Raw genomic sequence first — 52,716 nt, forward strand, 5'->3', positions numbered from 1 at the left:
GGTGACGAGCGTGTAAGCATCATCGCCTTCAGTTGCTCATTTAGGCGGCACGCCGTGCATCTTCAAGCTTTTTCATGCTGCATGCGCAGCATTTCCGCCATGCGCGGAGTGCATACCTAAAGTCTGCCCATCTCTTTCAACTGTTTGCGATGGGCAATGATCTCGTCCTGGACGAAATCCCGAAACGCGGCAACACGTTGGGAATGGCGCAATTCTTCGGGATAGGCGAGGTAAACTGGTACCTCCGAGGACTTGATATCGGGCAGGACGTGGACGAGATCCGGGAAATCCTGTGTCACGTAGTCGGGCAGCACACCGATCCCCAGATTGTTCAGTACGCCCTGGAGGATCCCGAAATAGTTGTTGACGGTCAACAGCGAGGCCGGATTGTAGGCGAGCAGATGCTGGGCGAGGACTGCGCTGGCTCCGACCTGAGCGGCCGAGGTATTCTGGCAGATCAGTCTGTGGTCGCTGATGTCGGTAATATCTGTGGGCGTCCCAGCGCTATCGAGATAGGCGCGCGTCGCGTATAGCTTCATCTCGACCGTCATCAGGCGCTTGCGTATCAGATCGGCCTGACTGGGTTCTTTCATCCGAATTGCCACGTCGGCTTCGCGCATGGGAAGGTCGAGGACGCGCTCCTCGAGCATGAGGTCAACCTTGAGATCGGGATATTTCTGATAAAGCGCGGTGAGGCGCGGCGCAAGCCAGAGTGTGCCGAAGCCAAAGGTCGTGGTGACTCGTAATTCGCCGAACACCTCTTCTGCGCTGTCGCGAATGCGGGCCGCGGCCGCATCCAGACGCTTTGCCATGGATTTGGTGGCGTCGAACAGCAGTTCGCCCTGTTCGGTGAGAATCAGTCCTCGGGCGTGCCGGTGGAAGAGGGTGGCATTGAGTGCTTCTTCGAGTGCGCGGATCTGCCGACTGACCGCGGATTGCGACAAGTTCAGCTTGTCTCCTGCATGCGTCAGGCTGCCGGCGTCAGCCACCGCGTGAAATATCCGAAGCTTGTCCCAGTCCATGTCTGCAACTTTCCTAATCAACCTGACCGACTATATGTAACACATGACATTTTCACAAATATCTGCCTGCCCCTTTTTTGATGGCGCAAATTTTCAGCTATACAGGTCAACATTTATGACCTAAAATCTTTTGCATAGCTGTCACACGGGCGCAGGGGAGACGTAAAATGAGCCAGCCAAAAGTTTCTCTAAATGACAAATACGATCTGGAGAAGAAGTCGGTCCTGTTGAACGGAACACAGGCGCTGGTGCGCCTGATGCTGATGCAAAAGGCCCGCGACAAGGCTGACGGTCTCAACACGGCGGGACTGGTGACCGGGTACCGGGGCTCGCCGCTGGGCGCAGTCGATGTGCAGATGAGCCGCGCCAGGAAGCAACTGGATGCGTCGGATGTGACCTTTCAATTCGGTTTGAACGAGGATCTGGCCGCCACCGCACTCTGGGGCAGCCAGCAGGCCGGGCTTCGTGGCGATGGCAAGTTCGACGGTGTTTTCGGCCTGTGGTACGGCAAGGGGCCGGGCGTAGACCGTTCGGGCGACGTGATGCGCCATGCCAACATGGCCGGCACCGCGAAACACGGCGGTGTGTTGATGGCGATGGGCGACGACCACACCGGCGAAAGCTCGACTGTCTTGCACCAGTCCGAATGGGCGTTGGTCGATGCCTATATGCCGGTGGTCAGCCCGGCGGGCGTACAGGAAATTCTGGACTATGGCGCCTATGGTTTCGCGCTCAGCCGCTTTTCCGGGCTTTGGGTCGGCCTGAAGACCATGAAGGATACCATCGAGGTCACCTCGGTCGTGGATGGGGATCCATTTCGGATGAAACTGGTCGAGCCAAAGTTCGACATGCCCGAAGGGGGGCTGAACATCCGCCTGGGCGACACGCCGCATCTGCAAGAGGCGCGGATCATCGATTACAAACGCTTTGCCGCCGAGGCGTTCAGCCGCGCCAACCGGATGGACAAACGGGTCTGGGGCAAGCCGGGCGCCAAGATCGGCATCGTCGCGGCGGGCAAGAACTGGCTCGACCTTGTGCATGCGATGTCGCTTCTGAACATCGACGAGGCCGAGGCCGAGCGTCTGGGCATCACCACCTACAAGGTCGGCCAGACCTTTCCGCTGGACATGCAGAGCTTTCACGACTGGGCCGAAGACCTCGATCTGATCGTGATCGTGGAGGAAAAACGCAAACTGATCGAGGTGCAGGTCAAGGAGGCGATCTTTGACGACCGGCAGGGCCGCCGCGTCTATGGCTGGTACAAGGGGGGCGCCGGCGCAATGCATCGCGAGGAGCTGTTCCCGACTCGCGGCGCGCTGGACCCGATCCTGATCGCCGAGAAACTGGGCGGTATCCTGATCGAGGAAGGCCGGGAAACCGATGGTATCCGCGCGGGCCTCAGCGCGTTGGCGGATGCCCGGCGCAACGACAACGCACAGGAAATTGCCTCGCGCCTGCCGTATTTCTGTTCGGGCTGTCCGCATAACAGTTCGACCAAGGTTCCCGACGGCAGCCGCGCCTATGCCGGGATCGGCTGTCACTACATGGTGCAGTGGATGGACCGGAACACCCAGGGCTTTACCCATATGGGTGGCGAAGGCGCCAACTGGATCGGTGAGGCGCCGTTTTCCAACACCAAGCACGTGTTCCAGAATCTGGGCGACGGCACCTACAACCATTCAGGTGTGCAGGCGATCCGCGCTGCTTTGGCGGCAGGCACCAACATCACCTTCAAGATCCTCTACAACGACGCGGTGGCGATGACCGGCGGCCAAGAGAACGAGGGCGATCTGACCGCCCCCCGCATCGTGGCCGAGGTGAAGGCGATGGGCGTCAAGGAAATTGCCGTCGTCTATGACGCCAAGGAGGATGTGGACAAATCGCAATTCCCCGCCGGGGTGCCGTTTTACGAGCGCGCCGAACTGATGCAGGTGCAGAAGCGGTTCCGCGAGATCCCCGGCGTCAGCGCCATCGTCTACATCCAGACCTGCGCCGCCGAGAAGCGCCGCCGCCGAAAGCGTGGCACCTTTCCCGATCCCGACAAGCGGGTTTTGATCAATGCCGACATCTGCGAAGGCTGCGGCGATTGCGGAGTGCAGTCGAACTGTGTCTCGATCGTTCCGAAAGAGACCGAACTTGGCCGCAAACGCGCGATCGACCAGTCCTCGTGCAACAAGGACTTCTCTTGCGTCAACGGGTTCTGCCCGTCCTTCGTGACCGTTCAGGGCGCGAAGATCCGCAAGGAGGCCACAACCGAGATCGACCTGCCACACCTTCCGATGCCGGTTCTGCCGCAGATCGACGGGACGCATAACGTGGTGATCACGGGCGTCGGCGGTACTGGCGTCGTCACCATCGGCGCCGTGCTTGCTCAGGCCGCGCAACTGGATGGCAAGGGGGCCGGCATGATGGAGATGGCGGGTCTGGCGCAGAAGGGTGGCGCCGTGCATATCCATTGCCGCATCGCAAACCGTCCCGACGACATCAGCGCCATCCGGGTGGCAACCGGTGAGGCACATGCGCTGATCGGCGGCGACCTCGTGGTCAGCGCCGGGGCCAAGACGCTGGGCCTGACCCGCACCGGGACCACTGGTGCCGTGGTCAACAGCCACGAGATCATCACGGGCGATTTCACCCGCAATACCGATTTCACCATCCCCGCCGACCGGCTGAGTCTGGCGCTTGAGGCGCGGTTGAAGGAGCAGCTCGACCTGTTCGATGCTTCGGAGCTGGCGCGCGCGGTGATGGGCGATTCGATCTATTCGAACATGATGGTCTTTGGCGGTGCCTGGCAGCGCGGCCTGCTGCCCGTGAGCCACGAGGCGATCATGCAGGCGATCGAGATGAATGGAGCGGCGGTCGAACGCAACAAGCGTGCCTTCGACATCGGACGCTGGGCCGTGCTGCACCCGACCGAAGCGGCAGGCTTGCTGAAGCCCAACGTGGTGGACCTGCCGAAGTCGCTGGAGGACAGGATCACCTACCGGGCGGAACATCTTGCCGCCTACCAGGGCGCGCGCCTTGCCAGACGCTATCGCAAACTTGTCGACGGTATCGCCGATCACGGCCTGCGCGCGGCAGTCGCCGAAGGCTATCACAAGCTTTTGTCCTACAAGGATGAATACGAGGTTGCGCGCCTGTTGCTGACAAGCCGGGACAAGGCCGCTGCCGAGTTTGACGGCGATCTGAAGCTGACGCTCCATCTTGCCCCGCCGATCCTTGGCGGCAAGACCACCGATGGCCGACCGAAAAAGCGTGAGTTCAGCGAGCGCTGGATGGCTATGTTCAAGTTGCTCGCCCGGATGAAGCGCTTGCGTGGTACCCCGCTGGACGTTTTCGGGTACACTTCCGAACGCCGTATGGAACGCGCGCTGATCCGACAGTACGAAGAGGACATGAAAGAGGTTCTGCCCCGCCTGTCCGACGCGAACCGGGACGCCATCATCGCACTGGCGCGTCTGCCTCTCGATATACGCGGTTTCGGCCCGGTCAAGCTTGCCAACGAGGCCAAGGCCGCAAAGCGGCGCGAAGAGCTGTTGGCGGTTGTTCGCCAGAACGGCACGGAAAGGGCGGCGGCGGAATAAACTGTCACAGCCCTGTCGTGGAACCTATGCAAAATGCCTGACTGCCCCTATTTAGGGGCCAGTTTTGCCGGAGTTATGCATGACCGCGCGCCGCCATATTGCCCGCGATATATCCTATTCCCATTCAGCCGCCACCAAAGGGGGCAGGGCCGTCATCAGGTTGATGGAAAATACAACCGGCCGTATCGGCCTTATCCGCCGCGCGGAAGGCTATGAACGCGAAGTCGCCGAGGGCCGTGATTTCTGGTCGGTGATGGTCGACCGCTACGGGCTGACGCTCGACGTTGCGGGCGGTTCATTGTCGAACATCCCCAGTGAGGGGCCGTTGATTCTGATCGCGAACCATCCCTACGGAATTCTCGACGGGCTGATGATGGGCCATATCCTGTCTGTCACGCGGGGCGATTTCCGCATCCTTGCCCATCGCGTTTTCCGCAAGGCCGAGGACATCAACCGAATCATCCTGCCGATCTCGTTCGACGAGACGAAGGAGGCCATGCAACTGAACCTCGACACCCGCAAGCAGGCGCTTGGATATCTCGGACAGGGCGGGGCCATCGGCATCTTTCCCGGCGGTACGGTCTCGACGGCGGTCCGACCGTTTTCCCACCCGATGGACCCGGGCTGGCGCGGCTTCACGGCGCGCATGGTCGGCAAGTCGAACGCCACGGTCGTGCCGGTCTTCTTCGACGGGCATACCAGCCGCCTGTTCCAGATCGCCAGCCATCTGCACTCGACGCTCCGCATGGGGCTCTTGATCAAGGAATTCCGCAAACGGGTCGATACGCCAGTTCGAGTGGTCATCGGAGAGCCCATCGGGCGCGACATTCTCGATCCACTGGCCCGCGACACGCGCAAGATGATGGATTTTCTGCGCAAGGCAACATATGAGCTGTCTCCGACGCCGTTGAAATCCTATGATTACGGCTATGAATTCGAGGAACGGCATCGCGCCTGAAGGGAAAGATGGCAGTAGGTATATTCGACTCGGGCCTGGGTGGCCTGACGGTCCTTGACGCGGCGCAGAAGCGACTGCCGGACGTGGATTTCCTCTATTATGCGGACAGTGCCCATGCACCTTACGGGGTGCGGACGCCCGAAGATATCTACCAACTGACCCGCAAGGCCGTGCACGATCTCTGGAACCGGGGCTGTGATCTGGTGATCCTCGCCTGCAACACCGCCAGCGCTGCGGCGCTGCGCCGGATGCAGGAAGAAGGCGTTCCGCCGGGCAAGCGCGTGCTGGGCGTTTTCGTTCCCCTGATCGAGGCACTGACCGAACGCCAGTGGGGTGACAACAGCCCCCCGCGCGAGGTCAGCGTTCAGAACGTGGCGCTGTTCGCCACGCCGGCCACCGTTGCCAGCCGGGCGTTTCAGCGCGAACTCGCGTTTCGCGCTATCGGTGTGGATATCGAGGCACAGGCCTGCGGCGGTGTGGTCGATGCCATTGAAGAGGGCGACCTGATCCTGGCCGAGGCACTGGTGCGCAGTCACGTGGACGCGCTCAAACGCAAGATGCCCTATCCACAGGCCGCCATTCTGGGATGTACCCATTACCCGTTGATGGAAAAGGCGTTTCAGGATGCGCTGGGGGCCGAAGTAAAAGTTTTCAGCCAGGGCAACCTGGTCGCGGAAAGTCTGGCCGATTACCTGCAACGGCACCCCAATATGCTGGGAACCGGTGCAGGTGGCTACCTGACCACGGGCAAGCCCGCGACCGTAAGTGACCGGGCAACGCAGTTCCTGCGGCGAAAGATCGAGTTTCGGGCTGCCTGACTTCGGTCAAGGTTATCGCTTTGCGAATGGTTTATTCCGGCACCAAAGCAGCCGGTTCAGTTGCCGACCTGACAAAAGGTAGCAACGGCTATACCTTGCAGTGTGTCAACTGGATGTTAGGTGACGGTAAATCACAGGGTCACGCATTGGCCCGATGGAAATTGGTGAGGACGCAATGAAATCGCTCAAGAAACAACGCCGAATTCAGGTGATCGTCATGGCCGCCGTGGCGCTGGTACTGGCGACAGGATTGATCGGTTATGCGATGCGCGACGGTATCAACTTTTTCCGCGCGCCGAGCCAGGTGATCGCCGAACCGCCTTCGGAAACCGAGGTGTTTCGCCTGGGCGGACTGGTCGAGGCAGGCTCGCTTGTACGCGGTCAGGGTGAATCCGTGCGCTTTTCGGTGACCGACGGTGGCGAAAGCGTACCGGTTGTGTTCACGGGTGTTCTGCCGGATCTCTTTGGCGAGAACCAGGGTATGATCGGCACCGGGAGATACGTGAACGGCGTGTTCGAGGCCTCTGAAATACTTGCAAAACATGATGAGACCTACATGCCGAAAGAGGTCATGGACGCGCTCAAGGAACAAGGCGTCTACAAGGCGCCCGAAAGCTGACGACAAAAAGGCGTGTTGAGTTTTCCTGGGCGTTGCGCAAGCAGCGCCCTTTTTGCTCGGCGGGTCTTAAGACCTTTGCCGGAGCCTCGGTCCGCATTTAGCGGAGGATTTCCAGATGCAGACGGTAAGGCAGATCGCCGAGGACATCGTGGCGCGCGAGGGCGGTTTCGTAGACGACCCGGATGATCCGGGCGGGGCAACGAATCATGGGGTGACCATTCACACGATGCGGCGTCTGGGCCTGGACCTGACCGGCGACGGCGTGATCGGCGTCGCCGATGTGCGGGCGCTCAGCCGGGCGCAGGCCATCGAGATTTTCCTGGCTCATTATTACGAACGCCCGCGCATCGGCGAAATGCCCGCGGCATTGCGGCCGTCGCTCTTTGACATGTACGTGAACGCGGGCGCGCAGGCGGTGGTGATCCTGCAACGCCTGCTGCGCGACATGGGATACGAGGTCACGGTGGATGGCGCCATCGGGTCGCAGACTCTGCGCGCGGCGCGTGCGGCTGCGGAGCCTGATGAGACGGCCTTGCGCGATTCTTACGGAGTGGCGCGCCGGAACTATTATTTTCGTCTCGCAGATCGGCGCAGCGCCAGCCGCAAATATGCGCGCACCCGGAGCGGCGGCAAGGGAGGCTGGATCAAGAGGGCCGAAGAGTTCATGTCGCCGCAGTTCCGGTTAAGCGAGGCCGAGTTCCAGAGGAGGGTGGCGGCATGGGTCTGATCGGAGGCATCATCGAACTCTTTTTCGGCGGCGGCAGAAATGTCCTCCGCGAAACGGCTGCGGTCTTCAGGGAAAACGCCGACTCTGCCGCGCAGCGCGATGCGGATGCCCGTGCGCAGGCAATGGTCCAGTTCGGGGCCGAATTCGCGGTGCAGCGGCAAGGTCGGTTCGACCGGTTCATAGATGGATTGAACCGCCTGCCACGCCCGGCGCTGGCGCTGGGGACGCTGGGTCTGTTCGTGTCTGCCATGGTGGACCCGATCTGGTTCGCCGCCCGGATGCAGGGTATCGCGCTGGTGCCCGAACCGCTCTGGTGGCTGCTGGGGGTTATCGTGTCCTTCTACTTCGGCGCGCGGCATCAGATGAAATCGCAGGAGTTTCAGCGCAGTCTGGCGGAAACGGCCGCGCGCACGCCCCAGGTCGTGGCCAATATCGCCGCCATTCGCGAGTTTCGGCATGACACGCCGGGTGCCGCCGACCCCGGCCCGGATGTTCGCCTTGCGGCCGAGACGGCCCACCCCGAGGATAATGCGGCTCTGGAACACTGGCGCGGTCTGCGCCAGACCTGACGGCGCGACACTTTGTGCCGCCGATCCAGGCGAAAGGGATTGGCGGCCGGCCGGTCCGGGGGCTATATCTCGGGCATGGTTACGGAACTCGGACATTTCGCCCTAATTCTCGCCTTCATGGTGGCCATCGTGCAGATGGTGGTGCCCATGGTTGGCGCCCAGAAACGCTGGACATCGTGGATGGCGGTCGCCGAACCGGCGGCCGGAATACAGTTTCTGCTCACGGCCTTTGCCTTTGCAGCACTGGTCTGGGCCTTCGTGACCTCGGATTTTTCGCTGCGCTTGGTGACGCTGAACAGCCATTCTGCCAAGCCGATGCTGTACAAGATCAGCGGCACCTGGGGCAATCACGAGGGCTCGATGCTGCTCTGGGTTCTGATCGTGACCCTGTTCGGCGCGATGGCGGCGTGGTTCGGCGGCGGTCTTCCGCCCGCTCTCAAGGCACGCGTACTGGCGGTGCAATCCGCAATTGCCGTGGCGTTCTTTGCCTTCATCCTGTTCACGTCGAACCCGTTCCTGCGCCTGGCGGTGCCGCCCTTTGACGGGCAGGACCTGAACCCGTTGTTGCAGGATCCCGGCCTCGCCTTCCACCCGCCATTTCTCTACCTCGGCTACGTTGGCCTCAGCATGGCGTTTTCCTTTGCCGTCGCCGCCCTGATCGAGGGCAGGGTTGATGCCGCCTGGGGCCGCTGGGTGCGGCCCTGGACGCTGGCGGCCTGGATATTCCTGACCATCGGCATCGCGCTGGGATCGTGGTGGGCCTATTACGAACTCGGCTGGGGTGGGTTCTGGTTCTGGGATCCGGTTGAGAATGCAAGCTTCATGCCCTGGCTTCTCGCGGCTGCGCTTCTGCATTCGGCCATCGTGGTGGAAAAGCGGGAGGCTCTGAAAAGCTGGACCATCCTGCTCGCGATCCTGGCGTTCGGTTTCTCGCTGATCGGCACGTTCATCGTGCGATCCGGTCTGTTGACCAGCGTCCACGCCTTTGCCAATGACCCCGAACGCGGCGTCTTCATCCTGATCATTCTGGGCGTTTTTACCGGCGGCGCGCTGACGCTTTTTGCCGCCCGCGCACAGGAGATGGAGGCCAAGGGCGTCTTTTCGGTGGTCAGCCGCGAAAGCGCGCTTGTGCTCAACAACATCCTGCTGGCGGTGGGGTGTTTCGTGGTGTTCTTCGGAACGCTCTGGCCGATCATGGCCGAGATGTTCTTTGACCGCAAACTTTCGGTCGGCGCGCCCTTTTTCAACGCCGCTTTCACGCCCTTCATGGTGGCCCTTGGCCTGGCGCTGCCGCTTGGGGCGATCCTGCCGTGGAAGCGGGGCAGGCTGGGGCGTGCGGTCTATGCCTTGCGTTATGCCTTCTTTCTGGCTCTTGCCCTGGCCATACTGGTCTGGGCCTTGCAGAGCGGACGCAGCGCAATGGGGCCGGTCGGGCTGTTCCTTGGCGCCTGGATCACCTTTGGTGCCATAGTCGATCTCTGGAGCCGCACAGGGCGGGCCGGCAATTTTGGCCGTATATTGCGGTTGCCCCGCGCAGACTGGGGCAAGGCGGTGGCCCATACAGGGCTCGGCGTGACCATGTTCGCCATTGCCGGGCTTATGGCCTGGGAGGTCGAGGATATTCGTGTCGCCCGGCTTGGCGAACCTTTCGAGGTGGGGGGCTTTACCCTGACGCTGGAAAAGGTCGAACGGGTTCAGGGTCCGAACTACTTTTCGACAATGGGGAGCGTCATTCTGGAAAAGGGTGACCGTCAGGTGGCGGTGCTGAACCCTGAAAAACGCGAATATCCGGTGTCGCGGATGCCGACGACCGAAGCTGCCATCGACTACAGGTTCCTGCGCGATGTCTATGTGGTGATCGGCGACCGCCAGGATGATGGCGGCTGGACCGTCCGGACCTATATCAAGCCCTTTGCCAACTGGATCTGGGCCGGCTCTCTGCTGATGGCGCTTGGCGGCCTGCTCAGCCTCAGTGACCGTCGATTCCGCGTGGCCGCGGGGGCCCGCCAGGCGCCGGCGGGCGGGGTGCCGGCGGAATGAAGCGGCTGATCCTGATCCTGATTGTGTCGTTGTTGGCGACGCCGCTCTGGGCGGTGCAACCCGACGAGGTGCTGGCGGACCCAGTGCTGGAGCAAAGGGCCCGCGATCTGAGCAAGGGGCTGCGCTGCCTGGTTTGCCGCAACGAAAGCATCGACGAATCGAATGCGGAACTGGCCCGTGACCTGCGTCTTCTTCTGCGCGAACGCCTGGTGGCCGGGGACAGCGACACGCAAGCCATCGACTATATCGTTGACCGCTATGGCGAATATGTCCTGCTGAAACCGACGACAACGGGGGCGAACTGGCTGTTGTGGCTTGCCGGGCCTCTCATGTTGCTGGTGGCGGCGGGAATGGGCTGGGCATTTGTTCGCGGCCGGTCGGTTGCGGCAGCCCCGGCTGAAGAGGTGCTGAGCGCCGAAGAGCAGGAACGCCTGCGCCGCATTCTCGAAGAGTGACGCGCGGTTCTTCTTTTACGGTCGCGCAACTTGCGTCAGTTTGCAGGCATAAAAGCTGCGACCGAGGGCCATTGGCATGGAATACGATACGATCACCCTGGACATTACCGACGGCCTCGCGGTCCTGACCCTCAACCGGCCGGACAAGATGAATGCACTGACCGGACGGATGCGCGCCGAAATCACCTTTGCGATGGGTGCGGCGGCAAAAGAAGCGCGGGCCATCGTGCTGACGGGGGCGGGGCGGGCGTTCTGCACCGGTCAGGATCTGGGCGATGCAGGCAGTTCGGGCCGGATTGATCTGGAGCGGACCCTGCGTGACGAATACAATCCCATGCTCGAGGCGATCTATGACTGCCCGGTGCCCACGATTGCGGCTGTGAACGGTCCTGCCGCGGGGGCGGGCGCAAATCTGGCGCTCTGCGCCGATGTGGTGATCGCGGCCGAAAGCGCCTATTTCCTTCAGGCTTTCGCCCGGATCGGCCTGATGCCCGATGCGGGTGGAACGTGGTTCATGCCGCGTCAGATGGGGTTGGCCAAGGCGATGGGGGCGGCGCTGTTCGCCGACAAGATCACCGCGCGCCAGGCCGAAAACTGGGGCATGATCTGGGAGGCCGTTCCCGACGACGCATTCGACGCGCACTGGCGCAAGCGCGCGGCCTATCTGGCCGAGGGCCCCACTGCCGCATTCGCCAACATAAAGAAGGCGATCCGTGCCAGCTTTGACAATTCCCTTCCGGATCAGCTGGCTTCAGAGGCACATTTGCAGGGCGAATGCGGCCGCACGCGAGATTTCCAGGAGGGTGTCGTCGCCTTCATGGAAAAGCGCGCCGCAAATTTTGAAGGCCGGTGACCACACATCGAATTGACAATACCCGGGTGTAAGGGCGCATCATGTGGGAATGAGTGCCCCGACCAGAAACCCGGCCGCTGCCGTCCTGGAACATCTGACAGGGCGCAATCGGGGTCTGTATTCCTGGATCACCTCCGACACGGTAGACATCCTGCTGGATGATAACGGCATGCTGCGCGCGCTGGCGCCCGGCGACCTGCGGGTGTCCGGCCAGGCTGTCGCCCGGATCTTCCGGCAGGAGAACGGGTATCACCTGATCACCGCTCCGGCGGCGCGGGTCTGGGTGAACCGGCGGCCAGTCGAAGCCGCCGACTTGTCGTCGGGCGACGTGATAGAGTTCGAGCAACATGGACCCTTGTCGCGCCTGCGGATCTATGACGCCAAGAACCATCCGCAGTCTGGCCTGTCCGAGGTGCTGGGCGACGCGCGCAGCTATCTGCGCACCAGCCGCCGCCCGCTGCTGGGCCGATTGTCCATGGCGTCACGGATGGTTCTGAGCCGTGTCTTTGCCAGACCCGCCATCCTGTTCCGGACCGCCGTCGCGCTTGCGATTCTGGTGCTGGCGATGGTAGCGGGCTGGCAGTATTTTTCCGACCGGGCCCTGCGGGCACAGATCGAAAGCGGACGTTTTCAGGTCGATGCGCTCGCCTCGGCGCTCGAACGGAGCCAGCGCGAAGCGATCCGGCCCGGCGACCTGAGCGCGCTTCAGGACGAGATCGGGGTTCGACTGCGCCTGAACGCGGAACGGATCGACACGCTCGAGGATCAATCGACAGCAGGTACACGGGTAATTTCCCTGGCGACGGGATCGGTCGTGTTCTTGCAGGGCGGGTATGGTTTGCGGGTTCGGGAAACCGGGCAGATGCTGCGGCATGTCCTGGGGCGCAACGGTTCACGCCTGATACTTCCGAATGGTCAGCCCATGCTGTCGCCGGACGGGCAGGGCGCCGTGGCCGAGGCGCAGGTTACCGGCACGGGTTTTGTCTTGCGCGGAGCAGGGGCAATCGTCACGAACCGCCATGTTGCCGCACCTTGGGAACGCAATACGGCGCTTCAGTTCGGCGGTGACGTGCTGGAGCCGGTACTGACCCGGTTTATCGGCTACTTCCCTGGCCGGTCCGGGTCGGTCGATCTGTCCATCATAGCGCTCAGTGACACTGCCGATCTCGCGATCGTGGCGCCAGCCGATGTTTCCATTCTGCCCAAAGGGCTGGATCTTGCCGAAACCTTGCCCCTGCCCGGACAGGAGGTTCTCGTAATGGGCTATCCGACCGGCCTGATGTCCATGCTGGCCCGCTCGGGCGAACAATTTGTCGAAGACTTGCGCCTGTCCGGACGCACCGATTTCTGGGAGGTGGCCGAGCAACTGGCCGGGGCCGGCCTGATGTGGCCTCTGTCAAGCCGGGGGATCGTTGGACAGATCACCCACGCCTCGGTGGTCTACGATGCCGAAACCACCTATGGCGGCAGCGGCGGTCCGGTCCTGAACCTTCAGGGGGAGGTCGTGGCGGTCAATACCGCGATCCTGCCGGAATTCGGAGGGTCGAACCTGGGTATTCCGGTGCAAGAGGTGCGGGCGCTGCTGTCAGCGCCCATCCAGTAATCTCAGGCGCGCCGACGGCGGCCACCACGGGCGCGGCGCTCGCCGCTCTCGTCTCCGGTTCCGTCTGATGCCGAAGTGAAGGGGCCAAGCGCCGCGACGATCTGGTCAAGCGTCGGCCGTGCGCCGCGCGGCGTGCTGTCCAGTGCCGCGCGCATCTTCACAAGATGTTCGGGCATGGTTCCGCAGCAACCACCAATGATCTTGGCTCCGGCGTCGCGGGCCATGGTGGCGTAGACGGCCATCAGGTCAGGTGTGCCGTCATAGTGAATATGCCCGTCCACGTATTTCGGGATGCCGGCATTGCCCTTGGAGATGATCGGGCGCTCGGTGCCCTGGGCGACGAAACCCAGCACGGTGCGCAGGATATCCGATGCGCCGGTGCCGCAATTGGCGCCAAAGGCCAGCGGCGGGTTGGGCAGGCTTTCGACCAGTTGCACCATGTCGGCCGAGGTGACACCCATCATCGTGCGTCCGGCGGTGTCGAAGCTCATGGTGCCGCACCAGGGCATGTCGGCCAGCGCAAAGGCTTCGGCGGCGGCGCGGTATTCCTCGGGGGCGGAAATCGTTTCCAGCCACAGGACATCGACCCCGCCTTCCTTCAACCCTTCGGCCTGTTCATGAAACATTTCGACCGCGGCAGCGTGGCTCAGGCTGCCGACAGGCTCCATGATCTCTCCGGTCGGTCCGACCGATCCGGCCACGATCACCTTGCGGCCTGCCTTGTCCGCGATCTCACGCCCGAGTTCGGCGCCGATCCGGTTCAACTCGCGCACGCGGCCTTGGGCATCGTGCAGCTTCAGGCGCGCGGCGGTGCCGCCGAACGTGTTGGTCAGGAAAAGGTCGCTGCCGGCATCGACCGAGCCTTTGTAGAGCGCACGGATCTTGTCGGGCTCGTCCGCGTTCCACAGTTCAGGAGCGTCGCCGGATTGCAGGCCCATCTTGAAAAGATTGGTGCCGGTTGCGCCATCTGCCAGAATGACATCGTGGCTGGCGAGCATTGCAACGAAAGCGTTTGTCATGTCTTGGGACTCCTGATGGGGCGGTGCCCGTGGGACCCGCTCGGATGGGCAGATGTCTCACGAAGCCGTGAGAGTGGCAAACCAAAACTTCTCATCATGTTCATGAGCCACATTCAGCGCAGGGCTGCGCGTTTTGCGATGCCCAAACAAAGAAGCCCGCGAATTCATGTTTCGCGGGCTTCGAGCGGTCGTGGAGAAACGGAATTCAGGCGCCTGCTTCGCTCATGATCTGGGCTTTTGCCTCGGGCAGAAGTTCGGCCATTTTCGTGCGGATCGCATCGGCATCGACGATGCCTTCCAGATCGGCGGCCAGCTTGCGGACGACGTCTTCGTGCCCGGCTTCCTCGAAATCGGCCAGAACCACGGTTTTCGCATATTCCGCGGCCTCGGCCTCGGATTTGCCCATCAGGCCGGCGGCCCAAAGCCCCAGCATCTTGTTGCAGCGGGCCTGCGCCTTGAATTGCATTTCCTCGTCATGGGCAAACTTGGCTTCGAAAGCGTGTTCGCGGTCGTCGAAGGTGGTCATGGGTTGCGTCCCCTCCATGAAGTGTCGTTCTTTCCTGATATGCCGCCCGACCGCCGGAACCGCAAGAGGCAGCGGTATGCTTGCGACACTGCGGCGCTTGCCTTATGAGGGCGCAATGAGGGGGGACTCATTCCCCCATCCCAGCCTGGAAAGGTCGCACATGGCGCGTCGCAACAAGATTTACGAGGGTAAGGCCAAGATCCTCTACGAAGGCCCCGAGCCGGGCACCATCGTCCAGTATTTCAAGGATGACGCTACCGCCTTCAATGCCCAGAAGAAGGATGTGATCGAAGGCAAGGGTGTTCTGAACAACCGCCTCAGCGAATTCTTCATGACCGGCCTGAACCAGATCGGCGTGCCGACCCATTTCATTCGCCGCCTCAACATGCGCGAACAACTGGTCCGCGCCTGCGAGATCATTCCGCTGGAAGTCATCGTGCGCAACTTTGCCGCGGGCTCGCTGTCCAAGCGCCTCGGCATCGAGGAAGGCACCCAGCTGCCGCGTCCGATCGTGGAATACTGTTTCAAGAATGACGAGTTGGGCGATCCGCTGGTCACCGAGGAACATATCGCCGCCTTCGGCTGGGCCAGCCAGCAGGACATGGATGATATCCTGAGCCTGGCCCTGCGGGTCAACGACTACATGTCCGGGCTGATGTACGGCGTCGGCATCAAGCTGATCGATTTCAAGATCGAGATCGGCCGGGTCTATGAAAACGACTATCCTCGCCTGATCGTCGCCGACGAGATCAGCCCCGACAGTTGCCGCCTTTGGGACATCGAAACCGGCAAGAAGCTGGACAAGGACGTGTTCCGCCGCGATCTGGGCAGCCTGACCGACGCCTATTCCGAAGTGGCGCGCAGGCTGGGGGTGATTCCCAAGACCGCGAATGTGGTCAAGCCGACGCTGATCAATTGAAATCACCGCCCGGGATCCGGGCTGGTTCTACCTTTCAAACGCCGGGCAACTGGTCCGGCTCGCAAGACCGGGGAATAGGACGAGATGAAGGCACGCGTGCATGTGATGCTCAAGAACGGGGTTCTCGATCCGCAGGGCGAGGCGGTGCGCCACGCGCTGGGGGCCATGGGGTTCGACAAGGTGACGGGCGTGCGCCAGGGAAAGGTGATCGACCTTGATCTGGCAGAGGGCGCGACGGAGGCCGATGTGGCCGAGATGTGCGAAAAGCTGCTCGCCAACACGGTGATCGAACGCTACGAGATCGAGCTGGTCTGACCCATGCGGGCCGCGCAGTTGACCGCATGGCGCAAGCCGCTGGCGCTGACCACGCTTCCCGACCCGACGCCGGGCAAGGGAGAAGTGGTGCTGCGCGTGCTGGCCTGCGGCGTCTGCCGGTCCGACTGGCATGCCTGGACCGGGGCAGACCCGGATGTCGCCTTGCCGATGGTCCCCGGGCACGAGTTCTGCGGCGAGGTCGTCGCTACCGGAGCCAGTGTCACCCGCTGGCGTGTGGGTGACCGGGTGATCGCACCCTTCATCCTGGCCTGCGGCAGCTGTGGCGATTGCGCCGCGGGGCATCAGACGATCTGCGCCAACCAGCAAGTGCCGGGCTTTACCCGTGACGGGGCGTTTGCCGAATTCATCGCGGTGCCCTTTGCCGATACGAATCTCACGGCGCTGCCGGAAAGCCTGCCGCCGCAGATCGCGGCCGGGCTTGGCTGTCGCGTGACCACCGCATGGCAGGCGCTGGTGGGACGCGCCGAACTGCGGCCGGGCGAATGGCTGGCGGTATTCGGCGGCGGCGGCGTGGGCATTTCGGCGCTGCTTCTGGGGCGTGCCCTGGGCGCGCGCGTCGTCGTGGTGGATGTGGTGCCCGAAAAGCTCGACTACGCCCGCAGTCTCGGGGCCGATGCGGTGGTGAACGCCGCAGGATGCGACTCGGCCGAGGCCGTGCGCGAGATTACCGGCGGCGGCGCCCATGTCGCGGTCGAGGCGCTGGGGATCGAGGCCACCATGACCGGCGCCATGCGTGCGCTGCGCAAACTGGGCCGCCTGGTAATGATCGGCATGCCGGCGGGCGAACATACCGCGATGACCCTGCCGATGGATGTGCTCTATTCCGGCCAGTTGACCCTGCAAGGGACACGCGGGATGCCTGCCTGGCGCTATCCTTCGCTTCTCTCGCTCATCGAGGGCGGCCATCTTGACCTGTCGCCGCTGGTGACCCGTACCATTGCCTTGTCGCAGGCAAGCGACGAGCTTGCCGCCTTCGACCGTCCCGCCCCGCCGGGTGTGGCGGTGATCACCGACTTTCTGACCTAGGAGGTTTCGCCCATGCGCGCTGCCGTTGTCGTTTTTCCCGGATCGAACTGTGACCGGGACCTGGCCGTGGCCTTTGAACAGGCCGGGTTCGATGTGACCATGGTCTGGCACAAGGATGCCAGCCTGCCCGAGAAGCTCGATATCGTGGGCGTGCCGGGCGGTTTCAGCTATGGTGACTATCTGCGCTGCGGCGCCATCGCGGCGCAATCGCCGATCTGCAAGGCCGTTGTCGAGCATACCGTGCGTGGTGGTTATGCCATGGGCGTCTGCAACGGGTTCCAGATCCTGACCGAAACCGGCATCCTGCCGGGGGCGTTGCTGCGCAATGCCGGGCTCAAGTACATCTGCAAGACCGTCGGGCTGACGGTCGCGACCTCCGACAGCGTGTTCACCCAGGGGTACAATGCGGGCGATGTCATCGGCATTCCGATCGCGCATCACGACGGGAATTACTATGCCGACGACGAAACGCTGGCGATGCTGCGCGATCAGGACAGGGTGGCGTTCACCTATACCGAGAACCCGAATGGCTCGCGCGGGGATATTGCCGGGATCCTGTCGGAAAACCGCCGTGTTCTGGGGATGATGCCGCATCCGGAACGGGCGGCGGATGCCGGCCATGGCGGCACCGACGGGGCGGCGCTCTTCCGCGCATTGGCCGGGGTGCTGACGCCTGCATGACTTGAGAAGCGCCCCGCGCGGGCGTAGCTTGGGTGTATGAGGAAACCACTTCGTCCGAATGGTGACAACACCAGCTGGATCCGCACCGGGCAGCTCAGCTGGCGGGTGCGGCTGGCGCTTGTCGTGGTCCTGGTCTGTGCCGTGGCAACAGTCTGGACCACCAATCGCCTGCTGACTGACCGCTTTACCGAAAGCACCCGAAACCGGGCCGAACTGCGTCTGGCGCTTTATTCGGGCAACTTGTTGAGCGAACTGCGCCGCAACGCCATCGTGCCGCAACTTTTGGCCCGCGATCCGACACTGATTTCCGCGCTGCAATCCAGCAACTATTCACAATCGACGCAGCGGCTGATTTCCTTTGTCGAAGAGATCGGCGCGGCATCGTTGATGCTGCTTGACCGGGACGGACGCACGGTGGCCGCAACCGATCGCAACAGGCTGGGTGAATTGCATCGGTCCGCGACATATTTCGTCGAGCCGGTGCGATCCAATGCGACCGTGTTTTCCGCCTTTCAGCATGAAGCCGGAGGTTTCCGCTTCACGTATTCGCGCAGGATGGAGGATAGTTCTGGCGTTCTCGGCGTGATCGTTGTCGAAGTCGATCTGCAGAAGTTCGAGCGTGCCTGGTCAGGCATCTCGGATGCGGTGTTCGTGACCAACACCGAAGGCACCATCCTACTGTCCACCGAACCGCGCTGGCGCGGTCTGCAAGAGGCCGAAGCCCTGAGCCGGCAAACGCCGGAGAATGCCATCGAACGGGCGATCCGGGTCACAGCCGACTGGACCGCACTGCCGGCTGATGCCTATCTGCGTGGCGAGGCGGTGATCCGGATGGACAGCCGCATCCCGTTTCGCGGCTGGCAGATGACCTCTTTCACGACCTATGCCTCGATTCGCGAGCGGGTGAACGGGGTGCTGGCCCTGGAAATCATGGGATTCGCGATTCTCCTGGCGCTCAGCTTCTATGCCCTGAGCCGGCGCACCGCGTTCCGAATGGCGCTGTTCCAGCGCGAGTCGGCGGAGCTTCGCGCGCTCAACGCCCGGCTCCAGCGGGAAATCGCCGAGCGCGAGAGGGTGCAAAAGACGCTCGAAGTGGCCGAGCAGACCCTGGCGCAAAGCTCGAAACTGGCCGCCTTGGGAGAAATGTCGGCAGCGGTCAGCCACGAGTTGAATCAGCCGCTGGCGGCGATGAAGACCTATCTTGCGGGGGCGCGCCTGTTGCTGCGCCGCAACCGGCCCGAAGAGGCGCTGGCCAGCTTTGGCCGTATCGACGACCTGATCGAAAGGATGGGAGCGATTACCCGCCAGCTGAAGTCCTATGCGCGCAAGGGGCAGGAAACGCTTTCGCCAATAAACATGGGCGAGGCGCTGATCGCATCCCTGTCGATGATGGAACCGCAATTGCGTCAGCGGCAGGTTCAGATCACCCAGATCCTGCCGGATCGTCCCGTGCTGGTGATGGGGGATCGGATGCGCATCGAACAGGTGATGGTGAACCTCTTGCGAAACGCGCTTGATGCTACCAAATCGGTACGTAATCCCGAGGTTGAAATCATCCTGGCTGCGGGCGAAACCGCGACCTTGACGGTGCGTGACAATGGGGATGGCATCAAGGATTTCGAGAATATCTTCGAGCCGTTCTACACGACCAAGCAGCCAGGTGACGGGGTCGGGCTGGGGCTTGCAATCTCCTCGGGGATCGTGAACGACCTTGGCGGCCGTCTGACGGCGCGCAACGGGCAACATGGCGGGGCGGTATTTGAAATGCAGCTGCCAATCCTGGAAGACGGTCTCGAGGCCGCAGAATGACGAGGTAACGCGGATGGCGCAGGCCATGAAAATTGCGATTGTCGACGACGAACAGGATATGCGCCAGTCAATCAGCCAATGGTTGGCGCTGTCGGGATACGACACCGAAACCTTTGCCAGCGCCGAAGAGGCGCTTAAGGTTCTGGGGCCCGACTACCCCGGTATCGTGATCTCGGATATCAAGATGCCCGGCATGGACGGCATGCAGTTCCTCAAGAAGCTGATGGGGGCGGACAGTTCGTTGCCGGTGATCATGATCACCGGTCACGGCGATGTGCCGATGGCGGTCGAGGCGATGCGGGTCGGCGCGTTCGATTTCCTGGAAAAGCCGTTCAACCCTGACCGGATGTCCGATCTTGCCAAGCGCGCCAGCAATGCGCGGCGTCTGACGCTGGACAACCGGGCGCTCAGGCGCGAGCTGAGCGACGGGTCCCAGATCATGAAAAAGCTGATCGGGACCAGTCCGGTGATGGAGCGGCTGCGCGAGGACATCCTGGATCTTGGCCAGGCCGACGGGCACGTTCTGATCGACGGTGAAACGGGCACCGGCAAGACCCTGGTGGCGCATGCCCTGCATGCGGTCGGAAGCCGTGCCGGCAAGAGATTCGTTCTCGTGTCCTGCGCGGCCCTTGAGGAAGACGCTCTGGCAAAACGGCTCTTTGGCCCGATGCAACCGGAAGACGCGCAATTGCCGGCGATCGAGGAAGCACGCGGCGGCACCCTGGTTCTGGAAGATATCGAGTCGCTCAGCGATGCCCTGCAGGCCAAGCTCCTGTCGGTCATGAACGAGCAGGGCACCCCGGCCGAGACACGGATCATCGCCATTTCGAACCTGCAGGAGGCGGGTAAGACCAGCGAGGACGTGCTGCGCCCGGACCTTTTCTATCGTCTTGCCGCGTTGCGCCTGACCATGCCGCCGCTGCGACAGCGGGGCGAGGACATCCTGACCCTCTTCACCCGGCTGAGCGAGCAGTTTGCCGAGGAATACGGCTGCGACGCGCCGCAGGTCAGTGCGCAGGAGGCGGCGCAGCTGTTGCAGGCGCCGTGGCCGGGCAATGTGCGCCAGTTGATCAATATCGCCGAACGCGCGGTCTTGCAGGCCCGGCGCGGCTCGGGGACCATTGCCTCGCTCCTGATGTCCGATCACGAGGACATGCAGCCTGTGATGACGACCGAGGGCAAGCCGCTGAAAGAATATGTCGAGGCGTTCGAAAGGATGCTCATCGACAACACGATGCGCCGCCACAAGGGTTCGATCTCGGCGGTGATGGACGAACTGTGCTTGCCGCGCAGGACCCTGAACGAGAAAATGGCCAAATATGGCCTGCAACGCGCCGACTACATCAGCTAGTTTCCACAACGCATTGGCATGAAACGACAAGGGCGGGAAATTCCCGCCCTTTCCGTGTTTTGCTCTGTGTTGCAGATCAGTTCGTGCCGGCCGCCATGCAGGAGGCGTAATAGGTCGTGGTCGCGGGCCAGTCAGAGAACATCGCCTCGATCCCGACCTCTTGCGCAAGGACGTCCAGCAGGGCGAAGTAATCGCCGTCGTTGTTCGTCACATCCTTGACCGATTGGAAATACCAGCCGCCACCGTTCGCCAGCGGGCCGGAGCGCTCCAGCGTCCAGGTGATGATCTTGAGGCCAGCGGCCTTGGCTTCCCTCGCGTAGGCGGACGGGACCATCTTGCCGTCTTCGGTGGTGACCAGCATCCACATCGGGGGCGCGATATAGTTCACGCCCATCTCTTTCAGTTCCGCCATGGTCGGCTTGAAGGTGGTGGGATCGTTCGCGTCGATCAGCCCCTCATCCTCGTCCGATGCCTCGTAGCGATCGTCCAGATAGACGGCCTGCGCGCCGAATTCCGGCTCTGCCTTGATCCAGTACTTGATGTCATCCAGATTGAAGGACTGCGCCCAGACATCCGAAGCAGGCACACCGGCAGCCTTGTATTCGTCGATCATCGCCTGGGCGTAATCTTCCTGGGTCATGCCGTCGTAGGGCATCTCGACGGAAGGCGCCTTCAGCTCGGGTGTGAATTTCACACCCAGTTCCTTGAACAGTGCGATGGATTCGGCATGGGTCATCACCTTGCCGTTGGTGGCATAGAGATCGGTGCGCCAGTTCGCGGTGCCGTTCATGTATTCGGCGGGCGTGGTGCCTTTTGCATTTGCGGCATCCATCTTGCCGGTCAGGGACTTGAATTCGGCAAGGGTCAGGTCCGAGGTGCGGCATTCGGCCTTGGCCGCCTCGCCCCCGCTTGCGGGCACGAAGGGCTGGGTGCAATTCGCCGCCAGATCGGTGGCCAGAATATTCGTGGTGGTGTGCAGGTCGTTCTGCGCATGGCGGCAGACCAGTTGCTTGTCGGCGGTAAAGGTCACGTCGCATTCCAGAATGCCTGCGCCCATGAGCGCGGCGGCGCGATAGGATTGTTCGGTGTGCTCGGGGAACAGCATCGCGGCGCCGCGGTGGCCGATCGAGAAGGTCGAGCGCACAGGCTCGACATCGGCGCAGGCAGCCAGCTTGTCTTTCAGCGGACCCGCCTCCATTGCGTCGATCAGGAACGCGGGGCGGGGGCCAAGTTCAATGCGGTCGGCAAAGGCTGGGGCGGCGGCAGCCAGCGCCAGAACGGATAGGGTCAGGTGTTTCATCGGTCAAATCCCTCGTCGTGAAACATGTCGGTTCACGATCCTTGGCTTGTGCGCGTGACAGGGCAGCGAAGATTTCGTGACGGGGGCGTAAACTCTGTGCGACAGGCGCGTTGCGGGGTCATCGCCGCAGTTCGCGCATTTTCCCCATTGTCTTTGCATCTTTGAAAGTTTTATGGTGAGAGAACGGCAAAGGGCGCGTTGCGTCCGCCGCGTGAGTTTCGCTGCTCTGCCCCCGTTGGCACAGATCCCGGAGACATAGCAGACCGATTGGCCCCTGACCGGGGCAAAGCAATGCCTTCGCCCGCTTGCCGGGTGACAGGAATGAATGGGCAGGCTTGGGAAGGTCCCGACCTGTCGGAGAAGAACCGCGATGACGCGCGCACAACTTTTGAGTGGACGAGCAGAGGGGCCAAGAGCCGATCTCTGCCGCGCTGCGTCTCATATCGCCCTGACAAGACACCCGCCAAATCGCGACCACCTTGGGACGGCTCTGCCGCCAGGGAGGGCGTGCGCGGTGCGGTGCACCAAGGAAACATGGCAAAGAAGATGCTTATCGATGCCACCCACGCGGAAGAAACCCGCGTTGTGGTGGTTGACGGAAACAAGGTCGAGGAATTCGATTTTGAATCTGAAAACAAACGTCAGCTAGCGGGCAATATCTATCTCGCAAAGGTTACGCGGGTCGAGCCCTCGCTTCAGGCTGCATTCGTGGATTACGGCGGGAACCGGCATGGCTTTCTCGCCTTTTCGGAAATCCACCCCGATTATTACCAGATCCCGGTGGCCGATCGTCAGGCGCTGATGGAGGAAGAGCGCGCCTATGCCGAAGCGCAGCGCGCCCGTGACGAGGATGAGGACAGGCCGAGGCGCAGCCGCAACCGGACGCGCAGCAAGGCGGCGTCGGCAAGATCCGATGACCCTGTCGAAGTCATGGAACCGGTCGAGTCCGAAATCAGCGGCATGGAAACCATCGATCTGAGCGGCGACGAAAGCGATGAGATCGATGTCGCCGAAGGTGTCTCGCCGATGGAACGTGTCGGCGAAACACCGGTGGAGGAACCGGAAGACAGCCCGACCGAGGCGGAAGACGCCGCTTTGGATGAGGCGGCCGAGGACGACGGTGACGACAATCACGATCACGGAGCGGGTTCGGCTCCGTCGGATGCCGCGTCCAAGGATGACAGCATCGAATCCATCGCCGAAGAGGACGATGTCGAGGATCTGCGTCCGCCGCGCAAGCCGCGTCCGCGCAAGTACAAGATCCAGGAAGTGATCAAGGTGCGCCAGGTGATGCTGGTGCAGGTGGTCAAGGAGGAGCGCGGCAACAAGGGCGCTGCGCTGACAACCTATCTGTCGCTGGCCGGCCGGTACTGTGTCCTTATGCCGAACACCGCCCGTGGCGGTGGCATCAGCCGCAAGATCACCAATGCCGCGGACCGCAAGAAACTGAAGGAAATCGCTGCCGAGATGGATGTGCCTTCGGGTGCGGGCCTGATCGTGCGTACCGCCGGCGCCAAGCGCACCAAGGCCGAGATCAAGCGGGATTACGAGTATCTTCAGCGCCTGTGGGAGCAGATCCGCGAATTGACGCTGAAGTCGATCGCGCCCGCCAAGATCTATGAAGAAGGCGACCTGATCAAGCGCTCGATCCGCGACCTTTACAACCGCGACATCGACGAGGTGCTGGTCGAAGGCGAAGGCGGCTACCGTATCGCCAAGGACTTCATGAAGATGATCATGCCGTCGCACGCCAAGAACGTGCAGCGGTATGAGGACCAGTTGCCGCTGTTCGCGCGCTACCAGGTCGAAAGCTACCTGAACTCGATGTTCAATCCGGTGGTTCAGCTGAAATCGGGTGGTTACATCGTGATCGGCGTGACCGAGGCGCTGGTGGCGATCGACGTGAACTCGGGCCGCGCCACCAAGGAAGGCTCGATCGAGGAAACCGCGCTCAAGACCAACCTTGAGGCCGCCGAAGAGGTGGCGCGTCAGTTGCGCCTGCGCGATCTGGCCGGCCTGATCGTCATTGACTTCATCGACATGGACGAGCGCAAGAACAATGCCGCCGTCGAAAAACGACTGAAGGACAAGCTCAAATCCGACCGTGCCCGCATCCAGGTGGGCCGGATCTCGGGTTTTGGCCTGCTCGAAATGAGCCGTCAGCGCCTGCGCCCCGGCATGATCGAGGCGACGACCCAGCCGTGCCCGTCGTGTCATGGCACCGGCCTGATCCGGTCGGACGACAACATGGCGCTCAGCATCCTGCGCCAGGTCGAGGAGGAAGGCACTCGTCGCCGTTCGCGCGAGGTTCTGGTGCGCTGTCCGGTGGGCATTGCCAACTTCCTGATGAACCAGAAACGCGAACATATCGCCCAGATCGAAGCGCGCTATGGCATGTCCGTGCGCATCGAGGGGGATCCGCATCTGGTAAGCCCGGATTTCAGCCTTGAAAAGTTCAAGACCGCCACGCGCGTGGTACCTGAAGTGCAGGCTCCCGTGGTCTCGGTCGATACCCGCCTGATGGAACAGGTGGACGCCGACGAGGCTGCGGAAGACGAGGCAGAGGTAGAGGCCGAGGCCGAGGCCGAGGATACCCGCAGCGAGACTGCCGCGAACGGGGATGGTGAAGGCAAGCCCAAGCGCAAGCGCCGCCGCCGCCGCCGGCGCAAGGGGAACGGTTCGGGTGAAAACGGCTCGACCGGTGAAACCAGCGAGGAAAATGGCACCGGCGACGCAGATGAGGATGAAGAGCCCGCCGTCTCGGAGCAGGTGACGGAAACGGAACCTGCGGAAAGCGTCGCAGAGACCGAAACACCGGCCGAAGTCGAAGCGGAACCCAAGAAGCCGACCAGAAAACGGACCAGCAGGAAAACCGGCAGTTCCAAGTCCAAGACCGCGCCGAAAGCCGAAGCGGAAGCCGAGCCTGTCGCGGCGGAAAGCGCCGGGGACGAAGCCGAAACGCCTGCAGAAGACGAGAAACCTGCAAAAACCAGCAGAAGCCGTTCTCGCTCCACGTCCAGCCGCAAGAGGACTGCTAAGGCGGCAGAGGCCGAGTCCGGTGCAGTCGAGCCCGCCGTGCAACCCGAAGAGGCGGTTGCCGAGGCCCCAACGGATGTGACCGAAGCCGCGGCCGAGGAAGTTGCGCTCTCCGAACCCGCGCAGGACGCTCCGGCACCGGAAGAAACCGTGCCCGCAGCGGCAGAAGCCGAGGCGGCGCCGCAAAGCTCCGCCGAGGAAAAGGAACCCGAACCGCAGGTGGCTGCCGACGCGGATACCCCGGAAGAAGAGGCTCAGCCGGAATTGGCTGGCGCCACCGTTGCAGCCGAGCCCGAACCCGAAACCGAGCCGAAACCCAAGCGGCGCGGCTGGTGGTCGGTCGGTCGCTGATGAACAAAGGCGGGTCTTGGACCCGCCTTTTTCATTTTCCCTTGCGTATGAGATAGATCTGGTGGTCTTCGGCCTCCTCCTGCCCGATCAGGGCATGGCCGGCCTCGGCACAGAAATGTGGCACATCGACAATGGCGGCAGGATCGTTGGCCAGTAACCTCAGAACGGTTCCCGGCGCCATGGATTTCAACCGTTTGCGGGCCTTTAGGACGGGCAGGGGGCACAAGAGGCCAAGCGCGTCCAGTGTGTCGATATCGTTTGTCATGCAGCGGAGATAGACCCCGTCCGCATAGCTGTCCAGCCGCCTTCGACGGGTGCGCAAGGCAGGGCCACGAGGATGTGACCTCATTGCCCCGTGACGACGCCTGCGCAATCGCCTATGTGCTGTGGCATGTTCGGAATTGATATCATCGACGCGGGTCTCTTGCCCGCCATGTTCGTGGCCCTTCTGGGGGGGATCGTGAGCTTTCTCAGCCCATGTGTCCTTCCGATCGTGCCGCCCTACCTGGCCTATATGAGCGGCGTCAGCCTGGGCGAGATCCAGGATCAGTCCGCTGCAAGGCGCAAGGCGACGCTCGCGGCCCTGTTCTTCGTTCTCGGCCTTTCGACCGTGTTCCTTCTGCTGGGGTTCACCGCTTCGGCCTTTGGGGCGTTCGTGCTGTCCAATCAGGGGCTGTTCGCCAAGATATCGGGCCTCGTGGTGATCGTTTTTGGCCTGCATTTTCTTGGCGTCTTCCGTATTCCGATCCTGGATCGCGAGGCCCGGATGCAAACAGGCGATACCGGTGGATCGGTGTTTGGCGCATATTTGCTGGGACTGGCATTCGCCTTTGGCTGGACGCCCTGCATCGGTCCGCAGCTGGGAGCCATCCTGTCGCTTGCGGCGTCTGAGGCTTCGGTTGCGCGCGGAACTTTGCTTCTGGGCATCTATGCTGCCGGGCTGGGCGTACCCTTCCTGCTGGCGGCGATGTTCCTGGGACGCTCGATGGTGATGATGAATCGGATCAAACCATACATGGGGACCATCGAGAAGGTGATGGGCGGGCTCCTGCTTGTTGTCGGTATCATGCTGGTGACGGGTCTGTTCACACAGTTCAGCTGGTGGCTCCTGGAAACATTCCCCGGCCTTGCCGCCCTGGGCTGAGCGGCGCGGGATCGGCCTCTCGATGCAGTCTTAATCTTGCCCCAGTGATCAGCTAAGCTCGACGGCAAAAGAGGTCGAGCAATGAGCAGTGTCACACCAGCAGGACAGGTGCGCAGCCGCCGGGTGTTCTACATACCCGGCTACGATCCCATACATCCCCGTCGCTACCGTGAGCTTTACCGCAAGGAGAGCGCCGAACAGGCGAAGATATCCAAATACCAAGTGCTTCTGAAACCCAAGAAGACCAAGGGTGCTTATGGCTGGCATGTGATCTCGGAACAGGACGGGGTGTCGGTCGAAACGGATGTCGAGGTCCTGGTCTGGTCCGATATCGTGCGCGACAGCATGTCGAATTCGATTCCGGCGACTTACCTGCAACTGGCGCGCACGGCCTGGACCTATATCGGCTCGGGCGTGCTCTGGCGGCTGATGAGGTTGCGCAAGGGGCCGGTGATCGCGGCGCTCTATCCGGTCGGGATGTTGCTGGTCCAGGCTTTGGCCGCGCTGTTGCTGATCTGGCTGGGCTGGTGGCTGGGCGGGCTGGCCGGGCAATGGCTTGGCGCCTTTGCAGGGCTGGCGGCCGGACTGGCGGCAGCGGTGGCGTTGCTGCGCTGGTTCCGGGGCAAGGATGGCAAATTCTTCGCCTACTACCTCATGCACGACTACGCCTATTCCGCCCGCTGGCGAGGGGCCAATCCGCCCGAACTGGAAGAGCGAATTGCAGCCTTTGCCGAGCGGATTGCCGAAGCCCTTTCCGGTCCTGTGGACGAAGTGCTGGTGGTGGGCCACAGTTCCGGCGCCCATGTGGGCGTGTCGGTGCTGGCCGATCTGATCCGGGCGGGCCGGGTGCCGGCGGATGGCCCGGCCCTGGGGTTTCTCACCCTGGGGCAGGTGGTGCCCATGGTTTCCTTCCTGCCCGATGCATACCGGCTGCGGTCGGACCTGCATTACCTGAGCGCGCGCACGGAGCTTGCATGGGTCGACGTTTCCGCGCCGGGCGACGGTTGTGCCTTTGCGCTGTGCGATCCGGTCACGGTCAGCGGCGTGGCCCCTGACCAGGGAAAACGCTGGCCCCTGGTCGTTTCGGCGGCCTTTACCCAGACGCTCAGCCCCGGCCGCTGGGCGGAACTGCGCTGGCGGTTCTTCCGGTTGCATTTCCAGTATCTGTGCGCTTTCGACCGGCCGGGCGACTACGACTACTTTCGTATCACCGCCGGGCCGCTGACGCTGGCGGCACGCTATCGCGACCGCCAGCCGTCGAGGTCCCGTATTGACGCGGCGGTCGGGAAATACACAGCGATGGCGCCCGCATGATCCCGCCCAAACCCGCTTCGCGCCCGGACAAGGTTTCGCTTTGGCGCTATCTGAAATTGTTTCGGCAAGATTTGTTGTCGGCTCAACCCGGGCGGCTCTACCGCGCCTGGATGGCTGAGTTCCGCACGCCGTTTTTCCGTTCGTTTCTGGTGAATCAGCCCGACCTGGTGGACACGGTGCTGAAGGGCCGGCCGGATGACTTCCCGAAATCGGGCCGCATCAGCGAAGGGTTGCGGCCCTTGCTGGGCGACTCGGTCTTTCTGACCAACGGGGCGACCTGGAAACGCCAGCGCCGTATCATCGACCCCGCCTTCGAAGGGGGACGGCTGCGCGACACATTCCCGGCCATGCGGGAAGCGGGCGAGGCAGCGGTGACTCGACTGCTTGCGCGTGCAGGGCAGGAGACCGAGATCGAGGAGGTCACCAGCCACGCCGCTGCGGACGTGATCTTTCGCACCCTGTTCTCGATCCCGATCGAGCACGAGGTTGCAGCCGAGGTCTTCTCCCGCTTTCGTGCCTATCAGAGGGCGCAGCCACTGTTGAACCTGGCGGCTTTCGTGCCGCTGCCGCGCTGGGTGCCGCGGTTCCATTCGCGCCAGACGCGGGCGAACGCCGCGATCATCCGCAGCCTGATCCGGCAGTTGACCGACGCGCGCATGTCCGAAATCCGCAACGGCACGGCGCCCGACGATCTGGCCACCAAGATCATGACGACGACCGACCCCCAGACCGGCGATCGGTTCGACACAGCCGAGATGGTCGATCAGGTGGCGATCTTTTTCCTTGCCGGTCACGAAACCAGCGCTTCGGCCCTCGCCTGGACCTTGTACCTGATGGCGCTTTACCCTGACTGGCAGGAAAGGTTGGCCGAAGAGGCGCGCGAACTGGACAGTGATCCGGGGTTTGGCGTGATGTCGAAGCTGCGCCTCAGCCGCGATGTGTTTCGCGAGGCGCTGCGCCTCTATCCTCCGGTCCCGATGATGGTGCGCGAGGCGACATGCCCTGAACAGTTCCGGGATCGCAGGGTCCCCAAGGGGGCTCAGATCGTGCTCAGCCCCTGGCACCTGCACCGGCATGAACGCCTGTGGGAGCGTCCCGACGCGTTCGACCCGGTCCGCTGGCAGACCGAGAACGGCAAGGCCTGCCAGCGCAATGCCTATATTCCGTTTTCTGCCGGACCGCGCGTCTGCACCGGGGCCGGGTTCGCCATGGTCGAGGGGCCACTCATCCTGTCGATGCTGCTGCGCCGCTTCCGGTTCGAACGGATCGCCGACCGCGACCCGGTTCCGGTGGCGCATTTGACGGTGCGGGCGGCGGATGGCATCTGGCTGCGCGTCCTTCAGCGCTAACATCCTACCATCCTGCCGCACCATGTTATATGCGATGCCAAGCGGAATCACATTGTATGGGAAAGACATATGTCCAAGGCACAAATGCGCGAAAAGATGGCAAAAGGCGCGGGCTTTATCGCGGCCCTGGATCAGAGCGGCGGTTCGACCCCCAAGGCGCTTGCGCTATACGGTGTCGACGCGGCGCAATACGGGTCCGAGGAAGAGATGTTCGACGAGATCCAGCGCATGCGCGCACGGATCATCCTGGCCGATGACTTCACCAGCAAGAAGGTGATCGGCGCGATCCTGTTCGAACGCACCCTGGGCGAGAGCATCGAAGGCCGAAAGGTCGCCGACTACCTGTGGAACGTCAAGGGCGTGGTGCCCTTCCTGAAGATCGACAAGGGGCTTGAGGATCAGGCCAACGGCGTACAGCTGATGAAGCCGATTCCGGGTCTGGCGGCGACGCTGGCAAAGGCGGAAGGCGTGTTCGGCACCAAGGAACGCTCGGTCATTCACGAGGCCAATGCCGAAGGCATCGCCGCCGTGGTGGCGCAGCAGTTCGATGTGGCGCGCGAAGTGATCGCCGCCGGCATGGTGCCCATCGTGGAGCCCGAGGTGAACATTCATTCCGCGACCAAGGCCGAGGCCGAAGAGATGCTGAAGGCCGAGATCCTGAAGCACCTCGACACGCTGGGCGAGGGCCAGGACGTGATGCTGAAGCTGACCATTCCCAGCGTGGCGAACCTCTATGACGAACTGGCCGATCATCCGCGCGTGGTGCGGGTAGTGGCCCTGTCGGGCGGGTACTCGACGGACGAGGCCTGCGACTTGCTGAGCCGGAACGGAAAGATGATCGCCTCCTTCTCGCGCGCCCTGACCGAGGGCCTGTCGAAACAGCAGTCGGACTCGGAGTTCAACGCGGCGCTTGGCGGAAACATCGACAAGATTTACCGCGCGTCGCTTTGATCTTGTACGAAATCGAAGACCGGGCCGCGGTGCCGCGGCCCGTTTTTATTCTGGGCGGGTGAAACCGGCCCGCATCCTGGCGGCCTTGTCGCGCATCACACAACCGCGCGCATGGTCGTTGACCAGCCCCATCGCCTGCATGAACGCGAAAACGGTGGTCGGGCCCACGAACTTCCAGCCGCGTTTTTTCAGATCCTTCGACATGGCTGTCGAGGCGGGGATGATGCTGGCGCTCTGCGGCTCCGGCAAGTCCGCCGGATCGGGCTCGAAAGCCCAGACATAGGCCGCAAGGGAACCGTGTTCGGCCAGCAGGTCGCCCATGCGGCGGGCATTGTTGATCACCGCCTCGATCTTGCCGCGGTGCCGGATGATCCCGGCATCGCCCAGCAGTCGGTTCACTTCGGTGTCGCCATAGTCGGCGATCCGGGTCCAGTCGAACCCGTCGAACGCTGCGCGAAAGTTCTCGCGCTTGGCCAGGATCGTGCGCCAGCTGAGACCGGATTGGAACGTTTCGAGGCAGAGCTTCTCGAACAGGCGCCTGTCGTCGCCCACAGGGTAACCCCATTCATTGTCGTGATAGTCGAAGAATTCCGGCGCGGCCTGACACCAGCCGCAGCGCGGTTGCCCGTCGGGGCCGGGGATTGTTGTGGTCATGATCCCTCCTCCTGCGCCTTGCCCGGAATGGCCTGCGTCATTGGCCTTGCCGATACCAGTTCAGAACATAGACCCTAATCGCCGATGCCAGTCCGGTTTCCGGGTCGCGCTGCGCGTCGATATCGGCGGCCAGGACATTGATCGGCAGGCCTCGCGCCTGCGCGATCTCGCGAAATGCACGCCAGAACTCATCCTCCAGCGACACCGAGGTGCGATGCCCCCTGAGCGTCAGCGAGCGTTTGACGGGCGGTCGGCTCATTCCTCGACCTCGTGGCCTTCAAGGTCCCGGCGCGCCTTGTCCGCGCGGGCGCGGTCGAGCTGCTTTTCGGCCTTGCTACGGCCGAATTTCACCACGTTCTGCTCGGCGCGCGCCTTTTTCTCGGCGCGGGCCTTCTGTTTGCGGAACTGGTTGAGGTTGACCGGCTTGCCCATCAGTCGCGCGGCCCGATCATCTGTTCCGGCCGTACCACCCGGTCGAATGTCTCTTCGTCCACAAACCCCAGCCGCACCGCTTCTTCCCTCAGCGTGGTGCCGTTCTTGTGCGCGGTCTTGGCGACGGTGGTTGCATTGTCGTAACCGATGATCGGAGCAAGCGCGGTGACCAGCATCAGGCTTTCCCGCATCAACTGGTCGATCCGCGTCTTGTTGGCGCGAATGCCCAGAAGCATACGTTCGGAGAAACTGGCAGCCGCATCCCCAAGCAGTTGCATGGACTGCAACAGGTTGTAGGCCATCATCGGGTTGTAGACGTTGAGTTCAAAATGCCCCTGAGAACCGGCGAACTTGATCGCCGCGTCGTTTCCCATCACGTGGGCCGCGACCTGAGTCAGCGCCTCGGCCTGGGTCGGGTTGACCTTGCCCGGCATGATGGAACTACCCGGCTCGTTTTCCGGCAGGATCAACTCGCCAAGGCCCGAACGGGGGCCGGAGCCAAGAAACCGGATGTCGTTGGAGATCTTGTAGCAACTGCCCGCTACTGTCGCCAGAGCACCCGACATGAAGACCATCGCGTCATGGGCAGCCAGCGCTTCGAACTTGTTGGGCGCTGTGACCAGTGGCATGCCGGTAATTGCGGCCATGTTGGCCGCCACCGTTTCCGCCCATCCCGCATGGGTATTCAGGCCGGTGCCCACCGCCGTGCCGCCCTGAGCCAGTTCGCAAAGACCGGGCAGGGCGGTCTCGACCCGCGTGATCCCCATCCGGACCTGGTGGGCGTATCCGGAAAACTCCTGTCCCAGGGTCAGCGGGGTGGCGTCCTGAGTATGGGTGCGGCCGATCTTGACGATGTCGCGGAATTCCCCGGCCTTCTGTTCCAGGCCGGCCAGCAGGGCGTGCAGCCCCGGCAGCAGCACGTCCCGCGCAGTCAAGACCGCGGCGATATGCATGGCGGTGGGAAAGGTGTCGTTCGAGGACTGCCCCATGTTCACGTGATCGTTCGGGTGTACCGGAGTCTTGGAGCCGATATCGCCGCCCAGAATCTCGATCGCGCGATTCGAGATGACTTCGTTGGCATTCATGTTCGACTGCGTTCCCGATCCGGTTTGCCAGACGACCAAGGGAAAATGGGCGTCGAGCTTGCCATCGATCACCTCGTCCGCAGCGGCGATGATCGCTGATGCCAGATCGGGAGCAAGCCGACCGCTGGCGGCGTTTGCCTGTGCGCAGGCCTTCTTGACCACGCCCAGTGCCCGCACAATGGCAACAGGCTGCTTTTCCCAGCCGATCGGAAAGTTCAGAAGCGACCTTTGTGTCTGAGCGCCCCAATACCTGTCCAGGGGCACGTCGATCGGGCCAAAACTGTCGGTTTCAGTACGCGTCCTTGTCATACGGGGCCTCCGTCCGCCTGTCGGGATCCAGAGTTGCCCGCCAGACCGGGGTGTGCAAGGGGAGATGGGCGTTTCAATGGTTCGGATCACGCTATTTTTCCAAGTGGGGTACTCCTGCGTTGTTAGAAGCGCGGAGCGCGCTAATATATGTTCAGTCAGCCACAGGAGGCCGAAATGCGTGCCGCGACCGTTTGCCTATCGTTTCGTAACATCTGGATGCTGGCCATTGCCCTGCTGGCGGCCATTGCGCTGGCATTGCCTGTTTGGGCTGCTGACATCTCGGAATTCGTGGGCGATTACGAAGGAAACGCCGACCTGGTCCGGGCCGATGGCACAGTCGAGCCCCGCGACATGAGTGTCTCGATCGCGGAAACCAGGGATGGGTTCAATGTCAGCTGGTCGACCACGATCCAGAAACCCGATGGCCGGATCAAGGAGAGCGACTATTCGGTGGATTTCCTGCCCAGTCCCCGGGAGGGAATCTATGCCGCTGCCATGACCAGGAACGTGTTCGGACATGCAGTCCAACTTGATCCGATGAAAGGCGAACCCTATGTCTGGGGCCGTATCGAAGGGGATACCATGACCGTCTATTCGTTGTTCGTCGCCGATGATGGCGGTTACGAATTGCAGCAGTTCGACCGGACTCTGGCCGAAGGCGGCCTGATGCTCAAGTTCTCGCGCCTCAAGGACGGCGTCGAGCAGAGGTCGGTCGAAACTTTCCTGGCACGGCAGTAACGGGCCGGCCGCGCACCTGGCGCAGGCCGGTCGGATCAGTGTTTGCGGAAACTGTCGAGTGACACGACCTCGGCTTCTGTCTTCTCGTCGCCGGTTTCGTTTTCGTCCTCGTCGTCCTCCTCCTCCTCGTCGATATCCGCGCTTTCGAAGCGCAGGCCAAACTCGACCGAAGGATCGACGAAGGTTTTGACGGCGTCGAACGGGATATAGAGCGGTTCCGGCGAATCCCCGAAGTTGAGCGTGATCGAGAATCCTTCGTCATCCACCCGCAGGTTTTCATACCAGTGCTGGACAACTATGGTCATCTCGCCCGGGTAACGGTCGGAAAGCCAGTCGGCCAGCTCGACATCGGGGTGCCTGGTATCGAAGGTGATGAAGAAATGATGGGCTCCGGGCAGCCCGTTGTGCTCCACATCGGTCAGGACGGTTTTGATCAGCCCGCGCATGGCCGTGTGCATCAAGTTGCCATAGTCGATGTCTCGCGACATATCATTTCCCCATTCGAATTCGACGATCAGCATAAAAGATTCGGTCGGAAACAAAAGAGACTGTAGCAGTCTATTTCCGATCACAGTGCATGACAGGCCAATCCCGCCAAGGATGACAGCAGCAGCGTCTCACCCATACCCCTGCGCAACAGCAGCAACCATACCGCCGCGACCCCCGAAAGCACCGCGGCGACCGGCTCGAAGTCGCTCCAGATCGGGAGGGGAAAGGACATCGGACCGATGCGCGCAATCTCTGTCTGCGCAAAGAAAACATGAAGTGCAAACCAGGTCGACAGGTTGAGGATGACACCAACGACGGCCGCCGTTATCGCCGCCAAAGCCGCCGCAGGACGGGGGCGACCGGCAATCCGGTCCAGATAGGGAGCAGCGGTGAATATCCATAGAAAACAGGGAACAAAGGTTGCCCACAGCGCGACCAGACCCGCCGCAAGCGCCATTGCCGGCCCCTCGGCCAGATACCCTGCCAGCATCGCCACGAACTGGGTGACGAGAATTAGCGGGCCCGGTGTCGTCTCGGCAAGCCCCAGGGCGTCGATCATCTGCCCGGTGCTGATCCAGTGGTGCTGATCGACGACCGTCTGTGTCATGTACGCCAAGACCGCGTAGGCGCCGCCAAAAGTGACCACCGCGAGTTTGGCGAAGAACCAGCCGAGATCGGCGAGCAGCGCGGGTCCCTGGAGGGAGAGCCAGAGAAGCGGACACAGCCAAAGCGCGGACCAGAACAGCACGGGACCGATCCGGAAGCGGCCGCCATCCGGCCCGGACGCGGCCGGGGCCTTGGAACTGGTCGAGACGAAACCCCAAAGCCCGGCCGCCGCGACGATCAAGGGAAATGGTATCGAAAAGAGGAAAATCGACACGAAGGCAAGGCCCGCGATGATCCAGGCCGAACCACTGGTCAAAGCCCGTACCCCGAGTTTGTGCAGGGCTTGCACCACGATCACTATGACGGCGGCCTTGATACCCAGAAACGCGGATTGAACAAGTGGCAAATCTCCGAACGATACGTAGAGAGCCACGAGCGCCGCGATGACCAGGGCTCCGGGCAAGACGAAAAGCCCACCCGAGATCAGGCCGCCCGGAATTCCCCTCAATCGCCAACCGGCATAGGTGGCAAGCTGCATTGCCTCTGGCCCAGGCAGCAACATGCACAAGGAAAGGGCGCGCAAGAACGTTTTTTCATCCAGCCACCGGCGTTGTTCGACCAATTCGTGAAGCATGAGCGAGATCTGTGCGGCCGGCCCGCCAAAGGAGAGCAGACCGATCCGTCCGAAGACCTGCACAAGGTTCCGCCAGGAGGGTGTCATGCTATGCGATCCGCAGGCCAGTCGTGGGTTTCGCCATGCCCGTCTCGGGCCCATCGGTAGAGCGCGTCATAAAGGATCATGCCCGCGTCCAACTGGTCGTGATCGTCCCGGTATTGTCTTGACAACCCGACCGAAATCGCCAGTAGCCCGGCCGCCTGCGGGGCGATCTGGTGCCGGTCGGTGTCGGCGCCGCGAACCACGAGTGACAACCGGTCCAGCGCCTCGGTGCGCAGGCCGAATTCATCGAGCATTGTGTCAAAGGTGCATTTCTCGCCGCGATGCGACCAGAATACGCCTTCGACGTCAAAAGGCGTCGCGCCATAGCGGTTGGCCACACCCAGCACCTGATCGGGAGAGACAAACAGAAACCTCGCGCCGGGATCCACAAATCGGCGGATCAGCCATGGGCAGGCAATGCGGTCGATCTTTGGGCGGTGGCGAGTGACCCATAGGGTGGCACCTTCGACCGGCTCGGGGAGAGCACCCGCGGGAACGCGAGGGGTGTCCGTGTAATCACGCCAGCCGAAATTGCCGCCTTGCAAGTATTCGGCGAAGTGCCCGTCGTTTCTTAGCCGGGCGACAAGCCCCTGGCTGAGCTTGATGCCCTGCTGGCAAATGACGATACAGCGCCGTCCGGCGAGTAGAGAAACCAGGCCGGCATAATCGGTGTAAGGGTGGCGAAATGCACCGGGGATCAGGAACGGGTCGTCTGCGAAATCCGGGTCGATGGATATATCGACCAGAACCGGGCAATCCGGTGTGCCAATCAGACGCAGCAGTTTCGGTACGGTAATTTCATTTGGCGCAGCCATGGCATGCTCCTCTCGTCAAAGGATACATGCGAAACTTGGGCCGGAGCCTCACGGGGCGTTCGCAGGCGACCCCATGGCTTTAGCGTTATGCAACGGGGCAGGCCCTGTCAACGCTCTCCCGTCAGGCTCCGGGATATCACTTCCAGTCCAGCCGCTGACCTGTCATGCAGATAGGCAGCGTGTCGGCGGGCAACTGGCCCAGTTGCTCGAACAGCGAGATCAGGTCGAACTGGTTGTAAGCTTCGACAATCTTGCCGTCCTTGCACCGGACCATGACCTGGCCCGTGACTTCGATCGGTGCTCCGTTGTCGGCCCTTGATGTGTGGACATGCAGGATCGCACTGGCCCAATCGCCGTTCTCGATGATTTTTGGAATATCCACGCGTATCTCGCCCAGGTGATATTTGAAGGCTGATACGAACTCCCTGAAGTCATCCGCGCCGACCTGCATCTCGGGGATCAGCCCGTCGGCCATCGTGTCGGCCGCGAAAAATTCATCAATCGCATCGACATTCCCCTGTTCCCATACCTGGGCATACCATTGCTTCAACAATTCGGACTTTTTCATGACGGCCTCCATCGCTGTGCCAACAGCATCGGATGCAATGGTGAATGAATGCTGAACGAATCCGGCCTGGTTCAGACAAATCCAATCTTGTTGTCGGAAATGCAGGTTTCTGTTGCCAGGTACCTGCGAACCCCGCCTTACGCTGCTAGGCGCAAGGGCTTAGATTTCGGTATTTCGGACTGCTTACGCAGCCAGAGCAACCGGAGCACGATTGTCGTTGGCAATTATGCTTTACGGACCGATAACGGTGGCACCCCGCCGAGACAAAGCAAACTCCTTTAGACGTCCGTCGATCCTGTTTCGGCCCCGTTTTCCCCCAACGAGGGTATCTGGTGGAGCCGCCGGGTACCGCCCCCGGGTCCGATCCGCTTATTACGAGCGCGTTTATGTCCATAGTCCCCGAAGGAACACATCGAATATAGTCGCTCGGTGTGCAAGTGCAACGGGGTCCGGGCGTGCCGGAGCGGAAATTGCATTCCGGCGCGTCACCCAATAGGCGCGAAGCGGGATCAGCGGTGCGCGGAGTTGCGCGCCGCTGCTCGGGCCGCCATCACGCTGTCCTTGAGGGTCATCGTGTAGGTGGTAAGCTCGACCAGCGCCGCATCCGCGCTGGCCGCGTCGCGGGCTTCGATGGCATCCGCGATGCGGGTATGCAGTCCGACGATGACCTCGCGGGAGCGGGCGGTAAAGGTGATCATGTTCATCAACGGCTGCATTGCTTCCACCGCTCCGGCCAGCTGGTAGGACAAGACCGGGTTGCCCGCGCCGTCCACAAGGGCCCGGTGAAAGGCGACGTCCGAAGCACAGAAGGTTTCGTCGCTCAGCCCCGGCTGGCCTTGCCTTACGATCTCGGCCCGCATCGTTGCCAGGTGATCCGGAGTGCGCCGCTGCGCCGATAGCGGTGCGCAGGCGCGTTCCAGCGCATAGCGCGCCTCGCAGGCGGTGTCGAAGCTGACCGCATTCATCGACAGGAGCAATGTCGACGTGGTGATCTGCTGGGAATAGGCATCCTTGAAACTGATCTTGTTCACGAAGGCACCGCCGAACGCGCCGCGTTGGGTACGGATCAGCGACTGCGCGGCGAGACGCTTCAGGGCCTCTCGCACCGTTGGACGCGACACCTGAAACTGGTCGGCCAGTTCGGCCTCGGAGGGCAGGCGTTCGTCCACGATCAGGCGGCCTTCGACGATCGCATTCTTGATGGCCTGGGCAATCTGGGCCGACAGGTCGGCGGAACTGTTGGGGTCGATCTTCATGTCACGATCCTGTTGTCCTGGTCCCGCCGTGCATTTGGCCGGAATATTTTATTTGTCTGACATTTAAAAGTCTGACATTTAAGTGTCAACGCATGAGTCGAACAGGCTGTTAGCCGGAGAGCGGAATGAAAGCCATCGTTGCCGAACGGATCAGGTCGATGACGGGAGGACATTGGATCCTCCTTTTCGGTCTTGTCCTGTTGGCCTGGGCGCTCCTCTTCCTGATGGCCGTTCCCGCCGAGATGCGTGCGGCGGATGCCATTTACGGAGCGGATTTCTGGCGTGATCTCTGCACTTTGACGCCCGATATGGCCGGGTTTGGCCGAATGATCCTGATGTGGGCGCTGATGTCGGCCGCAATGATGGCGCCGACGGCATTGCCGGCGCTGGCGACCTACGAGGATCTGTCCCATACCGCGCCCGGCACCCGGTTTGGTGTGCTGCTCTGTGGCTACCTTCTGGTCTGGCTTGGCTTCTCGGTGTTGGCAGCCGGGGTGCAGTTCGGCCTCTTCCACGCCGGATTGCTGGGCAGTTTCGGAGACAGCCGGTCCGCGCTGTTGTCGGCGGGCCTGCTGATCGGCGCGGGCGCCTATCAGTTCTCGGCCATCAAGGCAGCTTGCCTCAGCAAATGCCGCCGACCATTGACCTTTTTCATGCAGCACTGGGACGAGGGGCCATTGCGCAACGGCATTCGCCTGGGCCTTGTCTGCCTTGGCTGTTGCTGGGCGCTGATGCTCCTGGCCTTTGTCGGCGGGGTCATGAACCTTGCTTTCATGGGGCTGGCGACGGTCATCATGGTGCTTGAAAAACTGCCCGAGATCGGCCGCTACGTGACCCGCCCCCTGGGCTTTGGCCTGTTTGCCTGGGCCGTCGGCATCGTTTTCACCGCATTCTAGAAAAGGGAGAAGAAACATGGCTTTGGACGCGGTTGGCACCGTACCCTGGACGATCAGGGGAGAGCTCATCCTGAACTGCAACTGCACGGTTTTCTGCCCCTGTGTGGTCAGTCTCGGCAAACACCCCCCGACCGAGGGGCATTGTCAGGCCTGGGCCGGGGTACGTATCGACGAGGGACAATACGGCGATACCGACCTGTCGGGACTTAACGTGGGCCTGTTCCTGGAGATTCCCGGCAACATGGGCCGTGGCAACTGGAAGGCTGCGGCCTTCATCGACGAACGCGCCTCGGGCGACGCCTATGAGGCGCTGGAAGCCATCTTTTCAGGGGCGGCGCGCGGCACGACGGGTCTGTTCTCGATGCTGGTCGGCGAGTTTCTGGGCGCCGAGCGCGCGCCTGTCGTCTTCGAGACCGAGGGCAAGGAACGCCGCCTGATGGTGGGCAAGAAGATCCAGGGCGCCGTGGTGCCGGTAGAGGGCAAGGATGGCAAGGACATCGTCGTGACCAACACCGAATACTGGATGGGTCCCGACATTACCGTCGCCACAGCCACCAAGGGACGGGTGCGCGCCTTTGGCCGGGTCTGGGATTTCGAGGGCCGGTCTGCCGAAATCTGCCAGATCGACTGGCACGGCCCGCGCTGAGATCAATGCTCCCTCCGGTCGGCGGCCTGGCCGCGGAGGCGTTGTCCAGACGTCCGGGTGACGGATGTATGGATCGCGCGCTTCATTGTTGGCTGCCGATCGGGTCAATCGAAAGACAGTTTGGTTATCAAGCCGGAGGACGCCTTTCATGGCGATGATTTCTCCCTCGCGTCGGGTCAGGCGCACCCCCTTCTCTGACGGCGTAGAGGCCGCCGGGGTCAAGGGCTATACGGTCTACAACAGAATGCTGCTGCCGACGGTGTTCGAAAGCGTCGAAGCGGATTATCACCACCTGAAACGGGCGGTGCAGGTATGGGACGTGGCCTGTGAACGGCAGGTCGAACTGCGCGGGCCGGATGCTGGACGGCTGATGCAGATGCTCACTCCGCGCGACCTGCGGGGCATGTTGCCGGGGCAGTGTTACTACGTGCCGATCGTCGATGAAACCGGCGGCATGTTGAACGATCCGGTCGCCGTAAAGCTGGCCGAGGATCGCTGGTGGATTTCCATCGCCGACAGCGACCTGCTTCTTTGGGTCAAGGGGATTGCCAATGGCTATCGGCTTGATGTCCTGGTTGACGAACCGGATGTCTCGCCCCTGGCGGTGCAGGGGCCGAAATCGGACGAACTGATGGCGCGGGTGTTCGGCGACCGGGTGCGTGATGTGCGCTTCTTCCGGTTCGGCATGTTCACCTTCGAGGGGCGCGACATGGCCATAGCGCGTTCGGGTTATTCCAAGCAGGGGGGCTTCGAGATTTACGTCGACGGCGGCGATATCGGCATGCCGCTCTGGAACGCGCTGATGGCCGCAGGCGAGGATCTGGACGTCCGCGCCGGCTGTCCCAACCTGATCGAGCGGATCGAGAGCGGACTGTTATCCTATGGCAATGACATGACCGAGGACAACACGCCGCATGAATGCGGGCTGGGGAAATTCTGCAACACCCATACCGCGATTGGATGTATCGGGCGCGATGCCTTGTTGCGGGTCGCCAAGGAAGGCCCGGTTCAGCAGATCCGCGCGATCGACATTGCCGGCGACGCCGTTCCGCCGTGTGATCGGATCTGGCCGTGTTATGCTGATGGCAAGCGCGTGGGGCAGGTGACTTCTGCCGCCTGGTCTCCGGATTTCGAAACGAATGTAGCGATAGGTATGGTTCGGCTGAGCCATTGGGCCGAGGGCACCCGGCTGGAAGTGGAGACACCGAACGGCATGCGTCCGGCGATGGTGCGCGAAAGGTTCTGGAACTGACCGGGCAGGGGGCGCTGCCCTCGTCGTGCTTTGCGCGATTCCCCCGGAGTATTTATGAAAAGATGAAATCACGGGCTCTGGCTGGGCCTTGAAAGGAGAATGAGATGTTCAATGCACTCGTGGTTGAAAAGGACGAAGAGAGCGGCAAGACGCAGGCCGGGGTCAAGCAGATTGGTCTGGATGATCTGCCGCAGGCCGAGGTTACGGTCGCGGTCGAATATTCGACGGTCAACTACAAGGACGGGTTGTGCATCGGGCCCGGTGGCGGTTTGGTGCGCAAGTATCCGCACGTTCCCGGCATCGACTTTGCCGGGACGGTCGAAACTTCTTCGGACCCGCGCTACAAGGCCGGGGACAAGGTTGTCCTGACCGGCTGGCGCGTGGGCGAGGCCCATTGGGGCGGCTATTCCCAGAAGGCTCGGGTGAGGGCGGACTGGCTGGTGCCGCTGCCCGAGGGGCTTGACACGCGCCAGGCGATGGCTGTCGGAACGGCCGGGTTCACGGCCATGCTTGCAGTCATGGCGCTGGAAGATCACGGCATGAAACCCGGTCACGGGCCGGTACTGGTCACCGGTGCGGCGGGCGGCGTCGGTTCGGTCGCCACCGCGATCCTGGCGAAGCTTGGTCACGAGGTTGCCGGGGTGACCGGGCGTCCGGAAACCGGGGACTACCTCAGGTCATTGGGCGCCACGACCATCGTGCCGCGGGAAGAGTTGAGCGAAACGGTCAAGCGTCCGCTCGAGTCCGAAACCTGGGCGGGTTGCGTGGATGCCGTGGGCGGCGCCATGTTGGCGCGGGTTCTGGGGCAGATGAAATACGGGGCCTCCGTCGCGGCGGTCGGTCTGGCGGGCGGTGCAGGTCTGCCGGCAACCGTGGTTCCGTTCCTGCTGCGGGGGGTCAACCTTTTGGGGATCGACAGCGTCATGCAACCCTATGACAACAGGGTTCGGGCCTGGCAGCGGATCGCCTCGGATCTGCCGATGGACAAGCTTGAGGCGATGATCCAGCCGGCAACGCTGTCGGACCTCCCGAAACTGGGTGCCGAGATCCTGAAAGGGCAGGTCAAGGGCCGTGTCGTCGTCGACGTCAACGCCTGAGCGCGGTGAAACCGATTTGGCCCCCGGCGTGCAGCCGGGGGCCTGTTCGTTCCAGGCGGATACCATTTTAAAGCCACCCGGCTGATCGCCATCGCGGAATCGAAGTGGCCGGTGACGGACCGCCTCTTTAGCCCAGGTTGCGCGGTTCATGGCTTCCTTGCGCGCCGCTGGCCCGACCAGTTGCAGCGGCGCCCGCGACCATCATCTGCCGGGGCGCGGAGATGGAGAAGCGGCGCGCAATGTCATGCTTGCGTCCATGTCCGCTACCGGCAACTCTGCCCAGGCCGGAACATCTTCGGCCCGATCGCTCGGCGTTCTGCCTCGCCGCAGCTGCCGACATGATCCGTCGTCGGCACATGGCCTTGACCCGGGGCAAGACTGCGGGCATCCATTTGCCTGAAAGAACGGGGGTCAAGATGGCGCTGGATATCGACTTTGTCCGCAAACAGTTTCCTGCCTTTTCCGAGGCATCCCTGCATGGCCAGGCGTTTTTCGAGAACGCGGGCGGATCCTATACCTGCCAGCCGGTGATCGACCGGCTGACCCGCTTCTATACCCAGCGAAAGGTGCAGCCCTACGCCCCTTACGAGGCGAGCCGCCTGGCAGGCGCGGAGATGGACGAGGCCCGGTCGCGGATGGCGGCGATCCTCGGGGTCGAAAGCGATGAGTTGAATTTCGGCCCCTCGACCAGCCAGAATACCTATGTTCTGGCTCAGGCGTTTCGCAAATGGATGCGGCCCGGCGAGGCGATCGTGGTTACCAACCAGGATCACGAGGCCAACACCGGCCCCTGGCGGCGTCTGGCCGAGGACGGGATCGAGATAAGGGAATGGCGGATCGATCCGGAGACCGGGCATCTGACCCCTGAGGATCTGGAAAACCTGCTTGATGAAAAGGTGCGTCTGGTCTGTTTTCCGCACTCTTCTAATGTGGTGGGCGAAATCAATCCGGTTACCGAGATTACCGCGATCGCACATGCCGCGGGCGCTTTCGTCTGCGTGGATGGCGTGTCTTATGCACCGCACGGATTTCCCAATGTCGGCGAGCTTGGACCCGACATCTATCTGTTTTCGTCCTACAAGACCTATGGGCCGCACCAGGGGATCATGGTGATCCGGCGCGCGCTGGGGCAGATGCTTCCGAACCAGGGGCACTACTTCAACGGCGACGTGCTTTACAAGCGGTTCACGCCCGCAGGCCCTGATCATGCGCAGATCGCGGCCAGCGCGGGCATGGCCGATTATGTCGAACTGCTGGCGCAGCATCACGGCTGCACGGAAACTGACCCCGCCGCACGCGCGGGTTTTGTGCATGATCTGATGCGCGCACACGAAGTGGACCTGCTGCAGCCGCTGCTGGACGCGGTCAAGGACCGCAATTCGGTCCGGCTGCTGGGGCCGGCGGTGGCGGAAACGCGGGCGCCGACCGTTGCCTTGGCCCTGACCCGCCCGGCCGAGCCGGTGGCTGCGGAACTGGCGAAATTCGGGGTGATGGCCGGAGGCGGCGATTTCTACGCCGTGCGCGCGCTGCAAGGGATGGGCGTCGATCCGCAAAAGGGCGTCCTGCGCGTCAGCTTCACCCATTACACGGCAAGATCCGAGATAGACCAGCTTTTGCAGGCGCTTGACCGGGTTTTGTGATCCGGTTTCGCAACTGCTCCGTAGTGCCGGAAAACGGAGCAGCACATGACGCAGGCCAAATCACCGATCATTTTCTGGTTCAGACGGGATTTGCGTCTGGCCGATCATCCGGGTTTCAGCGCAGCCTGTGCCACCGGGCGTCCGGTCATTCCGGTCTTTGTCCATGACGGGCGAGTCGAAGCATTGGGTGCCGCGCCCCGGTTTCGTCTCGGGCTGGGGTTGGCCGCTTTTGCCGACAGTCTGAACGCCGCCGGAAGCCGTTTGATCCTCAGACGCGGCGATCCGCTGGCCGAGTTGCGGGCGCTGCTGGCGGAAACAGGCGCCGGCGCGGTCTGGTGGTCGCGCCTCTACGATCCCGCTTCGATCGCACAGGACCAAAAGGTCAAGGCCGCGCTCAGAAATGCAGGTTGCGATGCCCGGTCCTTTGCCGGCCACCTGCTGTTCGAGCCATGGACCGTCGAAACGGGAACCGGCGGGTTCTACAAGGTCTATTCCCCCTTCTGGCGGGCAGTGCGCGGTATCGACGTCGCGCCACCCGTACCTGTGCCGACTCGGCTGCCTGTCCCTTCGGTCTGGCCAGGCTCAGACCGCCTGGAAAGCTGGCACATGGACGCCGCCATGGGGCGCGGTGGTGCGGTCGTCGCCCGATACCAGTCGCCGGGCGAAGAGATGGCGCTGCGAAAACTAGATGTTTTCGTGGACAAGCGGATCGACCTGTACAAACAGGACCGTGACAATCTGGACGCCGAGGCCACCTCCGGCCTGTCTGATCACCTCAGTCTGGGCGAGATCGGCCCGCGCACCTTGTGGCACCGTGGACAGGAGGCGATACGTTCCGGGGCCGCAGGGGCTGAACATTTCCTCAAGGAACTGGTCTGGCGCGAATTCGCCTATCACCTGATGTATCACAGTCCGCACATTCTGGACCGGAACTGGCGTGCCGGATGGGAAACGTTTCCATGGTCCGAGGACAGGGACAATCCCGGTTTCGTCGCCTGGTGCCGCGGGCGTACCGGAGAGCCGCTGGTCGATGCCGCGATGCGGGAAATGTACGTCACAGGCCGGATGCACAACCGGGCTCGCATGGTTGCGGCAAGTTTCCTGACCAAGCATTTGATGGTACACTGGAAGCTGGGAATGGACTGGTTCGCCGACTGCCTGACCGACTGGGACCCGGCATCCAATGCGATGGGCTGGCAATGGGTCGCCGGATGTGGTCCCGATGCGGCGCCATTCTTTCGGGTGTTCAACCCTGAAACCCAGGCCGCCAAGTTCGACGCCGGAGGCGCGTACCGCAAACGCTGGATCGCCGAAGCGCAGAAACAGCCGCCACAAACTGCGCTGGACTTCTTCTCGGCTATCCCCCGCGCCTGGATGCTGGACAGGGACGCATCGCCTGCTCAGCCGGTCGTTTCGCTTGAGGCGGGCAGAAAACGTGCTCTGGCGGCTTATTCAGACCAGTTTTCAACGCCAAGTAACGGAAAACTTGCGTGAAAAAGCGTCTGGGCCTAGCCTTGTTCCAAACCGCAATCGGGGAGAGGCGGATGATATTCACATCGACGGATGGTCAGGAGAACCTGCCGCGATATTTCTCGCAAGTTATGAAGATGTTGAGCCGGATGGAGGCCGGGAGACTGGACATCGCCCTGCCTGATGGGCGGGTCTTCCGGTCCGAGGGCAAGCGTCCCGGACCCGTGGCACATGTCGATATCCATGATCCCGAAGTTTTTGCGCGCCTGATCCGTGAAGGGGAACTTGGATTTTCCGACGCCTATATCGAGGGCGAATGGAGCACGCCGGACCTGCGCGCCTTCATGGACCTCGTACATCAGGGGGATGAAACCGTCTATGACGGGTTCCCCGGTCAGTTTCTCGCCCGTGCCTACGAGAGGCTGCGTTTCTGGTTGCAGCGCAATCACAAGGCCCAGGCAAAAAAGAACATCTCCTATCATTACGATCTGGGCAACGCGTTCTATGGGCTGTGGCTGGACGAAACGATGACTTATTCCAGCGCGATCTTCGAAACCGGTCAGGAAAGCCTGGAAAAGGCCCAGATCGCGAAATATGCCAGCCTTATCGACGAGATGGGAGCAAAGCCCGGCGATCACATTCTGGAGATCGGATGCGGTTGGGGCGGGTTCGCGGAATATGCCGCACGCGAACGCGGATTGCGGGTCACCGGCCTGACCATCAGTCAGGAACAGTTCAAGTATGCAACGGAACGCATTGAAAAGGCGGGTCTTTCAGATCGTGTGGAGTTCAAGCTTCAGGATTACAGGGACGAGACGGGCACTTATGACGGTATTGCCTCGATCGAGATGTTCGAAGCTGTCGGCGAGAAGTATTGGCCGGTCTATTTCGACACGGTGCACGACAGGCTGAAACCTGGCGGGCAGGCGACGCTCCAGATCATCACGGTTGCCGACAAGCGGTGGGAGATCTACCGCAACGGCGTCGATTTCATTCAAAAATACATCTTCCCCGGCGGAATGCTGCCGGCGCCCAGAATCCTGCGTGAACAGGTGGCGCGCGCCAGGCTGGAGTTTGTCAAGTCCAGGGAATTCGGCAAGAGCTACGACCTGACATTGCGGCGCTGGCACGAAACCTTCAACGAGAAATGGGACCAGGTCGCGGCACTGGGTTTTGATGAACGTTTCCGCCGCATGTGGAACTTCTACCTGACTTCCTGCGGCGCCGCCTTTGACTCGGGGACCTGCGATGTGACACAGATTACGGTGGCAAGACCCATGAAGAGCTGAGAAACACATTCCATGCCTACCGCTGCCCGCCTCGTCGCCGCTATCTGCCTGGCCGTTCTTGCCCTTGTGGTGTCCCAACAAGTCAAACCCCTGATGCCCGAAGGCACGGATTTCGGGTATTTCGACTTTGTCAACATGGGGTTGGGTTTGTTGTGCGGCTGGTTCGTCATGGGAACCCGCGCCGGTCGGGGCATATCGGCAGGCATCACGAATGGATTGACCGGCATGGCGGCGCTGGTGTTCTGGGCGCTCTTCGTGCAAGGATCGTACGAGATGTTCCGGCTGGCCATGCGGAACCGCTATGATGGTCCGTTCGAGGCGGTTCTGGCCATATTCGAAAAAGGGGTGGAATTCGGCGCGGTCCTGCTGGCTCCGAATATCATCTGGACATTGCTGGCGGGTGCGGTGATATGCGGGCTCATGACCGAAGTCGCCTGGCGGAGATGGCGATAAGGCACCGAAACTCTGGGAAAATCTTTCGCCGTGACCAATCTTTTCTTTTACGGGACGCTGCGGTACCAGCCGCTTCTTGAGCTTGTTCTCAGCGAGCCCGGTGTTGAACTTGACACAGTCTCGGCCGAGCTTCCCGACCACACGGTGCGAGCGGTGGCGAACCAGCCCTTCCCGATGGTGGTTCCGGCTTCCGGAAAACGGGCGCAGGGCGTCCTTGTGCGGGGGTTGACCGCGTCCCAGATCGCGCGGCTGAACTACTACGAGGGCGGGTTCGATTACGATCTGCGCCCGATGACCGTCATTCTGGAAGACGGTTCGGCGGCAGAGGCCCAGGTCTATTTCCCGCAAGAGGGCCTTTGGACGCCGGGGGGAACCTGGGATCTGGAGTCTTGGGCGGCACAATGGGGTGCGTTGACCCTGCATGCGGCGGCCGAGGTCATGGCGTTTTACGGACGGCTGACGCCCGCCGAAATTGCCCGCAGTTTCCGGGCAATCAGGGTGCGGGCGGCGGCGCGCCTGGCGGCGGCGCAGCGACCGGCCAATCCGGGTCGCGACGTTTCGGTCGATGTCGTGGTCGAAAATCACCATCGCGCCTATGTCAATTATTTCGGCGTGGACGAGATGGATCTGCGTCACCGTCGCAATGACGGATCCATGAGCGACAGTCTGAATCGCCGCGCACTGATGACAGGGCAGGCTTCGGTCGTGCTCCCCTACGATCCGGTGCGCGACCGGGTGCTGATCGTCGAACAGTTTCGCGCGCCGGTGTTCATGATCGGCGATCCCGCTCCCTGGATGTGGGAGGCTGTCGCAGGCATGATCGATCCCGGCGAAACACCGGAACAGGCCGCCCGTCGCGAGTTGCTTGAAGAAGCGCATCTGGAAGCGCGGAAGCTTGAACAGGCCGGCCGGGCCTACGCCTCCAGCGGATCATCGACCGAGTTTGTGCATCTTTTCGTCGCGCTGGCCGATATCTTGGCCGAAACCGACGCCGGAGGTCTTGCCAGTGAAGGCGAAGACATTCGAAGCCATATCCTGAGTTTCGACGCGCTGATGAATCTGATTGACACGCAGCAGATCAAGGATCTTCCGCTGGTATCGCTTGCCAACTGGCTGGCGCGCCACCGGGATCGGCTGCGGGCCTGACCGGGCTGTAGCCCGCATCCTTGCTTGAGGTCGCGCTGCCTGAAGGCTACATCGTTAAGGACAGGACAATATTGCGAGGATATCATGCGCATTGCACGCGATCTGGCTGATGCCGTTGGACACACACCGCTGATCCGGCTGCGCCGCGTCAGCGAAGAGACCGGGTGCGAGATCCTGGGCAAAGCCGAATTCATGAACCCGGGCCAATCGGTCAAGGATCGGGCCGCGCTCTACATCATCCGAGATGCTGTCGCGCGCGGCGATCTGAAACCCGGCGGCACGATCGTCGAAGGTACTGCGGGCAATACCGGTATCGGTCTGGCGCTGGTCGGCGCCTCGATGGGGTTCAAGACGGTGATCGTGATCCCTGAGACCCAGTCCGAAGAGAAAAAGGACATGTTGCGTCTGGCCGGTGCTGAACTGGTGCAGGTTCCGGCCGCGCCCTACCGAAATCCCAACAACTTTGTCCATTATTCGCGCCGTTTGGCCGAGGAACTCGACAAGTCTTTGCCGAACGGGGCCATCTGGGCCAATCAGTTCGACAATATAGCCAACAAGCAGGCCCATGTCGAAACCACCGGTCCCGAGATCTGGGAACAGACCGGCGGCAATGTCGATGCTTTCATCTGTGCGGTGGGTTCGGGCGGAACCCTGGCGGGCGTGGCAGAGGCGCTTCAGCCCAAGGGGGTCAAGATCGGCCTGGCCGACCCAATGGGGGCTGCACTCTACAGCTATTATACCACGGGCGAACTGGCGACGGAGGGCGGTTCCATTGCCGAAGGCATCGGCCAGGTGCGGATCACCAAGAACCTCGAAGGCTTCAAGCCCGATTTCACCTGTCAGGTTCCCGATGCAGAGGCATTGCCCTACATCTTCGATCTTTTGCGCCAGGAGGGGTTGGTGATGGGCGGCTCGACTGCAATTAACATCGCGGGTGCGGTGCGCATGGCGCGCGAGATGGGGCCAGGCCATACGATCGTGACCGTGCTCTGCGACTATGGAACCCGATACCAGTCTAAGTTGTTCAACCCGGATTTCCTGCGCGAGAAGGACCTGCCGGTTCCCGACTGGATGACACGTGCGCCCAGTTCGATTCCGGGCGTTTTCGAGGACGTCTGAGTGATGTTCCGGCGACATGTGTTCCGCCTGATCCTGACTCTGGGGCTGTTGTCGCTGGCCAGTATGGCGATAGCTCAGCTGAGCGACGAGGGGCGCGCCTATTACGAAAAGTGGCAAAACACGGCGAACCGTGCCGAAGACGTGATCGAGGCAAATCGTGCCTCTGAAGTTGCCTTCGAACAATTGCGTTCTGAAATCGCGGGTTACAGGGATATCTTCAACCGCGTTCGTGGTGAGAATTCGGACCGGATCAAAACGCTGGAAAGCCAGTTGGCTGCACTTGGTCCCAAACCCGAAGATGGCAGTGAAGAAGCCCCCGACATTGCCAGGCTGCGCCAGCATCTCGAGGATCAACTGGCAGAGTTGACAGTTCCCAGGATCGTATCCGAGGAAGCCTATAGCCGGGCCAACGGGCTGATTTCGGAAATCGACCGGATTCTGAGAAGCCGGCAGACGAAGGAGTTGCTGGCAAGAGGACCGTCGCCAGTCAATCCGAAGCACTGGCCCGATGCATGGAGAGATATCAAGGAGGCGCTACGGTCCCTTGCAAATGAACTCAACTCCAACCTTCGCTCCGATGTCGTGCACGAGCAGTTGCGCCACAAGGGGCCGGCCATCGCCTTTCTGACTGTCCTGGGTGTCGTACTCCTGACGCGCGGACGGCGCTGGTCCGAGCGCGCGGGCGACTACCTTCGCACAATCGGAGGCACCGGCGGCGGTGTCTGGACTTTCATCGTCTCGCTGCTGCGGATTCTGTTGCCTTGGGTCGGGGTTTTGTTGCTTGTCACCGCTGTGTCCATGACCAGCATCGCGGGCGTCAGGGGGGCGTTGCTGATCGAGCAGATTCCCTACTGGGCTGCTGTGATCCTCTATTTCGACTGGATCGGCCGGCAAGTCTATCTTGCGAATGCCGTACATGGGTTTCGGAAGATTTCCGAGCCGATCGTCAAGGAGATGCGAGTCTATGTCGATCTGCTTGCCATTTCCCTTGTCCTGCACGAACTGGTCAATCTGTTTGCGCGCCTGGAGAATGTATCCGAAGAAACCCGGGCCGTTGCAGGGTTTCCGATCATCCTCCTGGCGTCGGTGCTCCTGCTGCGCTTGCGACGCGTGCGTGAGACCTCGTTGGAGAACGCCACTGCGGCTTCGGGCGAACCCTTGCGCTCGGCCGGGTTCAGCCGGCTGGTCGAAGTTTTGCGCAAGGCACTTTATCTGCTGGGGATAGCTTCTCCCTTGCTTGCCATCGTTGGATACAACAACGCGGCAGAGGCGTTGATCTACCCGGCGATCAAGACGCTCGCCCTGATTGCGGTTATGGTCATCCTGCAAGGGTTCGTTACCAATCTGTATGGCTTGATCACCCGCCAGGGATCGGATGCCCAGGACTCGCTGTTTTCGGTAATGGCCGGCTTTGTTCTCGCCATCGTGGCCCTGCCGTTTCTGGCTCTCTACTGGGGCGCCAGGCAATCTGACCTGACAGAGGTCTGGGCCCGGATCGGCCAGGGTTTCGACATCGGCGGCATCGTCATTTCGCCATCGAACTTCTTCACCTTCATCGTCATTTTTGCCATCGGTTACACGCTGACCAAACTGTTGCAGAGTGGTCTGCGAAACTCATTGCTCCCCAAGACCCGTATCGACGCCGGAGGGCAGAATGCGATCGTTGCGGGCACGGGCTACGTCGGGATCTTCCTGGCATCAGTGGTGGCGATAACCGGGGCCGGCTTCGACCTCTCCTCGCTGGCGATCGTGGCCGGTGCCTTGTCGGTCGGCATCGGTTTCGGCTTGCAGACCATCGTATCCAACTTCGTCTCCGGGATCATACTGCTGATCGAGCGTCCGATCTCCAAAGGCGACTGGATCGACGTGAACGGGCAGATTGGATATGTCCGCGACATTTCCGTACGCTCGACCCGGATCGAGACCTTCGACCGCACCGATGTGATCATTCCGAACTCTGACCTGATCAGTGGCAGTGTCACCAACTACACACGCGGCAACACGGTTGGCAGGGTCATCGTGCCGGTAGGTGTGGCCTATGGCACGGACACCCGCAAGGTCGAAGGCATTCTCAGAGAGATTGCCAAGGCGCATCCGATGGTGCTTGCCAATTCCGAGCCGAATATCGTTTTCCAGGGTTTTGGCGCGGATTCGCTCGACTTCGAGATCAGAGCGATACTGCGGGACGTGAATTGGGTTCTGTCGGTGAAATCGGACATGAATCACGAGATCAACCGTCGGTTCCTGGAGGAAGGCATCGAGATACCCTTTGCCCAGCGGGATGTCTGGCTGAGAAATCCCGAGGCCATATCAGGCGCGGCCAGTTCAAAGGAACGGACTGCCGAGGCTGCCGAGGCCAAGTCCGATCCGATCCCGATGCGCGATACCGACCTCGAAGGAGACGGCAGCGATGAGCACTGAACCGCTGTTCATGCAGGATGCCTATGCACGCGCCGCCGAGGGCAGGGTGATCGCGCTGACGGAAGACGGCAATGTGGTCCTCGACCGAAGCCTGTTCTACGCAACCGGAGGCGGTCAACCCGGCGATAGCGGACGATTGCTCTGGGACGACGGGGCCATGACGGTCACCAGCGCGCAGAAGCTGGAGGGCGGGCGGATCGCACTGGTGCCCCAAGATGGCGTTGCACCGCCGCCGCTCGGCGTCACGGTGCGGCAGGAACTCGACTGGAACCGGCGCTATGCCCATATGCGGGTGCACACCGCGTTGCATCTGCTGTCGGTGGTGATCCCGCTCGAGGTCAGCGGTGGTGCCATTGCCGCCGACAAGGGGCGGCTTGATTTCAACATGCCCGAAGCCCCCGACGACAAGGAGGCGCTGGAACGCGCCCTGCAGGCGCTGATCGAACGGGATCTGCCGGTGACCGAGGACTGGATCACCGAAGCGGAACTGGATGCCAACCCGGGCCTGGTCAAGACCATGTCGGTATCTCCTCCAAGAGGTGCGGGCCGGGTACGTCTTGTACGGATCGGCGAAGGGGAAAATCAGGTCGACTTGCAGCCCTGCGGCGGCACGCATGTCGCCCGAACCGGAGAAATCGGCCGTATCCGTTTGGGAAAGGTCGAGAAAAAGGGCAAGCAGAACCGAAGAGTCTATCTGCACATCGACCCCTGACAGGGAAAAACCCGCTTGCAAATGCCGGCGCAATGAACGAAATAGCCCGTCACGGACAGTTGGCCGAGTGGTCGAAGGCGCACGCCTGGAAAGTGTGTAGGCGGGGAACCGTCTCGAGGGTTCGAATCCCTCACTGTCCGCCACTTGCCCTTGAGAAACCTTTCTCCCCGTCCGGCTGCGGCCGGATTTCCCCGAGTTTTCAAAGGGGTTTACGAGTGGGGCTGAGCACTGCCGCCTCGGATGTTGGCCCAAAATCCGTTCTCTGCGGCCCAAATTCTCTGAACCTGATGACTGCGCCGATTTAGTGCAGAGCTTGTAAGCCACTGACCTGTATGAGTTTCTCGGGCCGGCAACCTAGACACTTCGACGGTAGTCGCTTTCGCTAGATGGAACAGAAATCGAACGTTCGCCATTGCGGCCGTTCGCTGCGGCCCGTCCCGATGACCGAGTTGCGGACAATTCGGCCATTCGACGATATCGCTCGATCTGGGCAGTCCGGTTTTCATGGTAACGTGCTTTTCGTCGCCCTTTGTGCTAAGCAGACC

The 52,716-nt window shown here is 62.0% G+C and carries 48 protein-coding genes, 1 tRNA gene and 1 other RNA gene; 35 read left to right on the top strand and 15 right to left on the bottom strand.

Features of this window, described 5'->3' with window-relative positions:
- Positions 1-116 precede the first annotated feature (116 nt).
- Complete coding sequence (locus tag BLT75_RS14660) at positions 117-1,022, bottom strand: LysR family transcriptional regulator (protein ID WP_093033168.1); 906 nt, start codon at positions 1,020-1,022, stop codon at positions 117-119.
- 167 nt (positions 1,023-1,189) lie between these two features.
- Here BLT75_RS14660 and BLT75_RS14665 point away from each other — a divergent pair, with 167 nt between their 5' ends.
- From BLT75_RS14665 to BLT75_RS24860, 10 genes are all read left to right on the top strand, one after another.
- On the top strand, positions 1,190-4,606 hold the full coding sequence (locus BLT75_RS14665; RefSeq protein WP_093033171.1) for an indolepyruvate ferredoxin oxidoreductase family protein: 3,417 nt from the start codon (positions 1,190-1,192) through the stop codon (positions 4,604-4,606).
- A gap of 79 nt (positions 4,607-4,685) precedes the next feature.
- On the top strand, positions 4,686-5,564 hold the full coding sequence (locus BLT75_RS14670; protein ID WP_093033173.1) for a lysophospholipid acyltransferase family protein: 879 nt from the start codon (positions 4,686-4,688) through the stop codon (positions 5,562-5,564).
- An 8-nt stretch (positions 5,565-5,572) separates the two neighbouring features.
- Positions 5,573-6,382 (top strand): glutamate racemase, encoded by an 810-nt coding sequence (gene murI / locus BLT75_RS14675; RefSeq protein WP_093033176.1) that lies wholly within the window; start codon positions 5,573-5,575, stop codon positions 6,380-6,382.
- A gap of 175 nt (positions 6,383-6,557) precedes the next feature.
- Entirely contained in the window at positions 6,558-7,001 is a 444-nt protein-coding gene (gene ccmE / locus BLT75_RS14680; RefSeq protein WP_093033303.1) for a cytochrome c maturation protein CcmE, read from the top strand.
- Between the two features lie 115 nt (positions 7,002-7,116).
- Positions 7,117-7,728: a holin-associated N-acetylmuramidase gene (locus BLT75_RS14685; RefSeq protein ID WP_093033179.1), complete on the top strand. Its 612-nt coding sequence runs from the start codon at positions 7,117-7,119 to the stop codon at positions 7,726-7,728.
- Positions 7,719-8,297 (top strand): holin family protein, encoded by a 579-nt coding sequence (locus BLT75_RS14690; RefSeq protein WP_093033182.1) that lies wholly within the window; start codon positions 7,719-7,721, stop codon positions 8,295-8,297. Before BLT75_RS14685 ends, BLT75_RS14690 begins: the two co-directional genes overlap by 10 nt.
- Before the next feature lie 75 nt (positions 8,298-8,372).
- A complete protein-coding gene (locus BLT75_RS14695) occupies positions 8,373-10,337 on the top strand; it encodes a heme lyase CcmF/NrfE family subunit (protein WP_093033306.1) in 1,965 nt (654 codons plus the stop codon).
- A complete protein-coding gene (locus tag BLT75_RS14700; RefSeq protein ID WP_093033185.1) occupies positions 10,334-10,792 on the top strand; it encodes a cytochrome c-type biogenesis protein in 459 nt (152 codons plus the stop codon). Before BLT75_RS14695 ends, BLT75_RS14700 begins: the two co-directional genes overlap by 4 nt.
- 76 nt (positions 10,793-10,868) lie before the next feature.
- Positions 10,869-11,645 carry an enoyl-CoA hydratase-related protein gene (locus tag BLT75_RS14705; protein WP_093033187.1) on the top strand — a complete coding sequence of 259 codons (777 nt, stop codon included), beginning with the start codon at positions 10,869-10,871 and terminating at the stop codon, positions 11,643-11,645.
- A 49-nt stretch (positions 11,646-11,694) separates the two neighbouring features.
- The gene (locus BLT75_RS24860) at positions 11,695-13,248 is read left to right on the top strand and encodes a S1 family peptidase (protein ID WP_093033190.1); all 1,554 of its coding nucleotides are present in this window, start codon (positions 11,695-11,697) and stop codon (positions 13,246-13,248) included.
- A 2-nt stretch (positions 13,249-13,250) separates the two neighbouring features.
- On the opposite strand, the gene bmt is transcribed toward BLT75_RS24860, so the two are convergent.
- Positions 13,251-14,267, bottom strand: coding sequence for a betaine--homocysteine S-methyltransferase (bmt, locus tag BLT75_RS14715; protein WP_093033193.1), 1,017 nt, complete (start codon positions 14,265-14,267; stop codon positions 13,251-13,253).
- Positions 14,268-14,472: 205 nt separating this feature from the next.
- Positions 14,473-14,793: a DUF1476 domain-containing protein gene (locus tag BLT75_RS14720; RefSeq protein ID WP_093033309.1), complete on the bottom strand. Its 321-nt coding sequence runs from the start codon at positions 14,791-14,793 to the stop codon at positions 14,473-14,475.
- A 160-nt stretch (positions 14,794-14,953) separates the two neighbouring features.
- On the opposite strand from BLT75_RS14720, the gene purC reads away from it, so the two are divergent.
- The 6 genes from purC to BLT75_RS14750 all read left to right on the top strand — a co-directional run bounded on the left by purC (position 14,954) and on the right by BLT75_RS14750 (position 20,915).
- Positions 14,954-15,712, top strand: a complete 759-nt coding sequence (purC, locus tag BLT75_RS14725) for a phosphoribosylaminoimidazolesuccinocarboxamide synthase (protein ID WP_093033196.1) — start codon at positions 14,954-14,956, stop codon at positions 15,710-15,712.
- A gap of 84 nt (positions 15,713-15,796) precedes the next feature.
- Complete coding sequence (gene purS, locus BLT75_RS14730; protein ID WP_093033199.1) at positions 15,797-16,027, top strand: phosphoribosylformylglycinamidine synthase subunit PurS; 231 nt, start codon at positions 15,797-15,799, stop codon at positions 16,025-16,027.
- Positions 16,028-16,030: 3 nt separating this feature from the next.
- Positions 16,031-17,074 carry a zinc-dependent alcohol dehydrogenase family protein gene (locus BLT75_RS14735; RefSeq protein WP_093033201.1) on the top strand — a complete coding sequence of 348 codons (1,044 nt, stop codon included), beginning with the start codon at positions 16,031-16,033 and terminating at the stop codon, positions 17,072-17,074.
- Between the two features lie 12 nt (positions 17,075-17,086).
- Entirely contained in the window at positions 17,087-17,755 is a 669-nt protein-coding gene (gene purQ / locus BLT75_RS14740) for a phosphoribosylformylglycinamidine synthase subunit PurQ (protein ID WP_093033204.1), read from the top strand.
- A 36-nt stretch (positions 17,756-17,791) separates the two neighbouring features.
- Positions 17,792-19,564: a sensor histidine kinase gene (locus BLT75_RS14745; protein WP_093033206.1), complete on the top strand. Its 1,773-nt coding sequence runs from the start codon at positions 17,792-17,794 to the stop codon at positions 19,562-19,564.
- A 13-nt stretch (positions 19,565-19,577) separates the two neighbouring features.
- Positions 19,578-20,915, top strand: coding sequence for a sigma-54-dependent transcriptional regulator (locus tag BLT75_RS14750; protein WP_093033209.1), 1,338 nt, complete (start codon positions 19,578-19,580; stop codon positions 20,913-20,915).
- Positions 20,916-20,991: 76 nt separating this feature from the next.
- On the opposite strand, the gene BLT75_RS14755 is transcribed toward BLT75_RS14750, so the two are convergent.
- On the bottom strand, positions 20,992-22,215 hold the full coding sequence (locus BLT75_RS14755) for a glycerophosphodiester phosphodiesterase family protein (protein WP_093033212.1): 1,224 nt from the start codon (positions 22,213-22,215) through the stop codon (positions 20,992-20,994).
- A 534-nt stretch (positions 22,216-22,749) separates the two neighbouring features.
- On the opposite strand from BLT75_RS14755, the gene BLT75_RS14760 reads away from it, so the two are divergent.
- Positions 22,750-25,602 (top strand): Rne/Rng family ribonuclease, encoded by a 2,853-nt coding sequence (locus BLT75_RS14760; protein WP_093033215.1) that lies wholly within the window; start codon positions 22,750-22,752, stop codon positions 25,600-25,602.
- A gap of 31 nt (positions 25,603-25,633) precedes the next feature.
- On the opposite strand, the gene BLT75_RS14765 is transcribed toward BLT75_RS14760, so the two are convergent.
- The gene (locus BLT75_RS14765) at positions 25,634-25,867 is read right to left on the bottom strand and encodes a sulfurtransferase TusA family protein (protein ID WP_093033218.1); all 234 of its coding nucleotides are present in this window, start codon (positions 25,865-25,867) and stop codon (positions 25,634-25,636) included.
- 126 nt (positions 25,868-25,993) lie between these two features.
- On the opposite strand from BLT75_RS14765, the gene BLT75_RS14770 reads away from it, so the two are divergent.
- The 4 genes from BLT75_RS14770 to BLT75_RS14785 all read left to right on the top strand — a co-directional run bounded on the left by BLT75_RS14770 (position 25,994) and on the right by BLT75_RS14785 (position 30,360).
- Entirely contained in the window at positions 25,994-26,746 is a 753-nt protein-coding gene (locus tag BLT75_RS14770) for a cytochrome c biogenesis CcdA family protein (protein WP_093033221.1), read from the top strand.
- Between the two features lie 81 nt (positions 26,747-26,827).
- Entirely contained in the window at positions 26,828-28,060 is a 1,233-nt protein-coding gene (locus BLT75_RS14775; RefSeq protein WP_093033224.1) for a hypothetical protein, read from the top strand.
- Positions 28,057-29,409: a cytochrome P450 gene (locus BLT75_RS14780; RefSeq protein ID WP_093033227.1), complete on the top strand. Its 1,353-nt coding sequence runs from the start codon at positions 28,057-28,059 to the stop codon at positions 29,407-29,409. Before BLT75_RS14775 ends, BLT75_RS14780 begins: the two co-directional genes overlap by 4 nt.
- Positions 29,410-29,478: 69 nt before the next feature.
- Positions 29,479-30,360 (top strand): fructose bisphosphate aldolase, encoded by an 882-nt coding sequence (locus BLT75_RS14785; RefSeq protein ID WP_093033230.1) that lies wholly within the window; start codon positions 29,479-29,481, stop codon positions 30,358-30,360.
- Between the two features lie 45 nt (positions 30,361-30,405).
- On the opposite strand, the gene BLT75_RS14790 is transcribed toward BLT75_RS14785, so the two are convergent.
- Genes BLT75_RS14790 through fumC form a run of 4 tightly spaced genes read right to left on the bottom strand, consistent with a single transcriptional unit; the run spans position 30,406 to position 32,840 of the window.
- Positions 30,406-31,014 carry a DNA-3-methyladenine glycosylase I gene (locus tag BLT75_RS14790; protein WP_093033232.1) on the bottom strand — a complete coding sequence of 203 codons (609 nt, stop codon included), beginning with the start codon at positions 31,012-31,014 and terminating at the stop codon, positions 30,406-30,408.
- Between the two features lie 37 nt (positions 31,015-31,051).
- Complete coding sequence (locus BLT75_RS14795; RefSeq protein ID WP_093033235.1) at positions 31,052-31,273, bottom strand: ribbon-helix-helix domain-containing protein; 222 nt, start codon at positions 31,271-31,273, stop codon at positions 31,052-31,054.
- Positions 31,270-31,446 carry a DUF4169 family protein gene (locus tag BLT75_RS14800; protein ID WP_093033237.1) on the bottom strand — a complete coding sequence of 59 codons (177 nt, stop codon included), beginning with the start codon at positions 31,444-31,446 and terminating at the stop codon, positions 31,270-31,272. The genes BLT75_RS14795 and BLT75_RS14800 overlap by 4 nt, the downstream gene beginning before the upstream one ends.
- Positions 31,446-32,840, bottom strand: a complete 1,395-nt coding sequence (gene fumC, locus BLT75_RS14805; protein ID WP_093033240.1) for a class II fumarate hydratase — start codon at positions 32,838-32,840, stop codon at positions 31,446-31,448. Before fumC ends, BLT75_RS14800 begins: the two co-directional genes overlap by 1 nt.
- A 174-nt stretch (positions 32,841-33,014) precedes the next feature.
- Here fumC and BLT75_RS14810 point away from each other — a divergent pair, with 174 nt between their 5' ends.
- On the top strand, positions 33,015-33,578 hold the full coding sequence (locus BLT75_RS14810; RefSeq protein WP_245706539.1) for a hypothetical protein: 564 nt from the start codon (positions 33,015-33,017) through the stop codon (positions 33,576-33,578).
- Positions 33,579-33,613: 35 nt separating this feature from the next.
- Here BLT75_RS14810 and BLT75_RS14815 read toward each other — a convergent pair whose 3' ends face one another.
- From BLT75_RS14815 to BLT75_RS14840, 6 genes are all read right to left on the bottom strand, one after another.
- The gene (locus BLT75_RS14815) at positions 33,614-34,066 is read right to left on the bottom strand and encodes an SspB family protein (RefSeq protein WP_093033312.1); all 453 of its coding nucleotides are present in this window, start codon (positions 34,064-34,066) and stop codon (positions 33,614-33,616) included.
- A gap of 80 nt (positions 34,067-34,146) precedes the next feature.
- Complete coding sequence (gene chrA, locus BLT75_RS14820; RefSeq protein ID WP_093033243.1) at positions 34,147-35,394, bottom strand: chromate efflux transporter; 1,248 nt, start codon at positions 35,392-35,394, stop codon at positions 34,147-34,149.
- Complete coding sequence (locus BLT75_RS14825; RefSeq protein WP_093033246.1) at positions 35,391-36,206, bottom strand: chromate resistance protein ChrB domain-containing protein; 816 nt, start codon at positions 36,204-36,206, stop codon at positions 35,391-35,393. Before BLT75_RS14825 ends, chrA begins: the two co-directional genes overlap by 4 nt.
- 136 nt (positions 36,207-36,342) lie before the next feature.
- A complete protein-coding gene (locus BLT75_RS14830) occupies positions 36,343-36,774 on the bottom strand; it encodes an ester cyclase (protein WP_093033315.1) in 432 nt (143 codons plus the stop codon).
- Between the two features lie 98 nt (positions 36,775-36,872).
- Positions 36,873-37,221: a transfer-messenger RNA gene (ssrA, locus tag BLT75_RS14835) on the bottom strand.
- A 62-nt stretch (positions 37,222-37,283) separates the two neighbouring features.
- On the bottom strand, positions 37,284-38,030 hold the full coding sequence (locus tag BLT75_RS14840) for a FadR/GntR family transcriptional regulator (protein WP_093033249.1): 747 nt from the start codon (positions 38,028-38,030) through the stop codon (positions 37,284-37,286).
- A 125-nt stretch (positions 38,031-38,155) separates the two neighbouring features.
- On the opposite strand from BLT75_RS14840, the gene BLT75_RS14845 reads away from it, so the two are divergent.
- The 13 genes from BLT75_RS14845 (at position 38,156) to BLT75_RS14905 (ending at position 52,314) form a co-directional block, all read left to right on the top strand.
- Positions 38,156-38,926: a DUF2182 domain-containing protein gene (locus BLT75_RS14845; protein ID WP_245706541.1), complete on the top strand. Its 771-nt coding sequence runs from the start codon at positions 38,156-38,158 to the stop codon at positions 38,924-38,926.
- Positions 38,927-38,942: 16 nt separating this feature from the next.
- On the top strand, positions 38,943-39,572 hold the full coding sequence (locus BLT75_RS14850) for a DUF1326 domain-containing protein (RefSeq protein WP_093033252.1): 630 nt from the start codon (positions 38,943-38,945) through the stop codon (positions 39,570-39,572).
- Positions 39,573-39,720: 148 nt separating this feature from the next.
- On the top strand, positions 39,721-40,824 hold the full coding sequence (locus BLT75_RS14855) for a dimethylsulfoniopropionate demethylase (RefSeq protein ID WP_093033255.1): 1,104 nt from the start codon (positions 39,721-39,723) through the stop codon (positions 40,822-40,824).
- A 104-nt stretch (positions 40,825-40,928) separates the two neighbouring features.
- The gene (gene acuI, locus BLT75_RS14860) at positions 40,929-41,921 is read left to right on the top strand and encodes an acryloyl-CoA reductase (RefSeq protein ID WP_093033258.1); all 993 of its coding nucleotides are present in this window, start codon (positions 40,929-40,931) and stop codon (positions 41,919-41,921) included.
- 416 nt (positions 41,922-42,337) lie between these two features.
- Positions 42,338-43,561 carry an aminotransferase class V-fold PLP-dependent enzyme gene (locus tag BLT75_RS14865; protein WP_093033321.1) on the top strand — a complete coding sequence of 408 codons (1,224 nt, stop codon included), beginning with the start codon at positions 42,338-42,340 and terminating at the stop codon, positions 43,559-43,561.
- 45 nt (positions 43,562-43,606) lie between these two features.
- Positions 43,607-45,055, top strand: coding sequence for a cryptochrome/photolyase family protein (locus BLT75_RS14870; protein WP_093033261.1), 1,449 nt, complete (start codon positions 43,607-43,609; stop codon positions 45,053-45,055).
- A 50-nt stretch (positions 45,056-45,105) separates the two neighbouring features.
- A complete protein-coding gene (locus tag BLT75_RS14875) occupies positions 45,106-46,320 on the top strand; it encodes an SAM-dependent methyltransferase (protein WP_093033264.1) in 1,215 nt (404 codons plus the stop codon).
- Positions 46,321-46,332: 12 nt separating this feature from the next.
- Entirely contained in the window at positions 46,333-46,773 is a 441-nt protein-coding gene (locus BLT75_RS14880; RefSeq protein WP_093033267.1) for a TrgA family protein, read from the top strand.
- A gap of 30 nt (positions 46,774-46,803) precedes the next feature.
- Positions 46,804-47,919 (top strand): NUDIX domain-containing protein, encoded by a 1,116-nt coding sequence (locus BLT75_RS14885; RefSeq protein WP_093033270.1) that lies wholly within the window; start codon positions 46,804-46,806, stop codon positions 47,917-47,919.
- Positions 47,920-48,003: 84 nt separating this feature from the next.
- A complete protein-coding gene (locus tag BLT75_RS14890) occupies positions 48,004-49,038 on the top strand; it encodes a cysteine synthase A (protein ID WP_093033273.1) in 1,035 nt (344 codons plus the stop codon).
- A gap of 3 nt (positions 49,039-49,041) precedes the next feature.
- Complete coding sequence (locus BLT75_RS14895; protein WP_093033276.1) at positions 49,042-51,459, top strand: DUF3772 domain-containing protein; 2,418 nt, start codon at positions 49,042-49,044, stop codon at positions 51,457-51,459.
- A complete protein-coding gene (locus tag BLT75_RS14900; RefSeq protein WP_093033279.1) occupies positions 51,449-52,171 on the top strand; it encodes an alanyl-tRNA editing protein in 723 nt (240 codons plus the stop codon). The genes BLT75_RS14895 and BLT75_RS14900 overlap by 11 nt, the downstream gene beginning before the upstream one ends.
- A 53-nt stretch (positions 52,172-52,224) precedes the next feature.
- Positions 52,225-52,314: transfer RNA gene (locus BLT75_RS14905), tRNA-Ser, on the top strand.
- Positions 52,315-52,716: the final 402 nt, after the last annotated feature.

Source organism: Ruegeria marina, from assembly GCF_900101475.1.
GTDB classification, from domain to species: domain Bacteria; phylum Pseudomonadota; class Alphaproteobacteria; order Rhodobacterales; family Rhodobacteraceae; genus Ruegeria_B; species Ruegeria_B marina.

What these genes read in the sequence shown, in the direction of transcription:
- BLT75_RS14760 (WP_093033215.1), top strand. Translation starts at nt 22,750, where the DNA reads ATGGCAAAGAAGATGCTTATCGATGCCACCCACGCGGAAGAAACCCGC.
- BLT75_RS14670 (WP_093033173.1), top strand. Translation starts at nt 4,686, where the DNA reads ATGACCGCGCGCCGCCATATTGCCCGCGATATATCCTATTCCCATTCA.
- BLT75_RS14890 (WP_093033273.1), top strand. Translation starts at nt 48,004, where the DNA reads ATGCGCATTGCACGCGATCTGGCTGATGCCGTTGGACACACACCGCTG.
- BLT75_RS24860 (WP_093033190.1), top strand. Translation starts at nt 11,695, where the DNA reads ATGAGTGCCCCGACCAGAAACCCGGCCGCTGCCGTCCTGGAACATCTG.
- purC (WP_093033196.1), top strand. Translation starts at nt 14,954, where the DNA reads ATGGCGCGTCGCAACAAGATTTACGAGGGTAAGGCCAAGATCCTCTAC.
- murI (WP_093033176.1), top strand. Translation starts at nt 5,573, where the DNA reads ATGGCAGTAGGTATATTCGACTCGGGCCTGGGTGGCCTGACGGTCCTT.
- acuI (WP_093033258.1), top strand. Translation starts at nt 40,929, where the DNA reads ATGTTCAATGCACTCGTGGTTGAAAAGGACGAAGAGAGCGGCAAGACG.
- BLT75_RS14775 (WP_093033224.1), top strand. Translation starts at nt 26,828, where the DNA reads ATGAGCAGTGTCACACCAGCAGGACAGGTGCGCAGCCGCCGGGTGTTC.
- BLT75_RS14795 (WP_093033235.1), bottom strand. Translation starts at nt 31,273, where the DNA reads ATGAGCCGACCGCCCGTCAAACGCTCGCTGACGCTCAGGGGGCATCGC.
- BLT75_RS14780 (WP_093033227.1), top strand. Translation starts at nt 28,057, where the DNA reads ATGATCCCGCCCAAACCCGCTTCGCGCCCGGACAAGGTTTCGCTTTGG.
- BLT75_RS14755 (WP_093033212.1), bottom strand. Translation starts at nt 22,215, where the DNA reads ATGAAACACCTGACCCTATCCGTTCTGGCGCTGGCTGCCGCCGCCCCA.
- BLT75_RS14840 (WP_093033249.1), bottom strand. Translation starts at nt 38,030, where the DNA reads ATGAAGATCGACCCCAACAGTTCCGCCGACCTGTCGGCCCAGATTGCC.
- BLT75_RS14705 (WP_093033187.1), top strand. Translation starts at nt 10,869, where the DNA reads ATGGAATACGATACGATCACCCTGGACATTACCGACGGCCTCGCGGTC.
- fumC (WP_093033240.1), bottom strand. Translation starts at nt 32,840, where the DNA reads ATGACAAGGACGCGTACTGAAACCGACAGTTTTGGCCCGATCGACGTG.
- BLT75_RS14685 (WP_093033179.1), top strand. Translation starts at nt 7,117, where the DNA reads ATGCAGACGGTAAGGCAGATCGCCGAGGACATCGTGGCGCGCGAGGGC.
- BLT75_RS14900 (WP_093033279.1), top strand. Translation starts at nt 51,449, where the DNA reads ATGAGCACTGAACCGCTGTTCATGCAGGATGCCTATGCACGCGCCGCC.
- BLT75_RS14665 (WP_093033171.1), top strand. Translation starts at nt 1,190, where the DNA reads ATGAGCCAGCCAAAAGTTTCTCTAAATGACAAATACGATCTGGAGAAG.
- BLT75_RS14785 (WP_093033230.1), top strand. Translation starts at nt 29,479, where the DNA reads ATGTCCAAGGCACAAATGCGCGAAAAGATGGCAAAAGGCGCGGGCTTT.
- BLT75_RS14880 (WP_093033267.1), top strand. Translation starts at nt 46,333, where the DNA reads ATGCCTACCGCTGCCCGCCTCGTCGCCGCTATCTGCCTGGCCGTTCTT.
- BLT75_RS14700 (WP_093033185.1), top strand. Translation starts at nt 10,334, where the DNA reads ATGAAGCGGCTGATCCTGATCCTGATTGTGTCGTTGTTGGCGACGCCG.
- BLT75_RS14745 (WP_093033206.1), top strand. Translation starts at nt 17,792, where the DNA reads ATGAGGAAACCACTTCGTCCGAATGGTGACAACACCAGCTGGATCCGC.
- BLT75_RS14865 (WP_093033321.1), top strand. Translation starts at nt 42,338, where the DNA reads ATGGCGCTGGATATCGACTTTGTCCGCAAACAGTTTCCTGCCTTTTCC.
- BLT75_RS14875 (WP_093033264.1), top strand. Translation starts at nt 45,106, where the DNA reads ATGATATTCACATCGACGGATGGTCAGGAGAACCTGCCGCGATATTTC.
- purQ (WP_093033204.1), top strand. Translation starts at nt 17,087, where the DNA reads ATGCGCGCTGCCGTTGTCGTTTTTCCCGGATCGAACTGTGACCGGGAC.
- ccmE (WP_093033303.1), top strand. Translation starts at nt 6,558, where the DNA reads ATGAAATCGCTCAAGAAACAACGCCGAATTCAGGTGATCGTCATGGCC.
- BLT75_RS14830 (WP_093033315.1), bottom strand. Translation starts at nt 36,774, where the DNA reads ATGAAAAAGTCCGAATTGTTGAAGCAATGGTATGCCCAGGTATGGGAA.
- BLT75_RS14810 (WP_245706539.1), top strand. Translation starts at nt 33,015, where the DNA reads ATGCGTGCCGCGACCGTTTGCCTATCGTTTCGTAACATCTGGATGCTG.
- BLT75_RS14855 (WP_093033255.1), top strand. Translation starts at nt 39,721, where the DNA reads ATGGCGATGATTTCTCCCTCGCGTCGGGTCAGGCGCACCCCCTTCTCT.
- BLT75_RS14690 (WP_093033182.1), top strand. Translation starts at nt 7,719, where the DNA reads ATGGGTCTGATCGGAGGCATCATCGAACTCTTTTTCGGCGGCGGCAGA.
- BLT75_RS14735 (WP_093033201.1), top strand. Translation starts at nt 16,031, where the DNA reads ATGCGGGCCGCGCAGTTGACCGCATGGCGCAAGCCGCTGGCGCTGACC.
- bmt (WP_093033193.1), bottom strand. Translation starts at nt 14,267, where the DNA reads ATGACAAACGCTTTCGTTGCAATGCTCGCCAGCCACGATGTCATTCTG.
- BLT75_RS14845 (WP_245706541.1), top strand. Translation starts at nt 38,156, where the DNA reads ATGAAAGCCATCGTTGCCGAACGGATCAGGTCGATGACGGGAGGACAT.
- BLT75_RS14770 (WP_093033221.1), top strand. Translation starts at nt 25,994, where the DNA reads ATGTTCGGAATTGATATCATCGACGCGGGTCTCTTGCCCGCCATGTTC.
- purS (WP_093033199.1), top strand. Translation starts at nt 15,797, where the DNA reads ATGAAGGCACGCGTGCATGTGATGCTCAAGAACGGGGTTCTCGATCCG.
- chrA (WP_093033243.1), bottom strand. Translation starts at nt 35,394, where the DNA reads ATGACACCCTCCTGGCGGAACCTTGTGCAGGTCTTCGGACGGATCGGT.
- BLT75_RS14825 (WP_093033246.1), bottom strand. Translation starts at nt 36,206, where the DNA reads ATGGCTGCGCCAAATGAAATTACCGTACCGAAACTGCTGCGTCTGATT.
- BLT75_RS14695 (WP_093033306.1), top strand. Translation starts at nt 8,373, where the DNA reads ATGGTTACGGAACTCGGACATTTCGCCCTAATTCTCGCCTTCATGGTG.
- BLT75_RS14720 (WP_093033309.1), bottom strand. Translation starts at nt 14,793, where the DNA reads ATGACCACCTTCGACGACCGCGAACACGCTTTCGAAGCCAAGTTTGCC.
- BLT75_RS14660 (WP_093033168.1), bottom strand. Translation starts at nt 1,022, where the DNA reads ATGGACTGGGACAAGCTTCGGATATTTCACGCGGTGGCTGACGCCGGC.
- BLT75_RS14765 (WP_093033218.1), bottom strand. Translation starts at nt 25,867, where the DNA reads ATGACAAACGATATCGACACACTGGACGCGCTTGGCCTCTTGTGCCCC.
- BLT75_RS14750 (WP_093033209.1), top strand. Translation starts at nt 19,578, where the DNA reads ATGGCGCAGGCCATGAAAATTGCGATTGTCGACGACGAACAGGATATG.
- BLT75_RS14790 (WP_093033232.1), bottom strand. Translation starts at nt 31,014, where the DNA reads ATGACCACAACAATCCCCGGCCCCGACGGGCAACCGCGCTGCGGCTGG.
- BLT75_RS14815 (WP_093033312.1), bottom strand. Translation starts at nt 34,066, where the DNA reads ATGTCGCGAGACATCGACTATGGCAACTTGATGCACACGGCCATGCGC.
- BLT75_RS14870 (WP_093033261.1), top strand. Translation starts at nt 43,607, where the DNA reads ATGACGCAGGCCAAATCACCGATCATTTTCTGGTTCAGACGGGATTTG.
- BLT75_RS14850 (WP_093033252.1), top strand. Translation starts at nt 38,943, where the DNA reads ATGGCTTTGGACGCGGTTGGCACCGTACCCTGGACGATCAGGGGAGAG.
- BLT75_RS14800 (WP_093033237.1), bottom strand. Translation starts at nt 31,446, where the DNA reads ATGGGCAAGCCGGTCAACCTCAACCAGTTCCGCAAACAGAAGGCCCGC.
- BLT75_RS14895 (WP_093033276.1), top strand. Translation starts at nt 49,042, where the DNA reads ATGTTCCGGCGACATGTGTTCCGCCTGATCCTGACTCTGGGGCTGTTG.